Below are 55974 nucleotides of genomic sequence, written 5' to 3'. Positions count from 1 at the left end.
CGCGGCATTTTGGAAATTTTGGAATCAAACTCGTTAGCCCGCAGGAATAGACTCAGGTCAGATTGGAGTGTTGCATCATCGTCACGAAGCGACGGAGGCGATGGAAGCGCTTCGGGGGATGGAATAAGCCCGGATGAACATCCTGATACAGGACCAAGGGGTCTGTTGCCCCAGGCGAAGGAACCCGGCTTTCCGCTACGGAGCGATGTCCGCCGGAACGGTGCGCCTAGCGTGCACGGTACTGACCGGCCCCCGCGAGGTGTAGAGCCCTAGCCCCACCCAAGTTCATGCAGTCGTTCGTCATCGATGCCAAAGTGGTGGGCAATCTCGTGAACGATCGTGATGCCCACTTCTTCAACAACCTGCTTCTCGGTGGAGCAGATTTCGAGGATTGCGTTCTTGAAAATAGTTATGCGGTCGGGCATGGCCCCGGCGCCCCATCCCGAATCACGCTCCGTCAGTGATGTTCCCTCGTAAAGACCCAGTAATTTAGTCGCCGGGTCTTCGCTGGGCAGAGGCTTGTAGGCATCCTCGATGAAGATGGCGACGTTTTCCATCATGACAAGGAGGGCCTCGGGGATTTCATCCAGGGCGCGCTCGGCCACCAGTTCAAACTCATCGTCAGTCATTTCGTACGCCATGCGTTGCACTCTACCTAGCTGCCGTCCCGATTTCCGGCGGCCGTACGACGACTCGAAGGGGCGGGGGTGACGCGGAAATCGCGTTGTGTCGACTGTCACGCGTGTCCGGTTTTGCGCGGTGGGAAGTTTACCTCTATAGTTATTTGAGTCCACTGCGGCGGAGTAATCCACGGCAGTGGTTCCTGGCCCCCATCGTCTAGCGGCCTAGGACACTGCCCTTTCACGGCAGCGGCACGGGTTCGAATCCCGTTGGGGGTACGCACGAAATCTGGATTTTGCTCGAGCGAAATGCTCTGGTAGAGTTCTTGTCTTGTGAGCGAGGGAGACTTCGCGAATAAGGCCCTGTAGCGCAGTTGGTTAGCGCGCCGCCCTGTCACGGCGGAGGTCGCGGGTTCAAGTCCCGTCAGGGTCGCTTAGGTTTTTCGGTTCGCCGGAAGATCGGGTGATCATCTAGCCTGATGATGCCAGGCTCTGTAGCTCAGTTGGTAGAGCGTTCGACTGAAAATCGAAAGGTCACCGGATCGACGCCGGTCGGAGCCACCATCTAAAACCCCCCTTGGAAACAAGGGGGGTTTTTGCTTTGTCAACGCGAATGTTGAAGCCCGGCTTGTGTGGGCCAAATAGGGGCAAGAAATTGGTGTCGGCCCTGGGCCTGCCAAGGTCTTCCGATTCTTGCCGAAGGACGTCGGAATCGTTCCCGGAACCCTTGCCCACCTGCCGATTCTTGCGATGTCCATCACATTCGGTTGTAGGCTGGTGGCGTACGCCGAGCATGACGAGGTGAGCGCAGAGAGGACCGGACCCATGGATCATGAACTTTCGGTGCATAGCTTGCCCGAAACCGAAGCCAGCGGAACCACGAGGATCACCGATCTTGCCGTGGCGAAGGTTGCCGCCGCCGCCGCCCGGGGCATTCCGGGAGTGCATTCGCTGGGGTTGGGAACCTCGCGGGCGTTCGGCGCCCTGCGCGGCGCCGTGGGTTCCGCCACGGAACCAGCACATGGCGTCAGCGTGGAAGTCGGATCGCGGCAGGTTGCAATAGACCTGGTCCTCACCGCCACGTTCGGCTATCGCCTTCACGATCTCGCGACGGCGGTGCGCGAGGCGGTATTCAGAGCCGTCCAGGACCTCACGGACTTCGAGGTTATCGAGGTCAATATTGAAATCGGGGACGTGCATATTTCCGCCCCCGAACCCGTCTCCGAAAAGCGACGCAACTCTGCAGGGGAAGGACCGGCATGAAGGCAACACTCATTGGCGCACTTCTGGGGGCCATCCTGGCCTGGGCTGCGCTGGAACACGGCTTGGGCGGTTTCCTTCTGATGGCGCTGTTCATGGCGGTCGGTGCGCTGGCGTCTAGGACCGTCGGCGGGCGCGTCGACATGCGCGCGATCCTTGATGCCCTGACCGGACGTCGATCTTCGTCATGAGCCAGAGCGCCCTTTCGCCGGTTCAGGATGCGGGGTCGGTTCCCCGCGCGGGTCACACCCGGGTCAATGCGCAGGCACTCACCGCCACTGCACGGGCTGTGGCCGCCAACGTCTTTGGCGTCGAGGCCGGCCTGGTGCGGGCGTTTCTCCGTGATGACGCGGGCTACCTCGCGCTGACGGTCCACCTGCCCTTGCCGCTGTCGGGCACCTCAGGCACGGCCGGATCCACCGTCCTGGACAGGGTTCGCGACCGACGCGCGGAGATTGGCGAACAATTCAGCGGGCTGACCGGGTCCCTGGTCAGCCGGGTGGACGTACGGGTCACCGGGATCGTGGCTTCCGCCGCGGAACGGAGGCATTGATGGGACAGGAGCACACGGACATCAGGGAGCGCGAGCTCACCAGCGGCCGTTCGCCGGCGGCCGTCACCGTCGCGTTGCTGATCTTGCTGGCATGCATATACGCCCTGCTGGAAACGGCGCTCAAGGCCCTGGGGCAGGAACCACTGCTTGCCGCCCCGGATACCTGGTGGAGCCGGGTGTCGGCGCTGCCCCCTGAAATGGAATTCGCGGGGCAGGTGGCCGTTGGCCTGTGTGTCATGGTCTTTGGCCTCGTGCTGCTGGCGCACGGGCTGCGCCGCGGACGACGTGCCCGCCACGCACTGGCCTGCGAGGACGGGGTACTCATTGTCGATGACCAGGTACTGGCCGCGGGACTGGCCCGACGCGCCCGCGCGGAAGCCGGCGTAGGCCGTGGCCAGGCGCTGGTCACGGTGCACCGGGACCGTGTCGAGGTGCAGCTCAGCCCAACCTCGGGAATACCCGTCAACCCCGCAAGTGTCGTTGCCGGACTGGAGGACGAGCTGCGAACCAACCTGGTGACTCCGTTGCCGCAGGTCTTTGTCAGGGTTGCCGAGCGCGGGGTGATCGGCCAATGAACCGCACGCCACGTCTGCTCAACCGGATCCTGCTGGCCGTCCTGGGTCTGGCGTTGCTGGCGTGCGGCGCGCACTTGGTGCTGGCTGCCCTTTCACCCGGCTATGCCGATGGGTGGCGACAAGTCGCCGGCCAGCTGGGTGCGCGAACCAACGAGGTGCTGGCGGCCACCACCCTGCCGGGACAGCGGGAATCCTGGATGTGGATCCTCATTTCGGCGTTGCTGATCTGCTTCATCCTCTTAACGCTGTGGTGGATTGCGGTGCAGGGCAGCGGCAGGGGAGGCGACTATGTTTCGGCCTATTTTGACGACGATCCGCTGCCCGGCAGGGTGGAGATATCCCAAAACGCTGTCGAGCAGGCGCTTCGGCACGTCCTGGGGCGGCGCCACGACATCATTTCGATCGGCGTCAGTGTCTGGGTTCTGGAGCCGCAGGCCGGGCTGCGGATCAAGGTCCAGCCCCGCAAGGGCACGGCTCCGGGCCCGCTGGGCCGGGATGTTGCCCGAGCCGCGCAGCTGGTCCAGCAGTCCATGGGTGTAAGCGGGCCCGTGGTGGTTTACCTGGCGGTGGGCACCCGCTCCCGGTTTGCCCGGGTTGAACGCGTCCTGTAGCCGCTCTCGGTTACCCCTGGCTCGTGATGACGGCCATGACCAGCAACGCAGTGAATGCCATGAAGGGGATGCACAACAGCGCGTGCAACCACCTGTGTTCCACCAGTACCGCCACATACTCGCGCAGGAAAGCACCGGGCAGGTAGTGCTTGGCGGTCGGCGAGCCAACCACCTCGGCATCGATTCCCAGCCGACGTGCCAGCAGTGCGGCCCTGAGTGCGTGGTAATTGTTGGTGACCACTAGCAGCGGTCCGCAGCGCCCAGATTCCCGGAAGAGATTCGCGGAAAACGTGAGGTTTTCCTCCGTATTCACGGCATTTTTCTCCACCACGACATGCTCGCGAGCCACCCCGGCGCCAATCAGGTAGTCGGTCATCGCCATGCCCTCGGCCAGGACCCCGTCAGGGCTCTGTCCGCCGGAGGGGATCAGCAGCGGGCGAGGTGTGGTGCACCGGTAGATTTGCAGTGCCTTGTCCAGCCGGTTGCGCAGCAATGGCGGGACTCCGCCGTCGTCAAGTCGCGAGCCCAGCACCACGATTCCCTGCGGGCTCCCCGTAAAGGTCCTGCGCCCGTAGGCGATGGCGTAGGCAAGGAATACCACGAAAACCACGCCGAGGTAGCTGCAAAGGAAGAAGAGCAGGGCCGCCAGCCCGATCGCCAACGGGTTCAGCGTGAGCACCAGCAACAGCGCCAGGGGAGGCAAGGCGATGAGCAGCAGCCCTGCCAGAAGGAACAACAGGTTGCCCAGCCGCCGGCCCTCGGACTTGAGCATCGCCACCCCGTTGCGAATCAGGGTCGCTGCCAGTGCCAGGACCGACAGCGGAGCCAGGGCCAAAATCCCCAGGAACACGTAGGACATGCCAGGGGCCCAGCGGGAGAGCAGGTTGCCAATCTCGATCAAGGCCAGGTAGCAGGCAGCCACCAACACCACACCGTTGCGCAGCATCCGGCGGTCGCGGTGGCGCAAGTAGAAGTACAGGAAAATAAGCAGCAACGCTGGGACCAGGAACACTGTCCGAGACTATCAAGGCCGCACGGTGCCCCTGTACGGGGGTGCAGGCTAGTTGGCCCGCGCGAGCTGGCGGACGGCCAACCACCGGTTCGAGAGCCGGCGGTAGGACGCAGCGGCGCCGGTCATGTCGGATTCGGCCAGCGACTCGATCCCCAGGCGCAGGTCGTGAGGCGAATCGTCGGGCCAGACGAGCGCTGCAATGCGTCCGTAGTCGAGCTCGACCACCGACTCCTTGTCAAAGAGCTGCAGCCATTCGCTCAGCGCCGCAAGCTCGTCCAGCAGGTCCATTTCCGGGGCATGGATGGCCAGGGTTGCCGCGGCATAGCGGACCCGGTCCAGTGCCTGGGGCAGCGGGGTGTAGATGCGGCTGGCGAGCAGTTCCTCCCCGTCCTCAATGACATCCACCTCGTCGTCCTCGTGCACCAGGATCAGCCAGCCAAAGGGGATGCCCCAGGTCGCAGTGCGGGTGTGCAGGTGTGCCAGGTCGTCGGTGAAGCGTTGCCGGTCCACGCGCAGCGCATTGGCCGCCCGGGCGGCATCGGGAACGAGCAGCTCCAGCAGCTGGGGGCGCATGGAGCCGTCGAGCTGTTCCGAGGCCAGGATGGTGCGGGTGGCCAACTGGTCGGGGCAATACAGGGTGTTGACGGTGCCGTCCCAGGTGGTGGTGACCAGTTTGCGGTAGGTCTCGGTGTGCCGGTGCGGGAACGGGTCGGAGGCCGGGCGGGTCAGGCGCTGCAATGCCGCGGAGGCGCTGGCGTCCTCCATGGTTTCGCGGTTGATGCGACCGCTGGCCACGGCCAGCCGCTGATCGGCATCCGAAAAGGCCCGAAGTGGTTCGAAAATGCGCAGGTACGAGGTCGGCGGGAGGGCCCGTCGGTTGGTTCCGTTGACCTGCACCATGGCCTAGTCCAGCTCCACAATCACCGGGACGTGGTCGGAGGCGCCCTTGCCCTTGCGTTCGTTGCGGTCGATCTGGGCACCAATCACGCGGGAGGCCAGAGCGGGGGAGGCCAGTGTGAAGTCAATCCGCATGCCCTCGTTCTTGGGGAACCGCAGCTGGGTGTAGTCCCAGTAGGTGTAGGTCTTGGGGGTGTCGGTGTGCGGGCGGACCACGTCGACGAAACCGGTCTGCAGGAAGGCGTCGAATGCCGCGCGTTCCGGGGCCGAGGCGTGGGTGAGTTCATTGGCGATGAAGAAGTCGATGTCCCAGACGTCCTCGTCGCGCGGGGCGATGTTCCAGTCGCCCATCAGGGCAACCTGCGCCTCGGGGTTTTCGGCCAGCCAGCCGGCGGCCTGGGCGTTGAGGTTTGCGAGCCAATCGAGCTTGTAGGGCATGTGCTCGTCCTGCAGGGCGCGGCCGTTGGGCACATACAGGCTCCAGATGCGCACGCCGCCGCAGGTTGCGGCAATCGCGCGCGCTTCCTGCACCGGGTCCTTGCCGCCCTTGCCGAAGGCCGGCTGGTCCGCGAAGGTCCGCTCGACGTCGTCAAGGCCCACTCGGGAGGCGATGGCCACGCCGTTCCACTGGCTGAGGCCGAAGTGGGCGACCTCGTAGTCGTTGTTTTCAAACAACTCCCAGGGGAAATTCTCGTCCTTGCACTTGGTTTCCTGGATCGCCAGGACATCGACGTCGGAGCGGCGCAGCCAGTCCTCGACGCGGTCGGCACGGGCACGAAGGGAGTTCACGTTCCAGGTAGCAATCTTCACATACCCAACCTATCAACTCTCGTCACGGCGGTCAGTTCTGCGCGACAGCGGGTTGTCACCCCGATGAACACCGCCCGTGCCCCGGCGCACGGGCGGTGTGCGGCCATGGGGTGTCGGCGGGGATGGCCAAGACCTAGCAATTTAGTAGGAAGTCCGAGTATATTTTTGGGTAACAGGCGTGGTGCGCATCACAGGCCGCTGCCGCGTTCAGGCGAATCTTGCATAGGAGCATCAATCACATGACCCGTGAACTGACCCACTACGTGGGCGGCGCCCACGCCAAAGGAACCTCCGGTCGCTTCTCCGATGTGTACAACCCCTCCACCGGAGCCGTGCAATCCAGGCTCCCACTGGCCTCGCCCGGCGAGGTCCGAGACGCCATCACCGTCGCCGAGGCCGCACAGGTCGAATGGGGCCAGACCAACCCGCAGCGCCGGGCCCGCATCCTTAACAAGTTCGTCGAGCTCGTCTACGCGAACATGGATGAGCTGGCGGCGCTGCTGACCAGCGAGCACGGCAAGACGTTCCCCGATTCAAAGGGAGACATCCAGCGGGGCCTGGAAGTCATCGAGTTCTGCGCCGCCGCCCCGCACCTGCTCAAGGGCGAATTCTCCGACAGTGCCGGAACCGACATCGACGTGCACTCCCTGCGCCAGCCGCTGGGCGTTGTCGCAGGCATCACCCCGTTCAACTTCCCCGCCATGATCCCGCTGTGGAAGGCCGGACCAGCCCTCGCCGCGGGCAACTCCTACATCCTCAAGCCCTCCGAGCGCGACCCCTCCGTCCCGCTGCGGCTCGCCGAGCTCTTCACTGAGGCCGGGCTCCCGGACGGTGTCTTCAACGTCGTGAACGGTGACAAGGAGGCCGTCGACGCCTTGCTTGAGGACCCGCGGGTGAAGGCCATCGGCTTCGTGGGCTCGACCCCGATCGCCCAAAGCATCTACGCCACCGCAGCAGCCAATGGCAAACGCGCCCAGTGCTTCGGCGGGGCCAAGAACCACATGGTCATCATGCCCGATGCGGACCTGGAAATGGTGGCCGATGCTCTCATGGGCGCCGGATACGGATCGGCAGGCGAACGCTGCATGGCCATCTCGGTCGCCATCCCCGTCGGCGAGGCCACCGCCGACGCCCTGGTGTCCAAGCTGAAGGAACGCGTGGCCGGGCTCAAGGTCGGCGACGGCATGGACAAGGAATCCGACTTCGGACCTGTCGTGGCCCAAAGCGCCAAGGAACGCATCGAGAACTACATCCAGGTCGGCGTGGACGAGGGCGCCTCGCTGCTGGTCGACGGCCGCGGATTGAGTGTTTCGGGCCACGAAGACGGATTCTGGGTCGGCCCCACCCTCTTCGACAACGTCACCGAAAACATGCGCATCTACAAGGAGGAAATCTTTGGACCCGTGCTCTGCGTGGTGCGGGCCAAGGACTACGAGGAGGCCCTGCGCCTGCCCTCGGAGCACGAATTCGGCAACGGCGTCTCCATCTACACGCGCGACGGCGACACCGCCCGGAACTTCACCTCGCGCGTCCAGGTCGGCATGGTCGGGGTCAATGTTCCCATCCCGGTCCCGATCGCCTACTACACCTTCGGCGGGTGGAAGGCCTCCGGCTTCGGGGACCTGAACCAGCACGGAGCCGACGCCTTCCGCTTCTACACCAAGACCAAAACCGTGACCACGCGCTGGCCCTCGGGCATCCGCGAGGGCGCGAGCTTCGTGATGCCGGAAGGTAGCTAAGCGACGTGGACGAGCCGCAGATCCTTTCCGAAGTGCGCGGATCCCTCGGCGTGATCACGCTGAACCGACCACGCGCCGTCAATGCCCTGACTGCCCGCATGGCCGCGACCATGCTCCAAACCCTCGGCGAGTGGGCCACCGACCCGGCGGTGAGCCAGGTGCTGGTGCGAGGGGCAGGCGATCGCGGGCTGTGCGCCGGCGGCGACATCGTGGCGATCCACCGCGACATCGCGGCAGGCGGCAGGGAAACCGAAGCCTTCTGGGCGACCGAATACCGGCTGAATTCCCTGATCAATGCCTATCCCAAGCCCTACATCGCCTACATGGACGGTCTCGTCCTGGGCGGGGGAGTCGGGATTTCCGCCCACGGAAGCCACCGGCTGGTCACCAGCCGGACCCGCAGCGGGATGCCCGAAACCACCATCGGGTTCGTCCCGGATGTCGGCGGCACGTACCTGCTTTCCCGCGCCCCCGGGGAAACCGGCACCCATGCCGCGCTCACCGGCGAGCATCTGGGCGCGGCCGAGGTGCTCTACCTTGGACTTGCTGACCACCTCATCGACTTCGCCCGCGCCGAGGAGCTCTTCGCGGAACTTGAGCGCAGGCCGGTTGACGAAGTGCTGCCTGCATACCTCCTGCCCGTCCCGGCCTCGAACTTGGAGGCCTGGCGGCCTTGGCTCGATGACGTCTATGCGCAGCAGGATGTCGAGGAAATCGTCTCCTCGCTCCAGGAACTGGCAGACGACGGAAACGCTGAGGCCGAGTACGCCGTGGCGACGCTGGCGAAGAAATCGCCGACCGCGCTCAAGCTCACGCTGGCCTCGCTGCGCCGCGCCAGGGACCTGGGATCCCTCGAAGAGGCGTTGGAGCAGGAATACCGGGTCGGGCTGCGTTGCCTCGAGTCCAGGGACTTCCCCGAGGGCATCCGTGCCCAGGTCATCGACAAGGACTACGCCCCGGCGTGGAATCCCCCCACCCTGGCCCAAGTGCGGCAGGAAGACCTTGATGCCTGCTTCGCCTCGCTCGGGGAGCGCGAACTCAAACTCAACCCACGCGCCCTGAGCGACGCGGTCGAATAACGCTGGAGGAAGAACATGTCTGAACAATCGCCCGCCTCCGCGGGCCGGATAGCATTCCTGGGGCTCGGGCACATGGGCGAACCCATGGCCGTGAACCTCATCAAGGCGGGTTTCGACGTGGTGGGGTTCGACGTTGTCCCCGCGGCCGTTGACGCCGCCGTCGGGGCGGGCGTGCCCTGTGTTGCCTCGGCCACCGAAGCAGCCACCGGTGCAAGCATCGTGCTGACGATGTTCCCCTCCGGGGCCATCCTGCTCGATGCCTACCGCGGCGTGGGCGAACCGGGACTGCTGGAAAGCGCCCCGCCAAACACCCTGTTCCTCGACTGTTCCACCATCGACGTGGCCCAGGCCCGCGAGGCGGCGCAGCTGGCGCTGGCCGCGGGGCACCGGTCGGCAGACGCCCCGGTTTCCGGCGGCGTGGTCGGAGCCGAAGCCGGGACCCTGACGTTCATGATCGGCGCCGAGGAGGGCGACCTCGCGCACATTACCCCGCTGCTGGAGGTCATGGGCAAGAAGCTGGTGCACTGCGGCGGACACGGCGCCGGACAAGCCGCGAAGATCTGCAACAACATGCTCCTGGGCATCTCCATGATCGGCGCCGCCGAGGCGTTCGTGCTCGGCGAGAAGCTGGGCCTGACCCATCAGGCGCTGTTCGACGTGATCTCCACGGCCTCGGGACAATGCTGGTCGGTGACCACCAACTGCCCGGTCCCCGGACCGGTGCCGGCTTCCCCGGCCAATCGCGACTATGTCCCCGGTTTCGCCGGTGCGCTGATGGCCAAGGACCTTGGCTTGGCGTTGAACGCCGTGGAGAATGCGGGGGTTGCCGCGCAGCTGGGCCCAATGGCCGCACAGATCTACCGCAAGTTCGCCGACGAGGGCGGGGCCGGCCGCGACTTTTCCGGCATCATCACCGAGATCCGGGACAAATCGGGAGGCTAGGCAGGCTGGCAAATCGAAGCACGGGAAGGTCGCCCGGGTGCGGGAGCGTCTATGACGCGCCCGCACCCGGGCGACTTGACCTCAACGCACATTGAGGTTTGTAGGATGTGACCACGACCTGCAAACCGAGGGGAAACGGGCCCTGATGACCATCTTCAGTTGCTTAACCTGCGCCATTGAACACGGCGATGGCGCCGGCCCGCCCAAGAGCTGCGCGATCTGCGAGGACGAACGCCAATACGTGCCCGCGACGGGCCAGGCCTGGACCACCCGCGACGAGCTCGAATCCAAGGGGTACAAAATGCTGGTCGAGGAACTGGAACCCGACCTCTACTCCGTCACCACGACACCGCGACTGGGCATCGGGCAGCGCGGGCTGCTGATCCGCACTCCCGACGGCAACCTGCTTTTCGAACCGCCCGGATTCATCGATGCGGCCGGTGCACTTCGTATTGACGAGCTCGGCGGAGTGGCGGCCATTGCCTCAAGCCATCCGCACCTGACCGGATCCTCGATCCAGTACAGCCATCGCTTCGGACACGTCCCTGTGTACGTTGCCGCGGCAGATGAGCAGTGGATCCGGCGCCCGGACCCTGTCATCAGGCTTTGGGAAGGGAAGGTCGAGATGCTCCCTGACCTCTGGATGTACCAATGCGGCGGCCACTTCGCCGGAAGCAGCGTCGTGCACTGGCCGGCCGGGCAGAATGGTGCCGGGGTCCTGGTCAGCGGGGACACCATTGCCGTGGGCGGTGACAGGACATCGGCAAACGCCATGCGCAGCTACGTCAACAACATCCCGCTGCCCGCCAGTGCCATAGAACGCATCCTTGGCATCGTGATGCCCCTGGCGTTCACCCGGATGTACAGCGCCTTCGGCGTCTTGGAGGAGGACGCCCACACCGCGGTTAACCGGACGCTGCGCCGGTACATTTCGTGGGTCAATGGGGATATGCCCGAGTAGCGGGACGGCCTGCACCAATCGACCATATGGTCGATGTGCAAGGGAGGCTGCAGACGGAGGATGGGAGATAAGAAGGGGGAAATCGCCGGTGGCAAGACCCCCCCTCACCATCCACTGAAAGAGAACCTCCTACCGTGTTCCTTGCAATCCGCGACATCCGCTTCGCCCTGGGCCGCTTCGCCCTCATGGGCTCGGTGGTCGCGCTCATTACCTTGCTGCTGGTCATGCTCTCCGGTCTGACCGCAGGCCTGGGAGACCAGTCAACCTCTGCCTTGAAAAACCTCGGCTCCGGGACCACCCCGGTGGACACCCTTGTCTTTGGCGCCGCCAGCGGCAACGAACCCCAGGCCTCGTTCACCGAAAGCCAGGTCACCGCGGAACAGGTTGACGCCTGGGGCAGCCGCCCGGGCGTTGCATCGGCAGAAGCCATCGGCATCACCCAGACCCGCTTCCAGGGCTCGGCCGCGGGGTCGGAAACCAGCACCGGAACCACCAACGTCGCGGTCTTCGGCATCCCGGAGGGCAGCTCGCTGGCCCCGTTGCCGGTGGCCGAGGGAGAGGTCGTCATCGGCGAATCCGTGGCCGAGGACCTGGCGCTTCAGGCCGGGGACACCGTCTCGATGGCGGGGATCGACCTGGTCGTCGGCGGGATTGCCGCGGACAACTGGTACTCGCACACCTCTGTCGCCTACACGGACCTCGATTCCTGGGCCGGCCTCGCCCACCTGGGCGACGCCACCCAGGCCGGAACCGTCATCGCCGTCACCAACCGGGATGGGGCAACGGTTGATAGCGAGGCGGCCAACGCCGCCGCAGGCACCGTCAGCACCACCCGCACCGGCTCCTACGCAGCGCTGGGCTCCTACAAGAGCGAAAACGGCTCGCTGCTGATGATGCAGGGCTTCCTCTACGGGATCTCCGCCCTGGTGATCCTGGCCTTCCTTACGGTCTGGACCGTGCAACGCACCCGCGACATTGCCGTGCTCAAGGCCCTGGGCGGCTCCGGTGGGTACGTGCTTCGGGACGCCATCACCCAGGCGAGCATTGTGTTGCTGCTCGGCGCCGGGATCGGCGGCGGCATCGGCATCCTCGGGGGCTCCCTCGCCGCCAGCGCCGCGCCCTTCCTGCTCAGCCCCGCCACCACGGTGCTACCCATCCTCGGCGTATTTGTGCTCGGCCTGGCCGGGGCGGCGCTCGCCGTCTCCCGCGTCACCAAGGTCGACCCGCTCATCGCCCTGGGCGGCAACTAGCCCCACAGGCCAAGATAAGGTCCGCGCGTCTTTCCCAACGTCTGCCCCCCACCTTCCCCGCAAAGGATTTCCATGAACACCGCTGCCACCGGCATAACCGCAACCGCCAACATGCCCCTGCAATTGATCGACCTGACCCTGGAATACCCGGATGGGCAGGGCACCGTCAAGGCACTGGACGCCGTCAACCTCGGCGTCGGCGCCGGACAGATGCTCTCGCTCATCGGTCCCTCGGGGTCGGGCAAGTCCTCCCTGCTGGCGGCCGCGGCAACATTGATCCGCCCCACCAGCGGGCTGGTCATCATCGACGGGACAAACGCCAGCGACCTGAACGATGCCCAGATGACCAGCTTGCGCCGTGAGAAGGTCGGCATCATCTTCCAGCAGCCCAACCTGTTGGCCTCGCTTACGGCAGTCGAGCAACTCATGATTTCCGACCATTTGCGCGGCAAGCCGCTGAAGCCCGCGAAGGCCCGGGCCCTGGAGCTGCTGGAAATCGTTGGTTTGGCCGACAGCGCCAAGAAGCGCCCGCACCAGCTTTCCGGCGGCCAGCGCCAGCGCGTGAACATCGCCCGCGCCCTGATGGGGGAGCCAAGAGTGCTGCTCGTCGACGAGCCCACCGCGGCACTGGACAACGCGCGCAGCGAATCCATCGTGCGGCTGTTGGCCCAGGTGACCAAGGAATTCTCCGTGGCCACCGTGATGGTCACGCACGATACCGAATTCATCTCGCTCACCGATGCCGTCGCCTCAATGCGCGACGGCGTGCTCGGACTCCCGGAACTGGTCGGCGTCTAGACCGCCGAAAACAGGCGGGCCGTTTCCCTCCGCTACTCGGAAGCCGGTTCGTCCCCGGAGAAATCCCCGGCTTCGCGGCGGAACTTGCTGAAGATCCGGATCAGTGTGGAGATGTCGCGGTCCGAAAACCCGGAGTCGGCAAAAACCTGGGAATTAAGCTCGATGGTGGCGGCCGCGGCCAGTTCGCGGCCCTGCCGCGTCAGGGCAATGAGGGTGGTGCGCTTGTCGGTCGGATGCTTGGTGCGAGCCACCAGGCCGGCACTCTCCAGCCGGTCCACGGCGTTGGTCACCGAGGTGGCGTGGACCTGCAACAGGGCGCTGGCCCGATTCATGGCCAGCGAGCCCTCACGGGCAAAGCTGAGCAAGGCGAGCATCTCATAGCGGGCGAAGGTGAGGCCGAATGGCTTAAGGACCGTTTCCGCGCGTTGCAACAGGATCTGTTGCGTCCTCATCAGGGCCGTGATCGCAGCCATGGGCTCGGCAACGTCCTCCCACCCCCGGCGTTCCCAATTGCGTTGCGCTTCCAGGATCGGGTCGCGCGATAGTGGCTGGCTCAATGTTCCCTCCGGATAGAATTCGTGCCCCAGCTTATCCAAGCCTCTCCGTGCATCAGGATTTCAGGGACGGGAAATCGTCGTCACGGTACTCGATGCCTTGGGGCTGGAGCCCCGGGGCCGCGTCGTGGCGTGCCGCTTCGTTGTTCCGCAGTTCCACGCGCCGGATCTTCCCGGAAATGGTCTTGGGAAGCTCGGCAAATTCGAGTCGACGGATCCGTTTGAAGGGAGCCAGGTGTTCCCGGCAGTAGCCCAGGATGCTTTCGGCCAACTCCGCCGAAGGCTCATGGCCCGCGGCGGTGACCACGAAGGCCTTGGGGACCGAGAGCTTGAGTGCATCGGGGGAGGGCACTACGGCGGCCTCGGCGACGGCGGGATGCTGGATCAGCACCGACTCCAGCTCGAAGGGACTGAGCTTGTAGTCGCTGGACTTGAACACGTCATCGCCGCGGCCCACGTAGGTGATGACCCCCTGCTCGTCCATCTCGGCCATGTCTCCGGTGTGGTAGACGCCGTCACGGAAGGCATCCGCGGTCTTCTCCCCATCCCCGTAGTACGACTTCATCAGCCCCAGCGGGCGTGGATCCAGCCGCAGGCAGATTTCCCCCTCGCGCCCGACCGCTCCGGTGGCTGGGTCGATGAGGACCACGTCGTAGCCGGGCATGGGCCTGCCCATGGCACCGATCTTGATGGGCATCCCCGGCGGATTGGCGATCTGCACGGTGGTTTCGGTCTGTCCGAAGCCGTCGCGAATCGTTTGCCCCCAGGCGCGGCTGACCTGGTCGATGACCTCCGCGTTCAGCGGCTCTCCGGCAGACACCAGCTTGGCCGGAGGGTTCTTCAGTGCTGTCAGGTCGGCCTGGATCAGCAGGCGCCACACAGTGGGCGGGGCGCAGAAGCTGGTGACGGATTCGGCATCCATCTGGGCCATGAGCGCCTTGGCATCAAAGCGTTCGTAGTTGTAGAGGAAGACGGTTGCCTCGGCAATCCATGGGGTGAAGAAGTTGCTCCACGCGTGCTTGGCCCAACCCGGGGAGGCGACATTCAGGTGTACGTCACCGGGCTCCAGGCCCATCCAGAACATCGTGCTCAGGTGCCCGGCAGGATATGAGGTGTGGGTGTGTTCCACCAGCTTGGCCTTGGATGTGGTGCCGGAGGTGAAGTAGAGCAGCAGTGTTTCGTCGGCCTTGGTCGCCACCTCGGGCACGAATTCCGTGGGGTGGCCGGTGCTCTCGGTGTAGTCCACCCCGCCGTCCGGCGCTTCGCCGTCCACGTGGATCACCGTGTAGTCGCCCGCGACCCGGTCAAACTTTTGCGTGTCGCCGTGCCCGGCCAGCGCCCAGCGCGCACCGCCCCGCTCAACCCGGTCCTGCAGGTCGAGGTGGTTCATCTGCGTGGTGGTGGGGATCATGACCATGCCCAGCTTGATGCCGGCGAGCATGATCTCCCAGAGTTCCACGCGGTTGCCCAGCATGACGATCATCTTTTCGCCGCGCTTCATGCCGATTGAGCGCATCCAATTGGCGACCTGTCCGGAGCGGGCAGATAGTTCGGCCCAGGTGCGGCGCGTGGACGTTCCGTCCTTTTCGACGATGACCAGTGCATTGGTGTCGCCGCGCAGTGGATCCTTGGCAACCTGGTCGAACCAGTCCAGACCGAAGTTGAACTCCGTGAACGCGGGCCACCGAAATTCCTTGCGGGCGCCGTCGTAGTCGGTCCGCAGTTCCAGGAGTCGGTCGCGTGCTGCACGGAATTCTTCGGTAACTGTCATTGCCGTCCTTTCGCCCGGACACCCAATTAGTAGGAAGCCCTAGTGATTTGAGTCACTGGCAAATATACTTGGATATCCAAGGGTTTGGAAGACCTCGCAAACATCGAGCCAAATATTTCACCGGACAAGGAGTTATCCCTCTCATGCCATTGAGTGAGAACCAGGCAATAATCGCCGTAGCCGACACCGAACGAAGCCTCACGGGACTCCCGTTTCCGGATGTGGACCTCATGCACATCTGGCAGCTGCTGGAGCCGTCCGAACTGCGGCGCTTGCGGGACATCCGCTCGTTCCTGCAGGATCGGGTTCGCCCCGAGAGCCTGGGGTACTGGAACCGCGAGGAATTTCCGCACCACCTCCTGCCCGAGATGGCCGCCCACGGCCTCGGAGGAATCCAGCTGGATGGCAGCAGCGAATTGTTCAAGGGCCTGGTCTATGTCGAGGCGGCACGCGCCGATGTCTCCCTCTCGGCCCTCGTTGGCATCCACAACGAACTTATCGTCGGCATGATCCGGGAACTCGGATCGGCGGAACAGCAAAAGAAGTGGCTGCCTGGACTATCCCAATTCACTGCACTGGGTGCCTTTGCCCTGACCGAACCCGAGCATGGCTCCGACATCGCCGGAGGGCTCGCCACCACCGCGACCCGTGACGGCGACGAATGGGTCATCAACGGGGCCAAGCGCTGGATCGGAGCGGCCACGATGGCCGACTTTTCCCTGGTTTGGGCACGCGACACCGAAGACAATACGGTCAAGGCCTTCATCGTCGAGTCCGATTGTCCGGGGTTCAGCGCCACCAAGATCTCCAACAAGGTCGGTTTGCGCATAATGCAAAACGCGGACATCCAGTTGGACGCTGTGCGTGTTCCGGAAACCAACAGGCTGCCCGGGGCCAAGAACTTCGCGGCGGCCAACGAACTGCTCAAGCACTCCCGTGCCTGGGTGGGATGGCAGGCGGCGGGCGTCCAACTGGGGATCTTCGACATCGCAAGGGCCTACGCCCTGGCGCGCACGCAATTTGGTGCGCCCATCGCAGGGTTCCAGTTGGTGCAGCTGCCGCTCGCCGAGATTCTGGGCAACGCCATGGCGAGCCTCTCACTCATGTCGGACGTGGCCAGGATCCAGGGGACCGGGGATCTTGAAATGGTCCAGGCCGCCATGGCCAAGTCGACCACCACCCGCCTGGCACGCGAGTCCGCGGCCAAGGGACGTGCCCTTTTGGGAGGCAACGGCGTCACCAGCGACTACGAGATGGCCAAGCTATTTGGGGACGTTGAAATCCTCTACACGTATGAAGGCACCTACGAAATAAACTCATTGATCGTCGGCCGGGCCGTCACCGGCGTCTCGGCGTTTGTCAGCCGACACTGACGAATGCGGTCGCGGAACCGGGGGTGATTTCGGTGCGCCCGGCATCGTGGATCACCGGGCCGTGGGCCGTGCGGGCGTTCTTCCTGAAAGCCCTGGAGTCAAGGCGTTCGATGGAAAGCCGGCAGCCGGCCGCACGCCAGGCATCGAGCTCCTCGGGCTTTCCCTCCAGTACCCAGGCGAACAACGCGTGCGCTGCCTGCGCGGCGGCCTTCCCGGTGCTCATTCCCAATGAATCGTTCAACCCAATGCGAACCGTCGTCGGGTCCATGGGCGCGCCCGGAGGCAAGGTGGTTCCCGAGACCTGCAGTTTGGCCAGGCGCTTGGGCAGGGAGTCGGCCTGCATCGGGGCAAAACCCATGGCCCGCGCGGACCCAATCTGCGCCAGCGCGTGGTCGGGGAATTCCTCGGCGACCTTGGCGAACATCTTGGCATCCGCCCGGCGGACGCTTTTGGCAAACGCTCCCTGCGCCCATGGCCGCCAATACGGGTGGCGCGGGTTGGCCAGCAGTGCGCTGACCGAGGCCAGCGCCGCGACGGCGATGCCCTCGTCCTCGGGGCAGGGTTCCTCGCGATCCACCAGCAAGATGATGGGCTGCACCAGCTCGCCGGTCGGTTCAGGGAATTCCTCGACCGGATTCTCTGGTGCGTCGGGACGTGGGGATGGTTCGTTCAGGGTGCTTTCCACGGGTTCCAGCCTATGCGGTAGTGGAACCGATCAGGACTTCCACCACGTGTCGAAGATCGTGACGGGAGTGGTGCGCTTGTGCCGTGTCCGCAGGAACTTGCCCTCGATCAGGGTTGCAGCGGCCTCCGGGATCTCCCGTCCCTCCAGGTAGTCGTCGATGTTCTCGTAGGAGATGCCCAGCTCGTCCTCGTCGGTGCGTAGCGGCTGGCCATCGAGCAGGTCGGCCGTGGGGACCTTTTCCCACAATTGCCTCGGGGAGCCCAGGTGCCGCAGCAGCTCGCGGTTCTGGCGCTTGTTCAGGCCGAAGAGCGGAAGGAGGTCCGCTCCGCCGTCCCCGAACTTGGTGAAGAATCCGGTGACCGACTCAGCGCCGTGATCGGTGCCCAGGACCAGAAGGTTTTCCTCGCCGGCCAAGGTGTACTGGGCGATCATGCGCATGCGGGCCTTGATGTTGCCCTTGTTGAAATCCGAGACCGGTGTGCCCACGGCCTTGTGGAATGCGGCTTCGAGTCCGTCGACACCCGCCTTGACGTTGAAGGTTCGTTCCACGTCGGCCCCAACGTAATCGAGGGCGGCCTGGGCGTCGTCTTCGTCGAGCTGGGTTCCGTAGGGAAGGCGAACGGCGACGAACTTGGCGTCGGTTCCTTCGGCCCGGAGCTCCTCCGCAGCGAGCTGTGCCAAGCGCCCGGCCAGGGTGGAGTCCAGGCCGCCCGAGATGCCCAGCACAAACCCGCTGGTGTGCGTGGCGGTGAGGTATTCCTTGAGGAAGTCAATGCGGGCACGGACCTCCGCAGCGGGATCGATCCGGGGCTTGACACCCATTTCCTTGATGATGGCAGCCTGTAGTTCGCGCATGTCCCAAGCCTAACCTGTCAAGGCAGCCCAACCATGGCGGATTCGTCCTACGCGTCCGCGGGAGGCCTGTTGGGATCCCATCCAAGGTTGGTGGCCATTTTCTGCAGGGACGAGACCGTGGTGGAATACTCCTCCGGCGTGATTCCGGCGCTGGATTCCTCGCGCATCGCGTCGACGATCTCTGTGAGACGGTCCAGGGACACCGACCCCTGCTCGGTGAGTGCAAAGGTGTGCCCTTCCTCGGCAACCCAACCCGATTCAACGAGCTCGGCCAGATGCTCGGACGGGCTGGCGGGTTCGTCCTCGATCTGGACGTCCCCGAAGAACGGGGCAAGGGCTGCAGTTAGCTCGCCTCCGGTGGCGGGTCCGCGCGTCAGGACGTTGAGCAATTGCCATTGCCGGCGGGTGACGCCGTGCTCTTCGAGGGAGTTGGCGAACTGCTCGGAGATGAGCGAGTCAACCAATTTAAGCCAGTAACCCAATGGGCGAGAATCGGTCATGACCCCACCCTAACCCGGGGACCACCTGCCTGTCTGTAGCCGGGTTGGCCACGCACCGAGTGAGGGAAGGCAGTGCGGGCGATGCCGGCTTCTCAATGACACACACTCGCTGCGATCGCAGGTATGCCGTCGGCCAAACTAGAATTGAACCCATGACCAACACTGCCGCGCGCACCCGCCTGCTCGAACTCATCAAGGAACTCGCCGTGGTCCACGGCAAGGTCATCCTTTCCTCCGGCAAGGAGGCCGACTACTACATCGATCTACGCCGCATCACCCTGCACCACGAGGCGGCCCCGCTGGTGGGCTCCGTCATGCTGGAAATGCTCGACGAGGCAGGCATTGAATTCACCAATGCCGGCGGCCTGACCATGGGCGCGGACCCGGTGGGCACTGCGCTCATGCACGCTGCCGGACACGCCGGACGCTCCATCGACGCGTTCGTGGTCCGCAAGGCCCAGAAGTCCTACGGCATGGGCCGACAGGTCGAGGGCCCCTCGGTCGAGGGACGCAATGTCGTGGTCCTCGAGGACACCTCCACCACCGGCGGCTCCGCGCTTACGGCCGTCGAGGGCGTGCGCAAGGCGGGCGGCAACGTCGTGGCGGTGGCGGTGATCGTTGACCGCGACACCGGCTCGAAGGAACGCATCGAGGCCGAGGCCGGTGTGCCCTACCTCTATGCCTTCGGCAAGGACGAGCTGGGTCTCTAGGAGCCCCGATGCAGCAAGGGCAAAGCCAAGGCGTCCCGCCGGTTCCACCAACAGTGGAAACCGCGGGGCGTTTTGTTTTGTCCGAGGTCAGGCGATGGTTGGAAAGGCCGCGCCGTCACCCCGTGTGGCCGTGAATCAGGCCCCGGACCGCCGGGCTGGCGCGCCGCCCCATGAGGAAGGAAGTTGCCGGTTTTCTTCTGCTATTCTTGCCCTATCCACGGACCTCCCGGCGCATCTTCCCGCCGGTTGCAGATAACGGGTGGCGCTTTTCATTACCGCTGTTGAGAACTGGAGCCCTAGATGCATTTGACCCCGCGTGAGCACGAAAAACTCATGGTGGTTGTTGCCGCCGATCTGGCGCGCAGACGCCAATCCCGCGGACTGCTGCTCAACCATCCCGAATCCGTGGCCATCCTGACCTATGAACTCATTGAAGGCGCCCGGGACGGGCGCACGGTGGCGGATTTGATGAGCTACGGAACCACCATCCTGACCCGGGAGCAGGTCATGGAGGGGGTCGCCGACATGATTTCGGACGTGCAGGTCGAGGCTACCTTCCCCGACGGCACCAAGCTTGTCACCGTCCACAACCCGATTCGCTAGGCAAGGGAGAGAAGAACATGAAACCGGGAGAATACATCCTGCGTGACGAACCCGTGCTCTGCAATTCGGAGCTCGAAACCCGAATCCTGAACCTGGTGAACCACGGCGACCGTCCCATCCAGGTCGGATCGCACTACCACTTTGCCGAGGTCAACCCGCAACTGGACCTGGACCGGGTGGCCGCCCGCGGCTTCCGCCTGGACATCCCCGCCGGCACCGCCGTGCGCTTCGAACCGGGGGATGCACGCACCGTGCACCTGGTCGAATTCGCCGGGCGCCGGCACGTCTATGGGTTCCAGGACCGCGTGAACGGCCCGGTCGGCGAGACCATCCCGGCCGTGGAGACCGAAGCCATCGGCGGCTCCGCCGGCATCAACCCGGTCACCGAAGCCGAACTGGTCGCCGACTACGACATCGACCTGCCCAACCTCGGCCGCGAATCCAAGGGCTTCCACACCGACTTCGGCGTGGACCCCGTGGACGAATCTCTTCCGCCGCACCCCGAAGAGGTTCGGCGCGCCACCGAGGAAAGCAAAAAGGCCGAGGCCGATGCGGCCTCGAAGGATCAGGCCCCGGAGGAGGACCAAGCATGAGCTTTGAAATGAGCCGCAAGCACTATGCGGAGATGTACGGACCCACCACCGGCGACGCCATTCGCCTGGCCGACACCGAGCTGCTGGCCGAGATCGAGCACGATTACACCAACTATGGCGACGAAGTCGTCTTCGGCGGCGGCAAGGTCATCCGCGACGGCATGGGCCAAAACGGCCAGATGACCCGCGACCAGGACATCCCGGACACCGTCATCACCAACGTGGTGGTGCTGGACTACACCGGGATCTACAAGGCCGATGTCGCATTGCGCGACGGCCACATCTTCAAGATCGGCAAGGCCGGCAACCCCGACATCACCAACGGGGTGACCATCACCATCGGCGCGGCGACCGACATCATCGCTGGCGAACACAAGATCCTCACCGCCGGTGCCATCGACACCCACGTGCACTTCGTGAGTCCCGACCAGGTTCCGGTGGCCCTGGCCTCGGGGGTCACCACCATGATCGGCGGCGGCGCCGGGCCTTCCGATGCCTCAAAGGCAACGACAGTGACCCCGGGGCCCTGGCACCTCTCCCGGATGCTGCAGGCCGTTGAAAACCTGCCAATGAACATCGGGTTCCTGGGCAAGGGGCACGCCAGCGCCCGAGGCCCGCTGGCCGAACAGATCCGCGCCGGTGCCATCGGCCTGAAGATCCACGAGGACTGGGGCGCCACGCACTCCTCGATCGACAATTCGCTGAAGATCGCCGACGAATTCGACGTGCAGATCGCCATCCACGCTGACACCTTGAACGAGTGCGGCTTCGTGGAGGACACCATCGCGGCCATCGACGGGCGGGTCATCCACACCTTCCACACCGAGGGTGCCGGTGGCGGCCACGCACCGGACATCATCCGCATGGCGGGGCTGCCCAACGTGCTGCCGGCCTCCACCAACCCCACCCTGCCGTACACGAACAACACCGTGGACGAGCACCTTGACATGCTCATGGTTGCCCACCACCTCAACGCCGACATCCCGGAGGACGTCGCGTTCGCCGATTCGCGCATCCGTGCCGAGACCATCGCCGCCGAGGACGTGCTTCACGACATGGGCGTGTTCTCCATGACCTCTTCCGACTCCCAAGCCATGGGACGGGTCGGGGAGACGGTGCTGCGCACCTGGCAGGTCGCCGACGCCATGAAGCGCCAGCGCGGCAAGCTGGAGGGGGACCCCGAAGTAGGGGACAACTTCCGGATCAAGCGCTACGTCGCGAAATACACCATCAACCCGGCCATCGCCCACGGCATCGCCGACTCGATCGGCAGCATCGAGGAAGGCAAGTTCGCCGACCTGGTGCTCTGGGATCCCGCGTTCTTCGGGGTGAAGCCGGACATGGTCATCAAGGGCGGGCTGATCGTCCAGTCGCTCATGGGGGACTCCAACGGATCGATCCCCACCCCCCAGCCGCGCACCCTGCGTGCCAACTTCGGTGCCCTGGGCACCGCGGTGCACGCCTCCTCCATTACCTTCCTGTCCCAGGCCGCGATCGAGGAGGGCGTGCCCGAACGCCTGCGGCTGCGCAAAGTCATCCGGCCGGTTTCAGGCATCCGGACGCTGACCAAGGCGGACCTGAAGTACAACGGGGAAACACCCGACATCCAGGTCGACCCGCAGACTTACCAGGTCACCGTGGACGGGGTGCTGGCCACCTGCGAGCCCTCCAGCGTGCTGCCCATGGCCCAGCGCTACTTCCTCTTTTAATCCGACGGCGAGCATTTCAAAGGAGTTCCATGATCATCGAGCAGCTTTCGGGCAACAAACGCGATGTCCCCGAGGCCGAGCTGGCAAAGCTGCACGAGGAAAAAGTCGTGCTGCCCTCCGCAGCCCTGGTCAAGCGGATCCAGCGCGTCACCACGGACCACGGCCGGGAGCTGGGCATCCGCCTGGCCCCGGGCGCGGATCTTCAGGACGGCGACATCCTGATGCGCAACGAAAAGGAAATCATCACCGTCTCGGTGCTTCCCACCGACGTGTTGGTCATTGCCCCGGGCAGCGTCTTCGAGATGGGGCAGGTGGCGCACGCCCTGGGCAACCGCCACCTGCAGGCCCAGTTCTTCGACGCCGATTCCGACTATGGCGCGGCGGTGATGGTGGTGCAATACGACCACACCGTCGAGGATTTCCTCAAGCACCACAAGACGCCGTTCCAGCGCCAGGAACGCGTGATGCCGGTGCCGTTCCGCCATGCCGAACACACCCACTAGCCCCGCGGCGGGGCACCTGCTCACGCTGCTGCAACTGACCGACTCGGCGCTGCCCACCGGCGCCTTCAGCCACTCGCTGGGGCTGGAAAGCTACCTGGACACCCGGACCGTGCACGACGAGGACAGCTTCAGGCTGTGGCTGGAAAAATTTCTCTCCCAGTCCCTGGCCTACACCGACGGGCTGGCGGTGCGCCTGGCCCACGAGGCTGCCGGGGGAGAGGACCTGGCGCGGATCGATGCGCTGGTCCATGCCTCGGCCGTGCCGCGGCAGATCCGCGAGGCAGGGGTGAAGATGGGCGCGCGCATGCTGCACGTGGCCACCAGCGTCTTCCCCACAAAGGAGCTCGAGGAGTACCGGGAGCAGGTGGCCTCCGGCACCTGTTACGGGCACCCGGGCATCGCCTTTGCCCTGGGCGCGCGCGGCGCCGGCGCCCCGTGCGCCGACACCGTTGCGGCTTACCTGTTCTCCACCGTGACCTCGCTGACGCAGAACGCGATCCGAGGGATCCCCATCGGGCAGAACGCCGGGCAGCGGGTGCTGCGTGCCATGCACGCCCCGGTGTTGGCGGCCGTGGAGAAGATCTTCGCGCTGGAGATCCAGGACCTGGGGGCGGCTGCCCCTGGCCTGGAAATTGCGCAGATGCGCCACGAACACCTGCGCGCCCGCATGTTCATGTCCTAACGGATTGCTGACACGCGGCGCGAGAAACCTACGACAGAAGGAGTGCATGATGGAACCGATTTGCATTGGCATCGGCGGACCCGTGGGAGCGGGCAAGACCCAGCTGATCGAGCGGATCACCCGCAGGCTGAACGACGAGGTGTCGATGGCAGCGATCACCAACGACATCTACACCATCGAGGACGCCAAGATCCTGGCGGCCAACGGCGTGCTGCCGCTGGATAGGATCGTCGGCATCGAGACCGGAGGCTGCCCGCACACCGCGATCCGCGAGGACACCTCGATGAACTCGGCGGCCATCGAGGAACTGAAGGCCAAGCACCCGGACCTGCAGGTCATCTTCGTCGAATCCGGCGGCGACAACCTCTCCGCGACCTTTTCCCCGGAGCTCGTGGACTTCTCCGTCTACATCATCGACGTGGCCCAGGGCGAGAAGATCCCGCGCAAGGCCGGCCAGGGCATGATCAAGTCCGATTTGTTCATCATCAACAAGACCGATCTGGCCCCCTATGTGGGCGCGGACCTGTCGGTGATGGAGCGCGACTCCAAGGAATTCCGCGGGGACAAGCCCTTCTGCTTCACCAACCTCAAGACCGACGAGGGACTGGACACCGTCATCGACTGGCTCAAGCACGAGGTGCTGATGCTGGATCTGGGCTAGGGAGGGATGGCATCGACCATGGCCGAGCAGCCAGTGATCCGGGAGCTGGGGCCTTCGCCCTTCGCGGGGACCAAGCTGGTGGGCGAGCTGCGCCTGCAGGTGGGAAACCGGGCCGGCAAGGCCATCGCCACCCGGCAGTACCACCAGGGAGCCCTGCGGATCCTGCGGCCGCACTACCTCGATGACACCGCCCAGGTCTGCTACACCATCGTGAACCCCGGCGGCGGCTACCTGGGCGGGGACAACTACGGCATCGAGGTCTCGGTGGACGAGGGTGCCTCGCTGCTGCTGACCACCCAGTCGGCCACCAAGGTGTACAAGACTCCCGGCACCTTTGCCCGCCAGGACCTGGTGGTCCGCCTGGACGCCGGGGCGGTGCTCGAATACGTGCCCGACCAGCTCATCGCCTACCGCGGGGCCGACTACCGGCAGTTCACCACGGTGGACATGCACCGGGACTCCAGCCTGCTCTTCTGCGAGGTGCTGACCCCGGGGTGGAGCCCGGACGGGAAGCTCTTCCGCTACGACGAGGTGCGCCTGCGCACCGAGGTCTCGGTGGACGGCCGCCTGGCGGTGCTGGACAACCTACTGGTGCGCCCGGGATCGGACTCGCTGGATTCGCTGCTCTTCCTGCAGGACTACACGCACGTGGGCATGCTGCTGGCCATCGATGCGAACATCGGTTCCGGAGACGTCGAGCGCATCCGCGACCTGGCCTACCGAACCGGGAAGGCGCAGCGCACCGAGGTGCATCTGGGGATCAGCCAGGTGCCGGGCCCTGGCGTCGCCGTGCGTGCCCTGTCGAACTCCACCGAGGCCATCAATGCGGTCCTGATGGCGGTGGTCGACGAGCTGCGCCACCACCTGCGGGGCCAAAAGCGGATGGACCTGCGCAAGTATTAGGGGGCGTGCCCCACCTGTGGGTTTGCGGTGCAGGCAACCCGCATCCTGCGTGGCGGTATGCGCCCAGGTATCCCAACCCGTCCCGAAGGCCGCTTAGCTGTCGAATACCGTCACTTCTGTGCTCGGCCCGCCCCCAAGTTTGGTCGTGCCGAGTACGGAGGTGACGATCGCGAGACCGTCTTAGGTCTGAACCCGAACCGCTTCAAAGCGGTCAGTGGCCGCACGTTCCCCGTCGGCGAACACTGCCGTGGACAGCGGCACCCGGTTGGTGCTGGATCGCCAGGACAGCCAATTCCACGCGGGGAATATATCGAAAAGTCGATGATTCGAGGATGCTCCCCGGCTGCCGTTGGCCAGGGCAAGCCACCCCGCAAGATCCGCGACAACAAGCATGATCGCCCCTCCGTGGTGCACTGCGTGATTTGCTTCCTTTGTGGCGCCGATCCCCCCTGCTGCCCCCAAGGCTGCAACGGGAAGTCCAGCGACCCGGATGCACGGTTTCGGGCCCCAGGGCGGGCGGCACCTTTGCCCGATCGACCGGCCATCAGGTACCAAACTAACTGACGGGACAAGTGGAAAAGCGCGGCCAGCGAGTTCTCGAACAACCCCGAACAAAGCCGGATATTCCGAACGGGACGTAACGGCTTTCCGGGTGGGGTCACCGGGTGCCTAAGATTCAGGTGGGGCCTTGTGCGGCATGCACGCGGCGGTAGCTAAAGAGGACTGAATGATTGACGAACCCCCTGCAGCGGAGCGCCCGGCGGGCTCATATGATGAAATCGCCCATGACTTGCAGGTATTGCGTTTCGCCGCCGGTGATATTTCCTATGCCGAGATAGTCCGCCGGATTGCGGCCCACAGGGAGCTCGGCGGCGTGGATGCCGGCAACGCCCGTCCCGCTCGAACCACCGTCTATGACGCATTCCGGACCGGGCGAACGCGAGTCAACCCCCAGCTCGTCGGTGAAATTGCGCGCGTCCTGGGGGCGTCCGAAGCTGAGGTCGCCCAGTGGGAACAACGTTGCCTTCATGCCAGGCGCAACCCGCGGGAAGTTCCCGGCGCGATGCCGGAAGCCGCACCGGAACCAGCAACTCCGCAGCCGGCCGTGATTGAGGCGGCGGTTCCGGCGCGACGTCGAAAACTCATGCTTCTTTTGGCATGTGTTGGCTTGAACGTCCTGGGATTCACGCTGGTGGCCTGGTTGGGGTTGCCGCTCTATTTCGACATGGTGGGCACGGCCATCGTCGCCATCGTGCTTGGCCCCTGGGCAGGCGTGGCCGTGGGGCTGACCACCAACGCGATTGGCTTGGCCATCACCGACTCTTCGTCGATTGCCTTCGCGCTGGTCAACATTGCCGGCGCCTTGGTGTGGGGATACGGTGCGCGGCGCCTTCGATTGTGCCAAACCTTCCCCAGGTACTTGTTGCTCAATGTCCTCGTTGCCCTCAGCTGTTCGCTGGTCGCATCAGCCCTGCTGGTCCTGCTGTTCAACGGCGGAACCGGCCACGCATCGGAGACGACAACCCGGAATCTCGCGGCGATGGGCAATTCCTTGTACCTTGCCGTCTTGGGGTCGAACCTGGTTCATTCCCTGGCCGACAAATTGTTGACTGGTTTTGTCGTTCTTGGTGCGTTGGGCGCCGTCCGGCGATGGATCGAAGTTCCGTTCTACGAAGCGTTGAGCGCGGACGTGAAGCTCCTTCTGAAGGCGGTTGGCGACCCCGCCCGCAACGCCGGGCCCGGCTCCCGGCGTTGGCCGGCTCCCTTGCCGGTGCGGGTGGCTGGTCCCGATCCCGGGAGGAACGAGTCGGAATCGACCGCCGACAGGCCCTGAGCCTCCTGCCCGTCAGGAAAGGCGTCCGGCGTGGTTGACCTGTGCGAGGTCCACCATGGTGTGGGCAACCCTGGACAGCGCGGCGCGGTCGTGCGAGGCGATGAGGACGGCGGCGCCGGCCGCGGCGCGGCCGGACAACAACCCCAGGATGGCGGCGGTGGTTCCGGCGTCGAGTTGGGCGGTTGGCTCGTCGCAGATCAGCACCTCCGGATCCAGTGCCAGGGCGCGGGCCACCATGGCCCGCTGGAGCTGCCCGTCCGAGACCTGGTGCGGATAGTGCCGCAGCAGTGCCGGATCCAATTGCACTGCCTCGGCCAGCTCGGCCAGCCGTTGCGCATGGCGCCGTGGTTGCGGGCGCAGGGCGCGGTCGCGGATGGCCAGCGGGGCGCAAATCAGTGCGTCAAGGCGCAGTCGCGGATCGGCGGCGGCACGCGGGGACTGCAGGACCATGCCAATGGATTGGCGCACCCGACGCGGGACCGGGGTGCCTGGTGCAAATGCCTGGCCGTTGACGAGCACGGCCCCGGAAGCCGCGGGCGTCATCAACGCGGCGATGCGTAGCAACGTCGATTTGCCCGCCCCCGAGGGGGCGCCAAGCCCCGTGATTTCGCCGGCTCCGACCCGCAGGCTCAACGCCTCGAACAGCTTCCCGGATGCCGGTGCGGTGCCGGGGTGGGTGTAGGAAACGTCCGCCAGTTCCAGGCTCATGCCAACGCCCCCAGCAGCGAATCGGTCGCCGGATGCGCCGGGTTGCCGAGCACCTCCGAGGCGGGGCCCGATTCAACGACCAGCCCGTCCTGAACCACCGCCAGGTGGTCCGCGATGCGGCGGGCCAGGTCGAGGTCGTGGGTGACCATCACGACGGTGGTTCCGGCTGCGGCCAGGGAACGCAGCAGCGTTTCCACGTGGCCAACCGTGTCGGGATCCAGGGCGCTGGTGGGCTCGTCCACCAGCAGGATCCGCGCGCCGACGGCAACGCCCAGGGCGAGTGCAACCCGCTGCGCCTGCCCGCCGGAAAGTTCGTGGGGGTAGTGTGCGGCCAGGGATCCGTCGATGGCCGCCGCCTCCAGTGCCGCGAGGGCATCGGCGGGGGAGGATGGCCTCTTTGCGGCCTTGAGCGTTTGGCGCATCTGTGCGGCAACCGTCCGCACGGGATTCAGTGCGGTGGCGGACGAGCCCGGAACCAGTACGGTTTCGGTGCCCCGCGCCGCGGCCAGCCCCGCCCCGTCCAGTATGCGTCCGCCGACCGTGATGTTTCCCGTGAAACTTGCGCCGGCCGGCGGCAACCCGGCCAGGGTGCGCAGCAGCAGGGACTTTCCTGCCCCGGAGGCGCCGATAATGACATTGATGCGCCCGGCCTCGGCCCGGTAGTCGATCCCCTTGAGCACCAGGGACGCTGCCCCGGGGACGGTGGTCGAGGGGATCCGGAGGCCCAGGCCGGAGACCAGGATTGCCGCGCCGTCCGGGGATTGGTCAGGATCGGTATGGGGGGTTGCGCGCGCAACGGCCGGGGCCGTTGTCGGCTGCATGGTGGATCCTTTGGCGAAGGGCCGGGCCAGCCCGCTGCGCAGGCGCCGTGTTCGGGTCGTGCCCGCCAGGGCAGCGGTGGACCAGCTGACCAGGACCAGCATCCCGGCGGGGAAGGCCAGCAGCCACCAGGCGCCGGCCAGGAGCCCGCCGCGGGCATCCTCCAGCAGCAGGCCCAGCGATGCGGATTCGGGCGGCAGCCCAACGCCCAGGAAGGACAGCGAGCTCTCATGCCAAATGGCATGGGGCAGCTGCAGCACGAGGGCAATGGCGGCCTGCGGTGCCACCGCCGGAAGCAAGTGGGTGAACCAGATGAAGGCCGTCCCCGCGCCGGAGGCCCGGGCGAGCTGCACGTAGTCTGCCGTGCGCTCGGCCAGGAGCCGCGAACGCACGATCCGTGCCACCTGTGTCCAGTGCGTCAACGCAATGGACAGCACGATCGCCCACCACTGCCCGCGCCACAAGGCGACAATCACCACCGCCAGCAATAGGTGCGGCAGGGCGTTCGTCGCATCAACCAGGCGCATCGCGATGCGGTCGACAAGCCCGCCGCGCCACGCGGCCAACAGCCCGACGCCCACCCCGAGCACGGTGGAGAACCCCGAGGCCAACAGGGCCAGGAGCAGGGACATGCGCAGGCCCTGGGCGGAACGGGTCCACACGTCCCGGCCCAATGTATCGGTGCCAAAGAAGTGCTGGACGGAGGGTGCCTGCAGCACCGCGGACAGGTCCACCGCACGCGGATCCAGCGGTTGCAGCCACGGGACCAACACGGCATAGCTGACGGCCAGGCCGAGCAGGGCAAGGGGAAGCAGGTGGGGCCTAGACATCGCTGACCCGCGGATCAAGGACAAGGTAGCAGGCGTCTGCCAGCGCGGACCCGGCAAAGACCGCGGCGCTGGTCAGGGCAGTGACCGCGGCCAGCAAGGGGAAATCGCCCGCGGTCGCCGCGGACACCGTGGCCGAGGCCAGTCCCGGCCAGGAGAACACCGCCTCGACGAGCAGCGCCCCGGTGACAAGTTCGCCCAGCTTCGACCCCACCACCGTCATGAACGGCAGCAGTGCCACCGGCAGCACGTGGGTGCGCAGGACCGTGAACTCGCCCAGCCCGCGTCCGCGCGCGGCCAGCACCGCATCGGAATCCAGCGCCTCGAGCACCGAGGCCCGCAAGTTCAACACCAGCCACGGCAGCAGGGTCACCGCCAGCACGCCCGCCGGCAGGACCAGGTGCAGTGCAATGCCGCCGATGGCGGGGTCGGCACCTCCCGACGCGGCGCCTCCGGCCGGCAATCCCAGGCCGATCGCGAAGACAGCGATGGCCGCCAGCCCCAGCACAAACGGCGGGATGGCCTGCGCAAGGTGGACGAGGCCGAGCACGACGGCGTCGGCGGCCGAGCCGGGTCGGCGGGCGGCACCCACCGCCAGCACCACCGAGAGCGCAATGGCCGCGAGCAGCCCCGAGGCCACCAGCAACGCGGTGTAGGGAAGTCGTTCGGACACCACCTGGGCCACCGGCTGGCCGAAGACCCGGGAGGTGCCCCAATCCCCGCGGAAGATGCCGGATACCCAGCGCCACCAGATCGCGTACCAGGCATCGTTGAGCCCCAGCTGCGCGGCCAGTTCATCCCGTTGCGCCGGGGTCGCGTGTTCGTATTGCGAGCCCATGTACAGGGCCAGCGGGTTGAAGGGGGCCAGAGACGCGAGCCAAAAGACCGCGGCGGTGATCCCGGCCGTGGCCGGAACCCCCACGAGCGTGTGCCGCCCCAGCAGGGAGAGAACCTTGCGGGCACGGGAGCGCCCCGGGGTCAGGAGCGCCGGCGGGGACTGCATGCTCATTGCTGGGGGGCCCATTGGCCGATCTTGACCCAGGGGCCCCACGCGGTGCCGTGGTCGTGGGGCTCGAGCAGGGTCCCGGTGCCCTGCCAGGTATTTGAGACGGCGGCGCGTTGGACGTAGCTGTGGTCGATGAACGCGAGCAGGACCATGGACGGTTCGCTCGCGTACAGCCGTTGGACCTCGCGGTACGCGGTGGCGCGCTTGGCCGCATCCAGGGTGGTGCGCCCGGTTTCCAGCGCGCGGTCCATGGCCGGGTCGGCATACCTGCTCGGGTTGTCGTAGTAAGCACCGGTTGCCGGGTAGGAGGAATGCAGCATCTTGTACAGCTGGGTGTCCACGTCATAGGGGGTGTCCCCGCCGCCGAGCATGATCGCGTCGGTGCCCGCCCGCGGCTCGGCTTGGTCAAAGGTCGCGGCTTCGACCGAGACATCGATGCCGAGCTGTTTCATCTGGGCGGAGAACGCCAGGGACAGGTCGCGGCGCAGCTGGTCCCCGGGGTTGTACATGAGTGTGAACGCGGCCGTGGTCCCGTCCTTGGAGCGCATCGAGTTCTCGCCGACAACCCATCCCGCCTCGTCCAACAGCCCTGCGGCGCGCTGCGGGTCGTGGGCGAAGACGGCCCCGGGATCGAAGGCATCGCCGTATTCGGCGGGCACGAAGGTGTGGGCCGGGCGCCCGGCACCGGCCAGGACGCCGTCGATCAGCGCTTGCCGGTCCACGGCAAGGTTCAGCGCCAGACGCACCTTGGGGTCGCCGGTCAGCGGATTGTCCGCTGGGAGGGAGAGCCCGCGCCAGTCTGCAGAGGTGGCCGTGACCAGATCGAATTCGGGGTTTGCGGCAAAGGTCTGGGCCAGCCGCGGGGGCAGTGTGGTGCCGTCGAATTCCCCGGCCAGCATGCGCTGGGCACGCGCGTTGTCATCGGGTGCGGCCTCGTAGGTGACGCGTTTGAGCGCGACTTCGCCGCCGCGGTAATCCGGGTTGGCCGCCATGACCAGGCGCGAGGGGCCAATCGAATCCACCACGTAGGGGCCGGTGCCAACAGGGGCTCGGTTCAAGGTCGATTCCTCGACACGTTGGCCGGGCACGATGGCCTCGGAGGGGGCGATGCCGATGAGCATGGCCGTCTTGAACGAGACCTGGGATTCGCGCAGCGTGAACCGTACGGTGTGCGAATCCAGCGCCTCCACGCGCCGGAGGTTCGATAGGCTGCCGAAGATCGGCGAGGCGCTCGCAGGATCCATGATGGCCTTGTAGCTTGCCACCACGTCGGCGGCATCAAAGTCGGTCCCGTCGCTGAACCGGGCGTCTCGGCGCAGCGGAACCGTCCAGGTGCGCGCGTCCTTGGAGACCGTCGGTTCCGCCGCGGCCAACAGCGGTACGATCCGGGGCAACTCGTCGGGGGAACCGGCCAGGGTGTACAGGGATTCGTTGACCTTGCCCGTGCCGTTGTTATCGAACCCCGCCAGCGGGTTGAGCGTCTCCGGCAAGGCCGCGGTGAGCAGTGCCAGGGAGCCCTGTTCCGAAGGTGTTGCACCCGTCCCGGGGGCGGCGGGTGCGCAGCCGGTGCCGACCAATAGAATGGAGGCAAGAAAGGCCAGCGGCATCAGGCGTTGGAGTTTGCGCACGTTTGGGTTTGGGCCTTTCATCCGGGTCGCCGGCGGACAAGCGGGATGCGGCAACGCCCCTACTGTACATCTGTCTGGGCAGACAGATGAAGGGTTCGGGGAATGGGTCCGGTGACCTTGGGCACCAGCCCGCAACGAAGGGAAGGAGGGGACCACATGCCGGAAACGGAACACAGCAAGATCGGGGCGGACGCGGTGGCCGCCTCGGAGCCGAACATGCCCGACTGGATCGACGTCTTCGCCCTGGTCGCGGATGCCACCCGGATGAAGATCCTCATCGCCATGCATGCGGCCCCGGACTCCTCGGTCAGCCAGTTGGCCGCAGCCACGGCGTTGGGTGCCAACACCGTCACGCAGGCCTTGGCCACCCTGCACAAGGCGGGGGTGGTGGACGTGCGTGCCGACGGCCGCTACCGCCGCTGGACGCTGACCCATCCCGAGGTCCACCGGCTGCTGCACCAGATGCAGGCACCGCATTCGGAATTGCACCCCGAGCACCCGGAGCACTAGCGGGCACAACAACGAAAGCCGCCCCGTCGGCAGCGATGGCTGCCGAGGGGCGGTTGATTCTTCGGGTCGTGCGAAGATTACTGCTCTGGCTTCTGCCCTTGTCCGTACACGGTCTTTCGGAGGTCGAACCTGGACTTTCGCAACACGTCGAACTCCGGATCCTTGCGCAGCTCCATGGTCAGCGATATCCCCAGAAGGGCCACGATGATGGTGAAGGGCAATGCGGACAGCATCGCCGCTTGTTGCAAGGCTGCCAGCCCGCCAACCAACAGGAGGAGCACGGCACTGACACCGGTCAGAACGCCCCAAAGGGTCAACACCGGCCGGGTCGGTGACAGGTGTCCTTTGCTGGACATCATGCTCAACACATAGGTGTTCGCATCGGCCCCCGAGATGAAGAACAGGGCCACTAGAATCATGGTGACCACGGACGTGATCTGAACCAGGGGCAGCTCGTTGAGCATCGCGAAGAATGCCGAGTTCAGGTTTTCCGCGGTTTGCGCAGCGACGGGGGCGCCGTCCATCTCGAATTTGATGGCAGTTCCGCCGAAGATGGTAAACCACGCGAAGAACACCAGGCTAGGGACGCCCAGGACGCCCGCCACGAACTGTCGGATGGTCCGGCCCTTGGAGATCTTCGCCAGGAAGACTCCGACGAATGCGCCCCAGCTGAGCCACCAAGCCATCATGAAGTAGGTCCACCACTGCATCCACTGAAGGTCATCGGGGGTGGACGGGGTGATCAGGGAAACCTGGAAGAAATCGCTGACGTATTGCCCGATGGAGCGAAAGAAGATATTACCGATGAAGCTGGTCGGGCCCATCAGCATGACGAAAAGTGCGAGGCCGGCCGAAAGGGCCATGGTGACCTGGCTGATGTACTTGATGCCACGATCAACCCCTGAAAGCGCCGAAAGCGTGAATAGGGCGGTGATGATGACGATGATTATTACTTGGACACTCAGTCCGGTTGGAAGCCCGAATACCCGGTTCAGCCCTTCTTCGATCTGAGCGGCACCCAGGCCAAGGGACGTTGTGGTTCCGAACAGCGTTGCCAGGATGGCAAATACATCGACGAGCTTTCCGAACCAGCCATCCACCAGTCGTCCCAACACGGGGCGCAACATGGGAGATACCAGTCCCGGGCGACCCTTGCGGTGGGTTGAATAACCGATGGCCAGACCAAAGACGCCGAATACCGCCCAAGCATGGGGGCCCCAGTCGAAGAAGCTGAATTGCAAGGCCCGCACGGCGGCAGCCATGGTCCCGGGCTCTTCCAAGGCGTGCGGGGGAGCCATGAAGTGGGTGATCGGTTCGGCGACGCCGTAGCTGATCAGGCCGATCCCCATGACGGCCGAGAGGATCATTGCGAGCCAGGCCCACGTTGAGAATTCCGGCCTGTCGTCGTTTGAGCCGAGCCGGATGCTGCCATAGCGGCTCGCACCCAAGTAGACCATCAGGCCGATGCATCCCAGCGTTACCAGCAGATAGCTCCAGCCGACGGATTGTGCAATCCAATCCATGCTGCTGGTCATGAGGTTGCCCAGGCTCTCTGGCGAAATGCTGGCCCAGAGCAGGAACCCAGCGAGAAGGACCAGAGATGCTCCGAACACGGCACCTACCCGGGGCTTGTCGGGGCGCCGTGACGCTGGGCTCGGCTGAGTCGGACCCGGACTGGACCTCTTGACCAGTATCTTCTCGACCATGGTGGTCTCCTGCTTCTCTGCTGTGTTCCGCCGGAATGTGCGGTCCGTTTAGTTGGTGGTGCTCTGACCAGGTCTAGAGGGAAGCCAAGTTTGCGCCGTCGAAGAAGCGCCCCGCCTTGTAGACCATGGGTTCGATGTCGGTGCCTTCGGCATGGCGAACGCGGCAGACGAAGATCGTGTGCGTCTTCGCCTGAAAGCGCTCGCGGATTTCCGCCTCGATCATGGCCGATGAGGAATCGATCAACGGGCTGCCTTCCGGGCCTTGGTGCCACTCGATGTCCGCGAACTTGTCGCTCGACTTCGAGGCAAAGGTGGATACGGTGCTCTTCTGTTCGCGGGAGAGGATGTTGATTCCCAGGTGTGTGGAGGCGAACAGCGCCGGGTACGTCGACGATGTCTTCTGCACGCACACCATGACTAGCGGCGGTTCCAGGGAGATCGAGGAGTAGGCGTTGACTGCAAGGCCCTTGGGCTTTCCGTCCTCCATCGTGGTCACCACGGTCACGCCGGTGACAAACTGGCGGTTGAACGCCTTCATCGCCTCAAGATCGGGTTCCCCCGACAGATCTGCCATCACGACTTCCGCTTCCGGTGCCTTCTCTGCGGCAATCGCATCGGATAGCGAGCGGATTCCGAGTGAGTTGAGCAGTTCGGTCCCATCCCAGGTGACGGTTTCACGGTGAATCAGGCCGTCGCGCAGATCAACTTGATTCGACCCCTGGGTCACCACTGACTTGCCGGTGGCGGGCACGCCGAGGAACGTTTCGGTGTGCGTGCCGGTGGTCTTCCAGAAGATGGCCGCCCGCTCGCCATCTACCAAGATCGAGTCAATGGTGGTGGTCAGGTCGGGGAATCCTTGGCGAATGGCAAGAATCTCCTCCTGGTACTGGTCCAGGGTCATCGACGATCCGCCTGATTTGCCGTGACGGGTGTAATTGGAGGTGGAGATGGCGTTAAGAGCTTCTACTTCGCCGCGATCCCAAGCGGCGGTCCAAGCGTCCTTCAGAGTGTCTTCAAATATCTGTTGCATACTAGAGACTGTAATCCCCGTCACCATATGCGTCAACCGGTCCGTGAACTTTTCTCATAACTCAAGCAATCTGTGGGTTTTTATCCGAACAGTCGGGAGCAAATTGACTTGATCTTGCATGCATCGTAGTGTTCTTGTATGCAAGTAATAGCGGAAGTCAGCGATCTCGGGGCGCCACCCCCTTCGGACGATTCATTGCTTGCCCGGATACGGGATTTGGTGCTTGGGGGAACTTATCCTCCCGGTGAGCCGCTCTCCGAAATTTTCCTGGCGCAGCAGTTCGACGTCAGCCGGACCCCGGTGCGTGAGGCCCTGAAGCAGCTCGAGCGAGAGGGCCTGATTGAAATCAGGCCCAAGGTCGGGACGTACGTCCGTGAACCCACCAAGCGGGAAATCGTAGAACTCTTCCAGCTCAAGGAAGGTTTGGAGGGCCTTGCCGCCGGCCTGATGGCGCGGCGAGGCAGGACGCCCAGCCTTGAATTCCTGGAGAAGAACGTCAAGGCCTCGGAAGCCGCCGCTGCCGCTCGCGACTCGGAACGCTACGCCCAGCTGGTGCATGAGTTCCACTGGGCCCTGGTCAATGGTTCTGACAACACTAAATTGGTCGAGCACTACAGGCTGCTCATGAACCAGCTGGCCTTCCATCGCCTGGTCCTCAAGACGGTCGAGAATCCCCGGCGGATTTCGGCGTCCAGCGGCGAGCACCGACTGGTGCTGCAGATGATCCAGGACAAAGACCACTTCGGGGCCGAGGCAGCGATGCGAAACCACGTCTATGCATCGGCCCGCGAATTGCTGGGCGGAAACCGCGACTCGTAGCGCCTGGAATGGATGGGTGCCGCGCCCGCCATCGGACGCGGACGCCCTGAACCGCCCCCGGCGCATGGAAACGGCCGTGATGGGAAGAACAATAGTGGTTCATCCCGGCACGGCCGTTTCCATCTGTTCCAGATCCAGCCCGGGATCCCGAAGGCTGGCCTAGCAGGGTACTTTCGCCACGGACGCCACGCTGTCCAGCAGGTCCGCAGTATCCACAACGCTGACCATCGGGGACAACAGCTTCACGAGGCCAATCGCCTGGGCGTGAGCCTCGGGTGTCGCCCCGCCGCACGCGTCGGCCACCAAGGTGACGCGTTTTCCTGCATCGACGGCACCGAGCACCGTTGAGAGCACGCAGCAGTCCGTGGCGACGCCACACACGATCAGGTGTTCCTGGGTTGCGGTCAACGAGGCAAGTTCCGGACCCCACTTTGAGAACGTTGGCAAGGTCAGGACCCGGTCGTGGGCCTTCACCGGCAGGGTCAAGCCCCACTCCGCCGCTCCGGGCTCCAACCGGCAGGAGTCCCACCTGTCGTAGTAGGCTCCCCAGCTGCCGTATTCCTCGGCGTCCCGGACGAACTTCGTCCAGATGACGTTCGAGGGGAACCTAGCAACCAGCTGGCCGACTCGTGCAGCCGCCTGCTCGTACGTCGATACGTGCCATTGGCTGTGTGGGTTCTGGAAGATCACCTGCATGTCGATGGCCACGAGTGCCGTATCGGCATGGGGGGTGCTCCCCGGAGAGTTCCAGGTCATGCTACTTGGCCTCCGCAGTCTCGGATCGTGCAACGCTCGCTGCCTGGTTTCGGCCAGCGGTGCGCATGAAGGGCAGTACGGGTAGACGGTACAGCAACAGGAATGCAATCGTCGAAGCGATGGCTCCGGTAACGAAGCCGAGGTCTCCCCATGCCACGAACGTATTGGCCAGCGGCCCGGTCCACAAGCTGGTGTTCCAGAATAGGGACGAGACCAAGCAGCCGACGATCCAGGCCACGAAACCCCACTCGATCGCACGGCGGTTGTCGAATAGTTCCGTGACGGCGAGCGTGAGGTTTCGGCGCATGCGCAGGTAGTAGTCCAGCAGCAAGATGGTGCTGAACGGAACCACCAGGTAGGCCAGGACCGAGAGGAAGTCGTAGAAGTTGCCGTAGGGATTGGTTTGCATCAGCAACGTGATCCACAGGCTGATTGCGGCAATCAGGATCACGCCGACGACGCGGTTGACCGGGACACGAATTGTGAGCAGCGAGAGGGAACCGCCGTAGAGATTCATTGCACTGACCGGCAGCGTGGAGAGCACCACGGTGATCATGGCCACCGGCGCCCAGGAGCCGGTGAGTTCGGCCAGCGCCGCGATGGCATCGAGCTCGCCGGCGAAGCTCGACACGAGCACGCCGATGCCGCCCAGCCAGCTCATGGCGACGAAACTCCCGGCTGCCGTGTAAGCCATCACCTTGACGTGCGAAGTCTGGCGAGGAAGGTAGCGCGAGAAGTCGGAAGCGAACGGGGTCCAGGTCATCACGTAGGCGAAGAAGAATCCGGCGAAGGTTGCCCATCCGGCAAAGCTTCCCATGTATAGGGGCGCCTCGACGTTGGCCGCGGCGCTGAAGTCTGCCTCGCGCATCGACAGGACCGTGATGACGGCAAACAGGATGGCCAGCACCACCGTAGCGATCTTGTTGACGAGGTGGACCAGGTTGTGGCCCCAGATGGCGAAGACCGATTGCACCGCGAAAATCAGTGATGCCGCGAGCCAGAAAGGCACGTCGACCAGCATGCGCAGGGCGATCACGGCAAAAACGGTGTTGACGGCGGTCCAGCCGATGGCCGAAACTATGGTCAGCAACGTGATGGGCGCGAAGTTGGCGTAGAAGCCCATGGGCCCCCTGCCCTGGACCTGTTGCGGAACCCCAAGTTTTGTTCCGATACCGGCCAAGACGCCCATGACGATAACGCCCAAAAGGGTTCCGACTGCAACGGCACTCAAACCCTGCCATACCGAAAGGCCGAACATCGAGGAGAAGAACCCGGAGACCATGACGGCCAGGACCATGTTGGCGGCGAACCACAAGGTGAATTGGTTGCGGGAATGGCCGTGGCGTTCGCCGTCGGGTATTTCCTCGGTTGCGAATGGCTCCGCCTTGGTGAGCGACGTGCCGTACGCGGGTTGCGAGTCATCGTACTGTGACATCGTTGTGTCCTTTGTCTGTGAGTGAGTGAGAAATGGCCATGTGTCGGTGCGGGCCTCGTGGGGAGGACTGCACCGACAGGGCCGTGGATCGGCGGGATGGCGCCAGCGGCATCCCCGGTTCGGTTGGCGCCGTGTTGCGTGGGTGGCGTCAGCCAATCAGTGATCCGGGCGCGAGGTCCGTGACCGATGGAAGTGGCTCGTCTTGATGTATTCCGTGGCAACTGGCCATGCATTGCCTGCTGGCCGCCGGAGGGACTGTCTTCCGGTGATAGGTGTGTGGATCCTGGAACAGTCGATGGCCTATGGGCTCTAGCCGTAATACCGGCTCCGATCGGGTGGTGCCGGTATTACGGGATACGGGTTTGTGCGGGCACCTCATATTGGGTGTGCAGATTTTCCGGGACCGGAGCTGGAGATCATCCACGGCCGGTCTTCGACGAAGCAGAACTCCCGGCCTAAGATGCCCCGCGATCCGCGGTAACGGTCGACGATGGCCCTGGCACGCAAGGCACCCTGCAAGGTGCCAGCCCCGCTGGATCCACAGCGCACGTCGCCTTGCGAATTCTGGGTTCGCAAGAAAGTTCTGGATTTGTTGCATGCATCAGATGGTAGCACTCGGTGTGAGGTACGCAACAGAATACCCAAAATTCGCTGAATATGGACGCCTGGATAGTGACTTCTTGCACACCGACACCGAAAGGACTACAGTTCTTGTATGCAACACATTGAGTTTGGACAACGTCGGTCTTGAGACGCCTTGACGGCGTTCACTGAGCCGGCGGACTGTTGCTCTCCGGGCAGAGAATGATCTCCCTGGACGCGGTGCGGACACTGGAATCAAGACGCACCCGGATCGGAAGTGCATCGGATGCCGCGGGGACACGCCAGACAAGTCAGCCGCTCGGGGCAGGGGAATTCCGGCAACCGATCGGGCGCAACCAACCGCGACCGATCACGCCCTAGCCAAGAGTGGACCAACGACGTTATAGACCAGAAAGCTCCAGGACATGACAACAACCCCACTAGCGATGACTAGAACAGTGGATCTCAGCACCCGTTCGACGCTGAACCGCTATGACGACATTGCCGCAGCCATCGGACTTCGCAAGATCTCCACCTTCAGCGAAGAAATCCCCCATAGCGAGGGGGGCTCGATCCTGCGGGCCACCTCGACCGCGGTGATAGCCAACCCGTGGATGGGCACCGGAACCGATTTCGAGCTCGCCCCGGAAGGCGAGCACATCGCCCCGCTGCTGTCGAAGCTGTTGACCGACCGGCTGCTGGACGTGCTGGGAGGCGCAGAAAAGGTGGAGGCGTTCGGCAAGGCGGCCCTTGTCGGCGCCGGCGGGGAAATCGAACACGCCGGAGCGCTGATCCACACCCCGTACTTCGGGAATCTGATGCGCGAGGCGCTGGAAGGAACGTCCATCCTGTGCTTCGCGGACGGATTCGGCCAGCCGGGTGAAAGGCTGCGGATCCCGATGTGGCACAAGACAGCACCGGCCACCCGGAGCCACTACCAGACCATTGAAATCTTCTTGTCGGATGCGCCAAACGCATCGGAAATCGCCGTAGTCGCGGCCGCATCCACCGGTCCCCGCCCATTCGCGCGGATCGGGGACCGCAACACCGACATTCCCGTCACCGCTGAGATCCTGAAGGAAATTACACTGTGAAATACCGCAAGCTTGTGACCATCGTTGAGGAAACCGCCCGTGAGGGAGGCCGCGACGTCGACCCCGTCGCACGTGTTGCCATCGTGGCGGCGATCTTCGAGAACCCGTGGGCCGGCCAGGGCTTCGTCGAGGACCTGAACGCCGGCATCGACGCCGTTGCCTCCGACCTCGGCGCGCTGTTGGCGCCAAAGGTCATCGAGGCGCTGGGCGCGCCGCTGGAGGCTTACGGCAAGGCCGCCATCGTGGGGCTTGAAGGGGAAATCGAGCACGGTTCCGCACTGATCCACACCCTGAAGTTCGGCAACCACTTCCGCGACGCGGCACAGGCAACCACCCTGTTGCCGGCAGTGGAAAAGCGCGGCCCGGCAGGGGTGCACTTTGACATCCCTTTGAAGCACTTCACCGACGCGACCATCCGCTCGCACCACCAGAGCATCGAGGTCAGCATCGCCGATGCCCCGCACCCCGGGGAAATCATCATTGCCCTGGCCGCGGCAACGGGCGGACGTCCGCAGCAGCGCCTGGCCGCGCTCTCAACCGAGCTCTAGGAACGGCTGGTAGTGATGGGTGCCCTCGAACCACGGATCGTGCTCCTGCACGGGGTCGGCCTGGACAGGAGCATGTGGGAAACGTTCCAGGCGATCTGCGACCGCCCGACCCTCGCCCTGGACCTGCCGGGCCACGGCGCGCAACCGCCCCTGCGGGAACCGCAATCACTGGAGACCCTGGCGCAGGACGTGACGTCACGGCTGCCGGAAGGTCCGGTCCACCTCGTCGGGTTCTCGCTGGGGGCACTCATTGCCCAATACATCACCCGCTATTCCCCGGAGAAGACGCTGACGCTGACCTCGGTCAACTCTGTCTGCAAGCGCACGGCCGAAGAAACGGCAGCCGTGGCCCAGCGTCTTGCGACCGCGGGATCGGAATTCGCCACAGGTGTCGACCGGGCCATCGAACGCTGGTTCCCCAGTGCGACAACCAGCGTTCCGGCGGCGCAGGTGCAGGCCGTGCGGAAGGTACTGGCCGGCAACGACCTGGAATCGTATCTGCACGCCTACCGGGTGTTCGCACATGGCGACCAAGAGATCGCCGGCGAGCTCGGCTCCATCGCCCGGCCTTCGCTGGCCATCACCGGCGAGAAAGACCCCGGTTCCACGCCGGAGATGTCCCGGCGACTCGGGCGCTCGATCCCGGGCTGCAAGGTAGTGGTGGTGCCCCGGGCCAGGCATATGCTGCCCATCGAGAACGCGCCGGTCCTTGCTGCCGCCGTGACCACTTTGATCGACAACTCGGAAGGATGACCCGTGACTGACCGCCTCACCCATTTCATCGACGGAGAACACGTCGCCCCGTCGGCGGAAACCTACTTCGCCAGCACCAACCCGGCCACGCTCGAGGTGCTCTACGAAGCCGCCCGCGGCAACGCCGCAGACGTGGACCGGGCGGTCGCCGCAGCGCACCGCACCTTCGAGTCCGCCGCGTGGAAGCGGATCGGGGCCACCGCGCGCGGGCACCTGCTGCGTCGCCTCGGCGACTTGGTCGGCGAGAACGCCGAGCAACTGGCGATGTGCGAAAGCCTGGACAACGGAAAACTGCTGCGCGAGATGCGCGGACAGATGCGAATGCTGCCCGAGTACTTCTACTATTACGCCGGGCTGGCCGACAAGATCCAGGGCTCGCAGATCCCGAGCACCAACCCGGACATCCTCAACTACACCCAGCGCGAGGCTCTCGGGGTGGTCGGGGCCATCACCCCGTGGAATTCGCCGTTGACGCTGACCACCTCCAAGATCGCCCCTGCGTTGGCAGCCGGAAACACAGTGGTGATCAAGCCGAGCGAGTACACCTCGCGCACGGTCCTGCTTCTGGCCGAGCTTGCCGACCAGGCCGGATTCCCCGCCGGTGCCATCAACGTGGTGACAGGACTGGGCGCCGAGGCCGGCGCGGCCCTGGTGAGCCACCCGAAGATCGCCAAGATCTCGTTCACCGGTTCCACCGGGACCGGCTCGCACATTGCCGCCCAAGCGGCCAGCCGGTTCATCGGGTGCACGCTGGAGCTGGGCGGCAAAAGCCCGAACATCGTTTTCGGCGATGCCAATGTGGCGAACGCGGCGATGGGTGTCGTTGCAGGCATCTACGCCGCAGCGGGCCAGACCTGCATCGCCGGCAGCCGGGTCTTTGCGCACAAGTCCGTCTACGACGAACTGCTGGAACGGGTCACCGAGCGCGCCCGTTCGATCCGCATCGGGGATCCGCTGCTGGACGACACGGAACTTGGACCGCTAGCCTTCGCCGACCAGCTCGAAAAGGTCTCTTCATACGTGAAGATCGGAGCGGAGGAAGGCGCGACGGTGCATACCGGAGGCGGACGACCAACCGGCCTCGACCTGCCCGGCTACTTCTACGAGCCGACCGTCCTGACCGATGTGGACAACGACATGCGCGTGGTGCGGGAGGAAATCTTCGGCCCGGTGGCGGCCATCATGCCCTTCGAACACGAGGACGAGCTGGTCGCCATGGCCAACGACACCGAGTACGGTCTGGCCGCCGGCGTATGGACCCAGAACCTGGCCACGGCGCACCGCGTCGCGCGGAAGCTGGAGGCCGGCACCATTTGGGTCAACACCTACCGGGCGATGTCCCCGATGTCCCCGCGGCAGGGCTTCAAGAGCTCCGGGGTGGGAATCGAACACGGCATCGAGTCGATGTACGAGTACACGCGGCTGAAGAGCGTGTGGATCAACACCGATGAGGGCCCCGTGGCCGACCCCTTCGTCATGCGCGGATAGGGCGGAAACCTTCGATGCCACTGATCGATGTTTCCATCGCCCGGGGCCGCAGCCCGGAACAGTTGCGGGCCTTCATCGACGCGCTGCACCAGGCAGCGGTATCCACCGTCGACGCAACACCCGAGAATGTCACCGTAATCGTCAGGGAAGTCGAACGCGCACATTGGTCACGCCAAAACGTGACCATTGCCGAGCGCGACGCTTCTTCTGCAAGCCACTAATTTCTGAAAGGACGCCTGATGCGTTTTTCGCTGTTTGTTCACATGGAGCGCTACGACGATTCCATTTCCTACGAGGACCACTGGGCGAACCTCGTCGAACTGGCCCTCATGGCGGAGGAAGGTGGCTTCGGCACGATCTGGATCGGCGAGCACCACGCGATGGAGTACACCGTCTCGCCGAACCCGCTGCCCCAGCTGGCCTACCTGGCGGCCAAGACCTCGAAGATCAGGCTCGGCTCCGGCACCATCATCGCCCCGTTCTGGAACCCGCTCCGTGCCGCCGGGGAACTGGCGCTGCTCGACGTCATCAGCGGCGGCCGCGCCGAAGTGGGCGTGGCACGCGGGGCCTACCAATTCGAGTTCGACCGCATGCTCGGGGGCCTGCCAGCGGCGGACGGCGGCGACCACCTGCGTGAGATCATCCCTGCCATGAAGGCATTGTGGGCCGGGGATTACGCCCACGACGGCAAGGTGTGGCAGTTCCCGACCTCGACCAGCGTCCCGAAGCCGGTGCAGAAGGACCTCCCGGTCTGGGTTGCCGCACGCAGCCCCGAATCCCACGACTTCGCCGTGGCCACCGGCTGCAATGTCATGGTCACCCCGCTGATGAAGGGCGACGAGGAAGTCGCGTCATTGGTGGAGAAATACGAAACCGCCATTGCCAACCACCCGGAAATCGAACGCCGCCCAGACATCATGGTGCTGCGCCACACCCACGTGCATTCGGAAGCGGACGCCGAGGGTTGGCGTCCGGCCGCCGAGGGAATCCAGAAGTTCTACCGTTCCTTCGACGCCTGGTTTGGCAACAAGACCGTTCCGGAAAATGGCTTCCTGGAACCCAGCCCGGTCGAGAAGTTCGAGGCCCGTCCGGAGTTCTCGGTGGAGTCCCTGCGCAAGACCGCCATGATCGGCACCCCCGCCGAGGTGATCGAGCGCCTGCGCCGCTACGAGGAGCTGGGAGTCACCGAGTACAGCTTCTGGGCCGACAACACCCTCAGCCATGAGGAAAAGAAGCGCTCGTTGGAACTGTTCATCGAGCAGGTCATGCCAGCTTTCAGCGAGCAGGCAGCGCCCGCACTGAACATATAGAAGGATCGCACGAGCAAGAACTCCTGCATAATGCCCCTGCCCGAACTGTTTCAACAGGTCGGGCAGGGGTCGTTTAAGCCCCCCACGAGCCACCGCCCCGGCGTCGGAGGCAGGGGGAAATTCCACTCGGGAAAGCGGAAAGCATCCACCCCGATGCGGGGTGGATGCCTTCCGCTACTGCTTCAGCATCGTGCGGCCGGGATCAGTACCCCAGGCCGAAGCCGAACGGGTAGAGTTCCCCGTCCGTGGTCTCCTTGTAGCCGGGCAGGTCGCTGTACTGCTCGCGGATCGCCTCGGCGGTCCCGGCAAGTGCGAACGGCATCCGGCCTTGCGGGGCGACCTTGCCGGAGAGGATGTCCATCAGCGCGGTGTCGCTCATGCCGAACCCTGCCACGATCGCGCCCGCATCGCGCAGGCCGCTGGCCTCGTCCATGACGAACGGCTGGCGGAAGTACACGTGCAGGACCACCTTGGACGGATCCTCCACCTCGCTCATGACCTGCTTGATGGTGTCCAGCGACGGGGTGATCTTCCACGACTCGGACTCGGCCATGGAAGTGAAGTCCAGGACGCTGGACTCCCACGGCAGTGATCCGCCGAAGCGCAGTCCGTCATCGGTGCATTCGGCCGCGCCCTGGGTGACGCAGGCGTCTGCGGCACCGTAGGGGCTTTGTCCGTCGAGCCCTGCCACGCCTTCCAACACGGAGGGGTTGATGTGCTCGGGGTTCATGCCGGATTCCGGGCTGTTGCTGACGTACGAGCCGGTGTTGGCGTTGTTCACCGTGATGTTGAGCAGGGCGACATCGCTGTCCTTGGCGCTGGGCCGGGCGGCGGGGTCCTTAGTGTTGCCGTTTGTGACGTTGTAGCCGTATTCGGCGACCTTCTCGGCGGAGATGTCTCCCAGGACGTAGACGTCGGACTCGGGCTTCAGCGGCAAGACCTTGCTACCATCCGCGGTTTCCTTGTTCTGCAACAGGACGGCGGACTTGCGCTGCAGGTCCAGGCCCACCTCGCGGTTCGCCGCGTTGCCGACCACGTCGTTCGCGGCGCTCGTGTCAACGTACGGGTTTTCGAACAGGCCCATGCTGAACATCGGTTCGGTCAATCGCGTGGCGGCGAGCGTGATGCGCTCCTCGGTCAGCAGCCCTGAATCGACCAGGTCGGTGATCGTCTTGACGTCGTGGAAGCCGGACAGGGTGTCGGTGCCGCCGTTGATGGCAGTTGCAACGCGCTCGGGAATGGTCTTGTCCTCCAGGCCCCAGGCGCGGTCGTTGATGATGCCGGTGTCCGAGTTGACGTAGCCCTTGAATCCGAGCTCGTCGCGCAAAAGGTCATTGACGATCTGCTTGGAGAAGGCCATGCCGGTCTGGTCGTAGGTGACGCCGTTGTGTGTGACCTCCACCGGGGCGCCGTAATACGGCATGATCGAGGAAACGCCGGCCTTGATGGCCGCCTCGAAGGGCTTGAGGTGTTCGGCGAACGCGTCGCCCGGGTAGACCTGGGTCTTGCCGAAGGAATAGTGGGCATCCAGGCCAAGCTCCTGCGGTCCGCCGCCCGGGAAGTGCTTCATGGTTAGCGCCACGGAAGTGTCAGGGCTCAGAGAGGAGCCTTCCGCATCGAGCGGGCCCTGCAGGGATTCAACGAGCGTGGTCATGATGTTGGAGTTCAGGTCCGCGTCCTCCGTGAACGTTTCGTGCGCGCGGTACCAGCGCGGCTCGGTGGAGAGGTCGGCCATGTAGCCATACATCCCGCGCAGCCCGATGGACTCCCACTCGTCGCCCATGACATTCGCGAAGTCCTCGACCACCGACATGTTTCCGGTGGTGGGCGCCTGCCCGGTAGCCAGTGCCTCCTCGCCCAATGCCGCGGCGGCAATGCCTGCCTCCTTGGGGAAGGCGGTGAAGGCGCCGGCGGATTCGTTGATGCCGGCCCGCGCGTTCGGGTCGATGTGGTTGCGCGCGTTGGACTTGTAGAGCATCGGGATGCCCAGGCGGGTGGCCTCGCCGAGCTCCTGGACGGAGTTCATGTACGTTGCCGCTTCCTGCGGCGTCAGGGATGTGCTGGCCTGGAAGCCTCCGCCGGAAGCGCCGCAGACGGCCTTGTCCTCGCTGGTGACGGTGTTGCGGAAGATGAAGCGGTGCATCTTCTGGTCGTTGATGTAGCCGGTTGCCGCCGGGTCGAGGGCGCCGCGCTTTTTCGTTTCGGGGTCGCAGGCGGCGTTGAGCGTGTCGATCAGCATGAGGCCGGACTTCTCCTCCAGCGTCATCAGCGACACCAGGTTCGCCGCGCGCTCGCCGGCGGAAAGCCGCCAGTCCTCGTAGGCGTCGAGCTTGCCGTTGGCGTTGAGGTCCTTGAAGGTGCGGCCCTTGACCGTGATGGTGTCCTTGACGCGGACACCGAGCGTCGGCGGCTTGCCGTGGTTGCCTTCATTCTTTTCCACCGCTGCGGGGGCGGGCTTGCCACTGCCCTCCTGCGGCGGGAGCGCGCTTGCGGACGTCGCGCCCAGGGTGAGTATCAGGGGCAGTGCCAGGGCCGCCGCGGTGCGGCGCCGTTTCGAAGACGGCGGGAACATTCGAGTCATGGTGAGCTCTCCGTTGAGTCAGGGTACGAGGGCCGATGGCCGGGCGGTTGTGACGCCCGCCATTGGATGCAGATCCACTGTGACGCGAACCACTGTGAAAGTGCACGTGGTTGCCATATATTGCCCTCGATCCGCGGCGTTTTCACCTCCCGTAAGTGCCGTCGGCCTCCGAAAAAGCGCCTTTGACATGCTGTGCCGCCTTCACTCGCGCGCAGGGCCGAAGCCCGAAAGGACGCCGGAAACCCGCCGCCGGTTTCATCGGGAACCCCTGATGGCCGGGGCGTTGTTGGCTCAATTCCTTGACGCAATTCCGGGCTTAACCAAATGCGGTGCCGGAACCAGTGAATGGTTCCGGCACCGCATGGGGCCGGGGCTTTGGGTTGGGCGTCGCTACTCGGCCAGCAGGCCGAGCACGTCCGGCAGCCACATGGAGAGCTGCGGGATGAACGTGACGACGAACAGCATCGCGACCAGGGCCAGGAAGAACGGCACCAGGGCCTTGATGACCGGTTCGGCGCGCAGCCCCGCCACCCGGGCGCCCACGAAGAGCACGTTGCCCACCGGCGGGGTGATGGTGCCCAGGCACAGGTTGAACGTGACCATGATGCCGAAGTGGATCGGGTCCACGCCGAAGGTGGTGACGATCGGCAGGAAGATGGGCACGAAGATCAGGATGGCCGGGGTCGGGTCCATGAACGTGCCGACGATCAGCAGGATCACCATGATCAGGATCAGGATCATGGTCGGGGAATCGGTCAGGCCGAGCAGCCCGGAGGAGATGGCTCCCGGGATGCCGGAGAAGGCCATGACCCAGGCCATGATCGTGGAAACGCCGACCAGCAACATGACGATGGCGGTGGTCAGCGTGGCATCGATGAGGATGCGCGGCAGGTCACCGACCTTGATCGCCTTGTAGACGAAACCGAGGATCAGGCAGTACACCACGGCGATTGCCGCTGACTCCGTCGGGGTGAAGACGCCGGCGAGGATACCGCCGATGACGATGACGATCATCAGGATCGAGGGCACCGCGCGCCAGATGGTCAGCAGTGCCACCGGCAGTGCGACCTTGGTGTGGTTCTTCAGCTCCGGGCGCTTGCGCACGTAGAGCCAAACCACCAGCATGCAGGCCAGGGCCCACAGGATGCCCGGGATGTAGCCGGCCACGAAGAGCGTGGCAATCGAGGTGCTGGAAACCAGCGAGTACACGATCAGGGTGTTCGACGGCGGAATCAGCATGCCCGAGGGTGCCGAGGCGATGTTGACGGCCGCGGAGAAGTTCCTGTCGTAGCCTTCCTTGCGCTGGCGCGGGCCGATGACCCCGCCGACCGCTGCGGCCGAGGCGACGGCGGCACCGGAGACCGAGCCGAAGAGGGCGTTGGCCACGACGTTGGTCTGGGCCAGGGAGCCGGGGGTGCGGCCAACCAGGACCTTGGCCGCATCGATGAGGCGCCCGGCAATGCCGCCGTTGTTCATCAGCACGCCGGCCAGGATGAAGAACGGGATAGCCAGAAGGGTGAAGGAGTTAATGCCGGTGAACATCCGCTGCGCGGAAACGAAGGCTGCCTTTTCCACGCCGATGACCGCGGCCACGGCCAGGAAGGCCGAGATGCCGACGGCGACGGCGATCGGGACGCGTGCCAGCAAGAGCACGGCGATGCCGACAACCAGGACAATGCCTGCTACAAGTGCTGCATCCAAAGCTAGATCGCCTCCCGGATTTCTTCGTCGTTGTCGTTGGGCAGGCCGCGTCCGTGCAGCGCCTCAACCAGGTGGTAGATGGCATAGAAGGCCGTCACGACCCCGGAGATCGGCAGGGCCAAGTACATGGCGCCGATGTTCAGGGGCAGGCCGGAGATCTTCTGGGACCAGGTCAGGTCCACGCCGCGGATGCCGCCATAAACCAGGACGAACACGGCGAAGAGCAGGATGACGACCTGGACAAAGACCTCGGTGGTGCGCTTTTCGTTGATCTTCAGGGCGCGCACCAGGAAGTCCACGGCAATGTGGCCGCGGTCGGAAAAGACGTAGGCGGAACCGAAGAGGGCCAGCCAGACAAAGAGGTATTGGGCCAGCGACGTGGTCCAGGTGGCCGGGTCGTGCAAGACCTGGCGGCTGAAGACCTGCCAGCAGACCACCAGCACGAGGAAGCTGAAGAGAATGACGCACAGCCACTTCAGCGTGACATCAAGAACTGCCTTGATTGCGTTCACTTGCCGGCCTCCTTGATGTCCTCGTACAGCGCGTGGGCCTTTTCGCCTTTCAGGGCGCCTTCGACCACGGGGGCCAGGGCCTTGCGGAATGCCTCGTCGTCGACGTCGTTGAACTTGGATCCGGAGGCGGTTGCCTTGTCGATGGCCCCCTGCGTGTCCGTCAGCCATAGCTTGACGTGCTCGTCAACGGTCTTTTGCCATTCGGCTTCCAGGATCTTGCGGTCCTCCGGGTTCATCTTCTCCAGGAGCTCCGAGTTGATGAGCATGTAGTCAAGGCCCACCAGGTGGCGGGTGCGGGCCACGTACTTGGCAACCTCGTTGTGCTTCTGGGTGGTGTACGAGACCTCGTTGTTTTCGGCCCCGTCCAGCACGCCCGACTGCATTGCAGTGTAGACCTCGCCGTAGGACATAGGGGTGGCCGAGCCGCCCATGGCATTGAGCATCGCAATGTGGATGTCGGATTCCTGGACGCGGATCTTCATGCCCGCCAGGTCTTCCGGCTTCTTGATGGGGCCCTGGGCCGTGTAGAGGTTCCTGTCGCCCTGGGTGAGTCCGCCCAGGACCGTGAGGTTCTTGGATTCCTCGAGCGAGGAGAACAGCTCGCCAACGATCTGCGGATTGCGCAGCACGGAGATCTGGTGGTCGATGCTGTTGAAGACCGTCGGGAGGTTCAGCGTGGCAAACTCGGGGTTCAGGTTTTCCAGCTGGGTGCCCGAGGCGATGAGCATGTCGACGGCGCCGTCGGAGACGAGCTGGATGACTTCCTGCTGGGCGCCGAGGGTTTCGTTGGGGTAGACCTTGATGTCCCAGCGCCCGTCGGTGGCCTGCTTCAGTCGTTCGCCGAAGCCGGTCAGGGCAATGTAGGACGGGTGGGTTTCTGACTGGTTGAGGGAAAGGACCATGGTCTTCCCCTCCTCTGCGGTGCCCGAGATACCAGCGGTGCACGCACTTAGGCCAAGTACGGCTGCTGATGCCAGGGCGACGGCTCGCAATAAGCGAAGTTTCATCTCTGGAGGCTACTTTCCGGCCGGCGAGGGGGCGACGTTGCCCCGTTGCCCTTGCGAGGCGATGCCTGCAAAGGCACCTCCCGGCCACATTGACGGTTGCATTGATGATGTACGCCACAGTGCGCGGGGAGCCAATTGTTGCCACTAGTTGCCACAGGCTTTCAACTATTGGCCGGGCGAGCAAGGATAGGGGTGTGACCCCCAAACCCGAAGAACCCCGTCCGGCAACCATCTACGATATTGCTCGCATCGCGGGAGTTTCCGCATCGACCGTTTCGCGGGCCTTTGCCCGCCCCGGGAGGGTCAGTTTCGCCACGGCCGAACGCATCCGGAAGGTCGCCGACGAGATCGGCTACCAGTCGGTGAGCGTGCGCCGCCCCATGGCCCAGGGACGAAGCCGGCGCGGGACCATTGCCCTGGTGGTGGCCGACATTTCCAACCCGGTGTACTTCGAGATGATCCGCGGCGCCGAGGAGGAAGCCGCCCTGAACGGCTACACCATGCTCCTGGCCCACACCCGGGAATCCGGGGTCGTCGAGCGCGAGGCCATCGAACGGTCCATGGACATCGTGGACGGGATCGTGCTCAGCAGTTCGCGCATGTCCGACGCGGCCATCCGGGCCATGGCCAAGCAAAAGCCCACGGTGGTGATGAACCGCGGAGTCAAGGGCGTGGCCAGCGTGATCACCGACAACGTGCGCGGGGTGCGCCGGGCCATTGAGCACTTCAAGGAACTGGGACACCAGGAGGTTTCCTACCTCGCAGGCCCCGAGGCCTCCTGGGCCGACTCCATGCGCTGGGGGGCCGTGAAACAGGCGGGCCTGGAGCTCGACGTGCGGATCACCAAGGTCGAATCCGCCGCACCCACCATGGACGGCGGGGCGCGGGCGGCGGACAAGGTCGCCACGGGCAAGGCCACCGCGGTGCTTGCCTACAACGACCAGCTGGCGCTCGGGCTCATGCGCAGGCTGCAGGCCAACGGCTTCGGCGTTCCCGAGGACTTCTCGATCATCGGCTTCGACAACTCCTCGGGCGCCTCGCTGATCGTGCCGGGACTTTCCAGCGTGGCCGCCCCCCTGCACGCACTGGGGGCCACGGCCGTGCGCAGCCTTTTGGCGATCTCGCGGGGCGCGGTTTCCACGCACGAACAAGCCGTGGTGCTGCCGACGAGGTTGGTGCTGCGCGGCTCCACGGCACGCCCCCGCGGCTAGCGGAAAACCGCGCCTCCGCGGTAGTGGTGCAACTCATGGCAACTTGTTGCCAATACCTGCCAGAGATACGGACGATCAATACATGCCTTCCTCGATTGCGAACCACCCCGATCGGCTTCTGCCCGCAGACCCCGGTGTCCGCGAGATAGCCCGGTCGCTCCACAAGGACGTGGAAAACCTGCCGATCATTTCGCCCCACGGCCACGTGGACGCGGCGATGATCGCCAACGACACCCCGTTCCCGGACCCCACCGCACTGCTGCTGAGCCCGGACCACTACGTGACCCGACTGCTGCACGCGAATGGCGTCCCGCTTCAGCAGCTGCGCGTCGGCGGCACCTCCGAGGTCAGCGCGCTGGACGCATGGCGCACCTTCTGCGCCAATTGGAAGGCCTTCGACGGCACCGCCTCGGGGTACTGGCTGCGCCAGGAATTCGTCGACGTCTTCGGCATCGACGACCTTGACATCCGCGAGGAAACCGCGGAGGCGACCTTCAAGGCGCTGCAGGCGAAGATCGACGAGCCGGGCTTCCGCCCGCGTGCGCTGATGGACTCCTTCAACATCGAGGTCATGGCCACCACCGACGACCCGCTCGACGACCTGTCAGCGCACCGCGCGCTGGCCGACGACGCGTCCTTCACCTCCCGGGTGCTGCCGACCTTCCGCCCCGATGCCTACATCAAGTTCTGGGGTCCCGACTTCGCCGCCAAGGCCGACGCGCTGATCCAGGCCGCGGGCCAGGGCACCACCGGCTACGACGGTTACATGGCCGCCATGGCCAACCGCCGTGCCTACTTCGTCGAGCATGGGGCGGTGTCCTCGGACCACGGTTCGCATTCGGCCGCAACGCTGAAGCTGTCCCGCGATGAGGCAGCCGCGCTCTTTGCCAAGGGCATGGCAGGCACCGCCACCACCGCCGAGGCCTTCGCCTTCGAGGCGCACATGATGTACCAGCAGGCAGCCATGGCCGTGGAAGACGGACTGGTCATGACCATGCACCCCGGCGTGCACCGCAACACCCACTCCGCAACGCTGAAGACCTTCGGCCCCGACACCGGGCACGACATCCCCTTCGCTGTGGACTTCGCCACCGGCCTGCAGCCGCTGCTCAACGACTTCGGCACCGCCAAGGGCTTCCACTTCATCCCCTTCACCATCGACGAGACCGTGTTCTCCCGCGAGATCGCGCCGCTGGCCGGGTTCTACCCGTCGGTGTTCATCGGCGCCCCATGGTGGTTCCTGGATGCACCCGATGCCATGATGCGCTTCCGCTCCGCCGTCACCGAGACCGCCGGGTTCTCCCGGTCCTCGGGCTTCATCGACGACACCCGCGCCTTCTGCTCGATCCCGGCTCGTCACGACGCCTCGCGCCGCGTGGAGGCCTCCTTCCTGGCCCGCCTGGTCGCCGAGCACCGCATCACCGAGGAACGCGCCCACGAAATCATCGTTGACATCGTCGACGCCGCACCGCGCCGGGCGTTCAAGCTGTGAGCGCCGGATCCGTGGCCACGCACGAACTGAACCGCACCACCCACCCGGCCGCCAAGGCCGAGGTCCGCATCGTGCACATCGGGTTGGGCGCCTTCCACCGCGCCCACCAGGCCTGGTACACCGCCAGGGCGAACGACGGCTGGGGGATCGCCGCCTTCACTGGACGCAGCGCCATGGCAGCCACCGAGCTTGCCGCCCAAGACGGACTGTTCACGCTCATCCGACGTGAAGCCGAAGGCGATACCTTCGAGGTCATCGACTCCATCGTCGAGGCCCACGACGGCAACGACATGGCCGCCCTGACCACCCTGCTGGCCAGTCCGTCCACCGCAATCCTCACCCTGACCATCACCGAGGCCGGCTACAAAATGGCTGCGGGCGCCGGCGAACCGGCACTGGACCTGGACGACGCGGCCGTGCAGGCCGACCTTTCGGTGCTGCGCGAACGCTACGACGCAGGCCTCTTCGCCAGCACCGCGGCGGACTTCGGCCAGCTGAGGCTTTCCACCGCGGCCGCGCGGATCCTGGTGGGCCTGGCTGCCCGCCGCTCCGGGGACGGCTGGCCGCTGGCCATCGTCTCCTGCGACAACCTGCCGGGCAACGGCGCCGTTACCCGCGCCGGCATCCTCGGCTTCGCGCAGGCCATCGACGCCGAACTGGCCCGGTGGATTGATGCGAACGTGTCGTTCGTCGACACCTCCATCGACCGCATCACCCCGCGCACCACCGACGCCGACCGTGCCACCGTCGCGGAGCAAACCGGCTTCGCCGACGTGTCCCCGGTGGTCACCGAGCCGTTTTCCTCCTGGGTGCTCTCCGGTGACTTCCCGGCCGGGCGTCCGGCCTGGGAAAAAGCTGGAGCGCAGTTCGTCGATGACCTCGAGGCCTTCGAGCGCCGCAAGCTGTGGCTGCTCAACGGCGCCCACACGCTGATGTCCTTCGCCGGGCAGCTGCGCGGACACGCCACCGTCGCCCAGGCCCTGGCCGACCCGGCGGTTTCCGGATGGGTCGAGGAATTCTGGGATGCTGCCTCCGCGCACCTGACCGAGCCCGAGCTCAAGGTCCCCTCCTACCGTCAGGCCCTGCGCGAACGCTTCGAAAACCCGCGCATCGCCCACAACCTGGCCCAGATCGCCACCGACGGATCGATCAAGCTCGCCGCACGGGCGCTGCCTGTGTTCCGCGCCGAGCGGGATGCCGAGCGCGACGGCAATGCGGCCTTGCGCCTGCTGGCAGCCTGGTGCGACCAGCTGGCCGCGCAGCACGCCTCCGGAATGCCGGTCGCGGATGCGAACGCCGCCGCGCTGGAAGCGGTTCTCGCCGATTCGTCGATCGGCACCGGGACCCCGCAGCAGACCGCGGCGCTGGTGGCCGTGATCGATGCGGACCTGTCCCGGGACGCCGACACGATCGCCTCGATCCATGCCCTGCGCGGGCGCTTTACCAACTGACTTTTCTCCCCGTCACCACCGGTGCACCGTAGCACCGGGCATTTGAAAGGATTGCCATGAAAATCATCAAGGCAGAAGTATTTGTGACCAGCCCGTCACGCAACTTCGTGACCCTCAAGGTCACCACCGAATCCGGCCTGGTCGGCATCGGCGACGCGACCGTGAACGGCCGCGAACTTGCCGTCGCGTCCTACCTGAAGGACCACGTCGCGCAGCTGCTCATCGGCAAGGATGCGCACCGCATCGAGGACACCTGGCAGTTCCTCTACCGCTCCTCCTACTGGCGCCGCGGGCCGATCACCATGGCAGCGATCGCCGCGGTGGACATGGCCCTGTGGGACATCAAGGGCAAGGCCGCCAACATGCCGGTCTACCAGCTGCTGGGCGGCGCCTCGCGCAACGGCCTGCGCGCCTACGGCCACGCCTCGGGCACCGACACCGAGCAGCTCTTCGACTCGATCCGCGAGCACCTGGAACTGGGCTACAAGTCCATCCGCGTGCAGACCGCGGTCCCGGGCATCAAGGCCGTCTACGGCGTGGCCGCCCAGACCCAGGCCTCGGGCGAACGCTACGACTACGAGCCCGCCGGCCGCGGCGCGTTCCCGCAGGAAGAGGACTGGGACACCCGCGCCTACCTGCGCCACCTGCCGACCGTCTTCGAGGCCGTGCGCAACGAATTCGGCCCCGAGATCCCGCTGCTGCACGACGGCCACCACCGCATGACCCCGATCCAGGCCGCCAAGCTGGGCAAGTCGCTGGAGCCCTACGACCTGTTCTGGCTCGAGGACTGCACCCCTGGCGAGAACCAGGAAGCGCTGCGCCTGGTCCGCCAGCACACCACCACCCCGATCGCCATCGGCGAGGTCTTCAACACGATCTACGACTTCCAGTCGCTGATCAAGGAACAGCTCATCGACTACGTGCGCGCCGCCTCCACCCACTTCGGCGGCATCTCGCCGCTGAAGAAGGTCATGGACTACGCCGCCCAGTACCAGGTCAAGTCCGGGTTCCACGGCCCGACCGATATCTCCCCGGTGGGCTTCGCCGCCCAGCTGCACGTGGGCCTGGCCATCCACAACTACGGCATCCAGGAGTACATGCAGCACTCGGACGCCACCAACACGGTCTTCGAGCAGTCCATGACGTTCAAGGACGGCTACCTGCACCCGGGCGACAAGCCTGGCCTGGGCGTCGAGTTCAACGAGGAAGCCGCGCTGTCCTACCCGTACCAGCAGGCCTACCTGCCCTACAACCGTCTCATCGACGGCACCGTCCACGACTGGTGAGCGCCGGAACCATGGAAGCCGCCACCGACACCGCCGTCAACGGCGCGGCAGTCACGCTGCACCGAGTCATCGTCATGGGTGTCTCCGGCTGCGGCAAGTCCACCGTCGGTGAACTGCTGGGCAAGGAGCTGGGGGCGGGGTTCCTCGACGGGGACTCCCTGCATCCGCAGTCGAACATCGACAAGATGGCCGCCGGGCACCCGCTGGACGACGATGACCGCGAACCGTGGCTGCGCGAGGTGGGCGAACGCCTCGGCTCGGCCGAATCCGGGTCGATGGTCATCGCGTGTTCGGCGCTCAAGCGCTCCTACCGCGACCTGATCCGCTCAGAGGCGCCGGGTACGGTGTTCATCCACCTGCACGGAACCGTCGAGCTGCTTACCGAACGCATGAGCGCCCGCCCCGGGCACTTCATGCCGGTCGGATTGCTCGAATCACAGCTGGCCACACTCGAGCCGTTGGAATCGGATGAGGCCGGCGTGGTGCTGGACATCGCGGCCACACCGGCACAGCTGGCGCAGGAAGCCGCAGCCTGGCTGGACGCGCGAGCCTGAGCCATCGGCTAGGCGTAGTACGGGGGCCACGGTGCAAGGGAATGATTCCCTTGCACCGTGGCCTTTTGCATTCCATACGTGATCAGAAATCCCTAACGGACCGAGACGTTAACCCAC

At 65.1% G+C, this 55974-nt stretch carries 55 protein-coding genes, 3 tRNA genes and 1 pseudogene; 37 read left to right on the top strand and 22 right to left on the bottom strand.

All coding sequences use genetic code 11. The features are described 5' to 3' along the window. Positions 1-269: 269 nt before the first annotated feature. Entirely contained in the window at positions 270-641 is a 372-nt protein-coding gene (locus ACIPUB_RS08050) for a metallopeptidase family protein (RefSeq protein WP_407606914.1), read from the bottom strand. A gap of 185 nt (positions 642-826) precedes the next feature. Here ACIPUB_RS08050 and ACIPUB_RS08045 point away from each other — a divergent pair. From ACIPUB_RS08045 to ACIPUB_RS08010, 8 genes are all read left to right on the top strand, one after another. Further along, a tRNA-Glu gene (locus ACIPUB_RS08045) sits at positions 827-899 on the top strand. An 80-nt stretch (positions 900-979) separates the two neighbouring features. Continuing rightward, positions 980-1053 (top strand) — tRNA-Asp (locus tag ACIPUB_RS08040). A gap of 55 nt (positions 1054-1108) precedes the next feature. Continuing rightward, positions 1109-1184: transfer RNA gene (locus ACIPUB_RS08035), tRNA-Phe, on the top strand. Positions 1185-1421: 237 nt separating this feature from the next. Further along, on the top strand, positions 1422-1883 hold the full coding sequence (locus tag ACIPUB_RS08030) for an Asp23/Gls24 family envelope stress response protein (protein WP_407606913.1): 462 nt from the start codon (positions 1422-1424) through the stop codon (positions 1881-1883). Next, entirely contained in the window at positions 1880-2071 is a 192-nt protein-coding gene (locus ACIPUB_RS08025) for a hypothetical protein (RefSeq protein WP_302263247.1), read from the top strand. The genes ACIPUB_RS08030 and ACIPUB_RS08025 overlap by 4 nt, the downstream gene beginning before the upstream one ends. Beyond that, positions 2068-2433: a hypothetical protein gene (locus ACIPUB_RS08020; RefSeq protein ID WP_407606912.1), complete on the top strand. Its 366-nt coding sequence runs from the start codon at positions 2068-2070 to the stop codon at positions 2431-2433. The genes ACIPUB_RS08025 and ACIPUB_RS08020 overlap by 4 nt, the downstream gene beginning before the upstream one ends. Then, on the top strand, positions 2433-3008 hold the full coding sequence (locus tag ACIPUB_RS08015; protein WP_407606911.1) for a hypothetical protein: 576 nt from the start codon (positions 2433-2435) through the stop codon (positions 3006-3008). The genes ACIPUB_RS08020 and ACIPUB_RS08015 overlap by 1 nt, the downstream gene beginning before the upstream one ends. Next, complete coding sequence (locus ACIPUB_RS08010; RefSeq protein ID WP_407606910.1) at positions 3005-3619, top strand: hypothetical protein; 615 nt, start codon at positions 3005-3007, stop codon at positions 3617-3619. Before ACIPUB_RS08015 ends, ACIPUB_RS08010 begins: the two co-directional genes overlap by 4 nt. Positions 3620-3629: 10 nt before the next feature. Here ACIPUB_RS08010 and ACIPUB_RS08005 read toward each other — a convergent pair whose 3' ends face one another. The 3 genes from ACIPUB_RS08005 to ACIPUB_RS07995 are packed head-to-tail and all read right to left on the bottom strand — an operon-like array spanning position 3630 to position 6338. Continuing rightward, on the bottom strand, positions 3630-4631 hold the full coding sequence (locus ACIPUB_RS08005; protein ID WP_407606909.1) for a YdcF family protein: 1002 nt from the start codon (positions 4629-4631) through the stop codon (positions 3630-3632). A 48-nt stretch (positions 4632-4679) separates the two neighbouring features. Then, positions 4680-5531 (bottom strand): hypothetical protein, encoded by an 852-nt coding sequence (locus ACIPUB_RS08000; protein ID WP_407606908.1) that lies wholly within the window; start codon positions 5529-5531, stop codon positions 4680-4682. 3 nt (positions 5532-5534) lie between these two features. Continuing rightward, positions 5535-6338, bottom strand: coding sequence for an exodeoxyribonuclease III (locus ACIPUB_RS07995; protein WP_407606907.1), 804 nt, complete (start codon positions 6336-6338; stop codon positions 5535-5537). A 239-nt stretch (positions 6339-6577) separates the two neighbouring features. Here ACIPUB_RS07995 and ACIPUB_RS07990 point away from each other — a divergent pair, with 239 nt between their 5' ends. From ACIPUB_RS07990 to ACIPUB_RS07965, 6 genes are all read left to right on the top strand, one after another. Further along, positions 6578-8077, top strand: coding sequence for a CoA-acylating methylmalonate-semialdehyde dehydrogenase (locus tag ACIPUB_RS07990; protein ID WP_407606906.1), 1500 nt, complete (start codon positions 6578-6580; stop codon positions 8075-8077). A gap of 5 nt (positions 8078-8082) precedes the next feature. Then, entirely contained in the window at positions 8083-9156 is a 1074-nt protein-coding gene (locus ACIPUB_RS07985; RefSeq protein ID WP_407606905.1) for an enoyl-CoA hydratase/isomerase family protein, read from the top strand. 15 nt (positions 9157-9171) lie between these two features. After that, positions 9172-10098: a 3-hydroxyisobutyrate dehydrogenase gene (mmsB, locus tag ACIPUB_RS07980; RefSeq protein ID WP_407606904.1), complete on the top strand. Its 927-nt coding sequence runs from the start codon at positions 9172-9174 to the stop codon at positions 10096-10098. 145 nt (positions 10099-10243) lie between these two features. After that, positions 10244-11059, top strand: a complete 816-nt coding sequence (locus ACIPUB_RS07975; protein ID WP_407606903.1) for a hydrolase — start codon at positions 10244-10246, stop codon at positions 11057-11059. A 134-nt stretch (positions 11060-11193) separates the two neighbouring features. Continuing rightward, the gene (locus ACIPUB_RS07970) at positions 11194-12309 is read left to right on the top strand and encodes an ABC transporter permease (RefSeq protein WP_407606902.1); all 1116 of its coding nucleotides are present in this window, start codon (positions 11194-11196) and stop codon (positions 12307-12309) included. A 72-nt stretch (positions 12310-12381) separates the two neighbouring features. After that, a complete protein-coding gene (locus ACIPUB_RS07965; RefSeq protein ID WP_407606901.1) occupies positions 12382-13107 on the top strand; it encodes an ABC transporter ATP-binding protein in 726 nt (241 codons plus the stop codon). Between the two features lie 32 nt (positions 13108-13139). Here the strand turns inward: ACIPUB_RS07965 and ACIPUB_RS07960 are convergent, their stop codons facing one another. Both ACIPUB_RS07960 and ACIPUB_RS07955 read right to left on the bottom strand, forming a co-directional pair. Continuing rightward, on the bottom strand, positions 13140-13664 hold the full coding sequence (locus tag ACIPUB_RS07960) for a MarR family winged helix-turn-helix transcriptional regulator (RefSeq protein WP_264270540.1): 525 nt from the start codon (positions 13662-13664) through the stop codon (positions 13140-13142). 52 nt (positions 13665-13716) lie between these two features. Further along, positions 13717-15432, bottom strand: a complete 1716-nt coding sequence (locus ACIPUB_RS07955) for an AMP-binding protein (RefSeq protein WP_407606900.1) — start codon at positions 15430-15432, stop codon at positions 13717-13719. 143 nt (positions 15433-15575) lie between these two features. Between ACIPUB_RS07955 and ACIPUB_RS07950 the strand changes: the two genes are divergently transcribed. Continuing rightward, on the top strand, positions 15576-16805 hold the full coding sequence (locus tag ACIPUB_RS07950; RefSeq protein ID WP_407606899.1) for an acyl-CoA dehydrogenase family protein: 1230 nt from the start codon (positions 15576-15578) through the stop codon (positions 16803-16805). Here the strand turns inward: ACIPUB_RS07950 and ACIPUB_RS07945 are convergent. Genes ACIPUB_RS07945 through ACIPUB_RS07935 form a run of 3 tightly spaced genes read right to left on the bottom strand, consistent with a single transcriptional unit; the run spans position 16792 to position 18845 of the window. After that, positions 16792-17490, bottom strand: coding sequence for a peptidyl-tRNA hydrolase (locus ACIPUB_RS07945; protein ID WP_407606898.1), 699 nt, complete (start codon positions 17488-17490; stop codon positions 16792-16794). The two genes, ACIPUB_RS07950 and ACIPUB_RS07945, sit on opposite strands and share 14 nt — an antisense overlap. A 30-nt stretch (positions 17491-17520) precedes the next feature. Further along, positions 17521-18345, bottom strand: coding sequence for an ammonia-dependent NAD(+) synthetase (nadE, locus tag ACIPUB_RS07940; protein ID WP_407606897.1), 825 nt, complete (start codon positions 18343-18345; stop codon positions 17521-17523). A 47-nt stretch (positions 18346-18392) separates the two neighbouring features. Then, a complete protein-coding gene (locus tag ACIPUB_RS07935) occupies positions 18393-18845 on the bottom strand; it encodes a MarR family winged helix-turn-helix transcriptional regulator (protein ID WP_407606896.1) in 453 nt (150 codons plus the stop codon). 152 nt (positions 18846-18997) lie between these two features. Here ACIPUB_RS07935 and pyrE point away from each other — a divergent pair, with 152 nt between their 5' ends. The 8 genes and pseudogenes from pyrE to ACIPUB_RS07895 all read left to right on the top strand — a co-directional run bounded on the left by pyrE (position 18998) and on the right by ACIPUB_RS07895 (position 25209). Next, a complete protein-coding gene (gene pyrE / locus ACIPUB_RS07930) occupies positions 18998-19555 on the top strand; it encodes an orotate phosphoribosyltransferase (RefSeq protein WP_264270545.1) in 558 nt (185 codons plus the stop codon). A gap of 300 nt (positions 19556-19855) precedes the next feature. Next, positions 19856-20158, top strand: coding sequence for an urease subunit gamma (locus tag ACIPUB_RS07925; protein ID WP_264270547.1), 303 nt, complete (start codon positions 19856-19858; stop codon positions 20156-20158). Between the two features lie 17 nt (positions 20159-20175). After that, positions 20176-20517: pseudogene (locus tag ACIPUB_RS07920) on the top strand (urease subunit beta); the annotation flags it as partial. A 230-nt stretch (positions 20518-20747) separates the two neighbouring features. Then, entirely contained in the window at positions 20748-22460 is a 1713-nt protein-coding gene (gene ureC / locus ACIPUB_RS07915) for an urease subunit alpha (protein ID WP_407606895.1), read from the top strand. A gap of 29 nt (positions 22461-22489) precedes the next feature. Further along, complete coding sequence (gene ureE / locus ACIPUB_RS07910; RefSeq protein WP_407606894.1) at positions 22490-22963, top strand: urease accessory protein UreE; 474 nt, start codon at positions 22490-22492, stop codon at positions 22961-22963. Beyond that, positions 22944-23645: an urease accessory protein UreF gene (locus tag ACIPUB_RS07905; protein ID WP_407606893.1), complete on the top strand. Its 702-nt coding sequence runs from the start codon at positions 22944-22946 to the stop codon at positions 23643-23645. Before ureE ends, ACIPUB_RS07905 begins: the two co-directional genes overlap by 20 nt. A gap of 46 nt (positions 23646-23691) precedes the next feature. Then, positions 23692-24306: an urease accessory protein UreG gene (gene ureG / locus ACIPUB_RS07900; protein ID WP_264270551.1), complete on the top strand. Its 615-nt coding sequence runs from the start codon at positions 23692-23694 to the stop codon at positions 24304-24306. Between the two features lie 18 nt (positions 24307-24324). After that, positions 24325-25209, top strand: coding sequence for an urease accessory protein UreD (locus ACIPUB_RS07895; protein ID WP_407606892.1), 885 nt, complete (start codon positions 24325-24327; stop codon positions 25207-25209). 766 nt (positions 25210-25975) lie between these two features. Here the strand turns inward: ACIPUB_RS07895 and ACIPUB_RS07890 are convergent. Continuing rightward, positions 25976-26239, bottom strand: a complete 264-nt coding sequence (locus tag ACIPUB_RS07890) for a hypothetical protein (RefSeq protein ID WP_407606891.1) — start codon at positions 26237-26239, stop codon at positions 25976-25978. A gap of 138 nt (positions 26240-26377) precedes the next feature. On the opposite strand from ACIPUB_RS07890, the gene ACIPUB_RS07885 reads away from it, so the two are divergent. Continuing rightward, positions 26378-27043, top strand: a complete 666-nt coding sequence (locus ACIPUB_RS07885) for a hypothetical protein (protein ID WP_407606890.1) — start codon at positions 26378-26380, stop codon at positions 27041-27043. A 12-nt stretch (positions 27044-27055) separates the two neighbouring features. On the opposite strand, the gene ACIPUB_RS07880 is transcribed toward ACIPUB_RS07885, so the two are convergent. From ACIPUB_RS07880 to ACIPUB_RS07865, 4 genes are read right to left on the bottom strand one after another with little or no spacing between them, the layout of a single operon-like run. After that, entirely contained in the window at positions 27056-27751 is a 696-nt protein-coding gene (locus ACIPUB_RS07880; RefSeq protein WP_407606889.1) for an ABC transporter ATP-binding protein, read from the bottom strand. After that, positions 27748-29400 carry an ABC transporter permease subunit gene (locus ACIPUB_RS07875; protein WP_407606888.1) on the bottom strand — a complete coding sequence of 551 codons (1653 nt, stop codon included), beginning with the start codon at positions 29398-29400 and terminating at the stop codon, positions 27748-27750. Before ACIPUB_RS07875 ends, ACIPUB_RS07880 begins: the two co-directional genes overlap by 4 nt. Next, complete coding sequence (locus tag ACIPUB_RS07870) at positions 29393-30421, bottom strand: ABC transporter permease (RefSeq protein ID WP_407606887.1); 1029 nt, start codon at positions 30419-30421, stop codon at positions 29393-29395. Before ACIPUB_RS07870 ends, ACIPUB_RS07875 begins: the two co-directional genes overlap by 8 nt. Beyond that, on the bottom strand, positions 30403-32031 hold the full coding sequence (locus ACIPUB_RS07865; RefSeq protein ID WP_407606886.1) for an ABC transporter substrate-binding protein: 1629 nt from the start codon (positions 32029-32031) through the stop codon (positions 30403-30405). Before ACIPUB_RS07865 ends, ACIPUB_RS07870 begins: the two co-directional genes overlap by 19 nt. 156 nt (positions 32032-32187) lie before the next feature. Here ACIPUB_RS07865 and ACIPUB_RS07860 point away from each other — a divergent pair, with 156 nt between their 5' ends. Beyond that, on the top strand, positions 32188-32541 hold the full coding sequence (locus ACIPUB_RS07860) for an ArsR/SmtB family transcription factor (RefSeq protein WP_407606885.1): 354 nt from the start codon (positions 32188-32190) through the stop codon (positions 32539-32541). 77 nt (positions 32542-32618) lie between these two features. On the opposite strand, the gene ACIPUB_RS07855 is transcribed toward ACIPUB_RS07860, so the two are convergent. Next, the gene (locus ACIPUB_RS07855) at positions 32619-34154 is read right to left on the bottom strand and encodes a BCCT family transporter (RefSeq protein ID WP_407606884.1); all 1536 of its coding nucleotides are present in this window, start codon (positions 34152-34154) and stop codon (positions 32619-32621) included. A gap of 166 nt (positions 34155-34320) precedes the next feature. Further along, positions 34321-35304, bottom strand: a complete 984-nt coding sequence (locus ACIPUB_RS07850) for a flavin reductase (protein WP_407606883.1) — start codon at positions 35302-35304, stop codon at positions 34321-34323. Between the two features lie 111 nt (positions 35305-35415). Here ACIPUB_RS07850 and ACIPUB_RS07845 point away from each other — a divergent pair, with 111 nt between their 5' ends. After that, positions 35416-36096, top strand: a complete 681-nt coding sequence (locus tag ACIPUB_RS07845; RefSeq protein ID WP_407606882.1) for a GntR family transcriptional regulator — start codon at positions 35416-35418, stop codon at positions 36094-36096. A 159-nt stretch (positions 36097-36255) separates the two neighbouring features. Here ACIPUB_RS07845 and ACIPUB_RS07840 read toward each other — a convergent pair whose 3' ends face one another. After that, a complete protein-coding gene (locus ACIPUB_RS07840; RefSeq protein ID WP_407606881.1) occupies positions 36256-36852 on the bottom strand; it encodes a cysteine hydrolase family protein in 597 nt (198 codons plus the stop codon). Position 36853: 1 nt separating this feature from the next. After that, entirely contained in the window at positions 36854-38287 is a 1434-nt protein-coding gene (locus ACIPUB_RS07835) for a purine-cytosine permease family protein (protein WP_407606880.1), read from the bottom strand. 1028 nt (positions 38288-39315) lie between these two features. Here ACIPUB_RS07835 and ACIPUB_RS07830 point away from each other — a divergent pair. From ACIPUB_RS07830 to ACIPUB_RS07805, 6 genes are read left to right on the top strand one after another with little or no spacing between them, the layout of a single operon-like run. After that, the gene (locus ACIPUB_RS07830; protein ID WP_407606879.1) at positions 39316-39963 is read left to right on the top strand and encodes an amino acid synthesis family protein; all 648 of its coding nucleotides are present in this window, start codon (positions 39316-39318) and stop codon (positions 39961-39963) included. Further along, complete coding sequence (locus ACIPUB_RS07825) at positions 39960-40511, top strand: amino acid synthesis family protein (protein WP_407606878.1); 552 nt, start codon at positions 39960-39962, stop codon at positions 40509-40511. The genes ACIPUB_RS07830 and ACIPUB_RS07825 overlap by 4 nt, the downstream gene beginning before the upstream one ends. A gap of 15 nt (positions 40512-40526) precedes the next feature. Then, the gene (locus tag ACIPUB_RS07820) at positions 40527-41264 is read left to right on the top strand and encodes an alpha/beta fold hydrolase (protein WP_407606877.1); all 738 of its coding nucleotides are present in this window, start codon (positions 40527-40529) and stop codon (positions 41262-41264) included. A 3-nt stretch (positions 41265-41267) separates the two neighbouring features. Then, a complete protein-coding gene (locus ACIPUB_RS07815; RefSeq protein WP_407606876.1) occupies positions 41268-42752 on the top strand; it encodes an aldehyde dehydrogenase in 1485 nt (494 codons plus the stop codon). A 14-nt stretch (positions 42753-42766) separates the two neighbouring features. Continuing rightward, on the top strand, positions 42767-42973 hold the full coding sequence (locus tag ACIPUB_RS07810) for a 4-oxalocrotonate tautomerase family protein (RefSeq protein WP_407606875.1): 207 nt from the start codon (positions 42767-42769) through the stop codon (positions 42971-42973). A gap of 18 nt (positions 42974-42991) precedes the next feature. Beyond that, positions 42992-44062 carry an LLM class flavin-dependent oxidoreductase gene (locus tag ACIPUB_RS07805; protein WP_407606874.1) on the top strand — a complete coding sequence of 357 codons (1071 nt, stop codon included), beginning with the start codon at positions 42992-42994 and terminating at the stop codon, positions 44060-44062. A 202-nt stretch (positions 44063-44264) separates the two neighbouring features. On the opposite strand, the gene ACIPUB_RS07800 is transcribed toward ACIPUB_RS07805, so the two are convergent. The 4 genes from ACIPUB_RS07800 to ACIPUB_RS07785 all read right to left on the bottom strand — a co-directional run bounded on the left by ACIPUB_RS07800 (position 44265) and on the right by ACIPUB_RS07785 (position 49863). Further along, a complete protein-coding gene (locus ACIPUB_RS07800; RefSeq protein WP_407606873.1) occupies positions 44265-46643 on the bottom strand; it encodes a glycoside hydrolase family 3 N-terminal domain-containing protein in 2379 nt (792 codons plus the stop codon). 390 nt (positions 46644-47033) lie between these two features. Continuing rightward, the gene (locus ACIPUB_RS07795; RefSeq protein WP_407606872.1) at positions 47034-48344 is read right to left on the bottom strand and encodes a TRAP transporter large permease; all 1311 of its coding nucleotides are present in this window, start codon (positions 48342-48344) and stop codon (positions 47034-47036) included. A gap of 2 nt (positions 48345-48346) precedes the next feature. Further along, positions 48347-48856: a TRAP transporter small permease gene (locus ACIPUB_RS07790; protein ID WP_217388896.1), complete on the bottom strand. Its 510-nt coding sequence runs from the start codon at positions 48854-48856 to the stop codon at positions 48347-48349. Next, positions 48853-49863: a TRAP transporter substrate-binding protein gene (locus ACIPUB_RS07785; RefSeq protein ID WP_407606871.1), complete on the bottom strand. Its 1011-nt coding sequence runs from the start codon at positions 49861-49863 to the stop codon at positions 48853-48855. Before ACIPUB_RS07785 ends, ACIPUB_RS07790 begins: the two co-directional genes overlap by 4 nt. Before the next feature lie 194 nt (positions 49864-50057). On the opposite strand from ACIPUB_RS07785, the gene ACIPUB_RS07780 reads away from it, so the two are divergent. The 5 genes from ACIPUB_RS07780 to ACIPUB_RS07760 all read left to right on the top strand — a co-directional run bounded on the left by ACIPUB_RS07780 (position 50058) and on the right by ACIPUB_RS07760 (position 55857). Next, positions 50058-51074, top strand: coding sequence for a LacI family DNA-binding transcriptional regulator (locus ACIPUB_RS07780; protein ID WP_407606870.1), 1017 nt, complete (start codon positions 50058-50060; stop codon positions 51072-51074). Positions 51075-51156: 82 nt separating this feature from the next. Further along, positions 51157-52566, top strand: coding sequence for a glucuronate isomerase (gene uxaC, locus ACIPUB_RS07775; protein WP_407606869.1), 1410 nt, complete (start codon positions 51157-51159; stop codon positions 52564-52566). After that, the gene (locus ACIPUB_RS07770) at positions 52563-54017 is read left to right on the top strand and encodes a mannitol dehydrogenase family protein (protein ID WP_407606868.1); all 1455 of its coding nucleotides are present in this window, start codon (positions 52563-52565) and stop codon (positions 54015-54017) included. The genes uxaC and ACIPUB_RS07770 overlap by 4 nt, the downstream gene beginning before the upstream one ends. Positions 54018-54073: 56 nt before the next feature. Further along, a complete protein-coding gene (gene manD, locus ACIPUB_RS07765; protein WP_264270566.1) occupies positions 54074-55303 on the top strand; it encodes a D-mannonate dehydratase ManD in 1230 nt (409 codons plus the stop codon). Then, positions 55300-55857, top strand: coding sequence for a gluconokinase (locus ACIPUB_RS07760; protein ID WP_407606867.1), 558 nt, complete (start codon positions 55300-55302; stop codon positions 55855-55857). Before manD ends, ACIPUB_RS07760 begins: the two co-directional genes overlap by 4 nt. Positions 55858-55974: the final 117 nt, after the last annotated feature.

The sequence above is a fragment of the Paeniglutamicibacter sp. ORCA_105 genome, assembly GCF_045798545.1.
Taxonomy (GTDB): domain Bacteria; phylum Actinomycetota; class Actinomycetes; order Actinomycetales; family Micrococcaceae; genus Paeniglutamicibacter; species Paeniglutamicibacter sulfureus.
This window is presented reverse-complemented; position numbering and strand designations above follow the sequence as displayed.

Bases quoted from the DNA above. Each gene is read 5' to 3' on its own strand.
- manD (WP_264270566.1), top strand. From the start codon at position 54,074: ATGAAAATCATCAAGGCAGAAGTATTTGTGACCAGCCCGTCACGCAAC.
- ACIPUB_RS08015 (WP_407606911.1), top strand. From the start codon at position 2,433: ATGGGACAGGAGCACACGGACATCAGGGAGCGCGAGCTCACCAGCGGC.
- ACIPUB_RS07975 (WP_407606903.1), top strand. From the start codon at position 10,244: ATGACCATCTTCAGTTGCTTAACCTGCGCCATTGAACACGGCGATGGC.
- ACIPUB_RS07830 (WP_407606879.1), top strand. From the start codon at position 39,316: ATGACTAGAACAGTGGATCTCAGCACCCGTTCGACGCTGAACCGCTAT.
- ACIPUB_RS07805 (WP_407606874.1), top strand. From the start codon at position 42,992: ATGCGTTTTTCGCTGTTTGTTCACATGGAGCGCTACGACGATTCCATT.
- uxaC (WP_407606869.1), top strand. From the start codon at position 51,157: ATGCCTTCCTCGATTGCGAACCACCCCGATCGGCTTCTGCCCGCAGAC.
- ACIPUB_RS07785 (WP_407606871.1), bottom strand. From the start codon at position 49,863: ATGAAACTTCGCTTATTGCGAGCCGTCGCCCTGGCATCAGCAGCCGTA.
- ACIPUB_RS07870 (WP_407606887.1), bottom strand. From the start codon at position 30,421: ATGGGCCCCCCAGCAATGAGCATGCAGTCCCCGCCGGCGCTCCTGACC.
- mmsB (WP_407606904.1), top strand. From the start codon at position 9,172: ATGTCTGAACAATCGCCCGCCTCCGCGGGCCGGATAGCATTCCTGGGG.
- ACIPUB_RS07800 (WP_407606873.1), bottom strand. From the start codon at position 46,643: ATGACTCGAATGTTCCCGCCGTCTTCGAAACGGCGCCGCACCGCGGCG.
- ACIPUB_RS07990 (WP_407606906.1), top strand. From the start codon at position 6,578: ATGACCCGTGAACTGACCCACTACGTGGGCGGCGCCCACGCCAAAGGA.
- ACIPUB_RS07965 (WP_407606901.1), top strand. From the start codon at position 12,382: ATGAACACCGCTGCCACCGGCATAACCGCAACCGCCAACATGCCCCTG.
- ACIPUB_RS07955 (WP_407606900.1), bottom strand. From the start codon at position 15,432: ATGACAGTTACCGAAGAATTCCGTGCAGCACGCGACCGACTCCTGGAA.
- ACIPUB_RS07925 (WP_264270547.1), top strand. From the start codon at position 19,856: ATGCATTTGACCCCGCGTGAGCACGAAAAACTCATGGTGGTTGTTGCC.
- ACIPUB_RS07845 (WP_407606882.1), top strand. From the start codon at position 35,416: ATGCAAGTAATAGCGGAAGTCAGCGATCTCGGGGCGCCACCCCCTTCG.
- ACIPUB_RS07860 (WP_407606885.1), top strand. From the start codon at position 32,188: ATGCCGGAAACGGAACACAGCAAGATCGGGGCGGACGCGGTGGCCGCC.
- nadE (WP_407606897.1), bottom strand. From the start codon at position 18,345: ATGCGCGAACTACAGGCTGCCATCATCAAGGAAATGGGTGTCAAGCCC.
- pyrE (WP_264270545.1), top strand. From the start codon at position 18,998: ATGACCAACACTGCCGCGCGCACCCGCCTGCTCGAACTCATCAAGGAA.
- ureC (WP_407606895.1), top strand. From the start codon at position 20,748: ATGAGCTTTGAAATGAGCCGCAAGCACTATGCGGAGATGTACGGACCC.
- ACIPUB_RS08010 (WP_407606910.1), top strand. From the start codon at position 3,005: ATGAACCGCACGCCACGTCTGCTCAACCGGATCCTGCTGGCCGTCCTG.
- ACIPUB_RS07880 (WP_407606889.1), bottom strand. From the start codon at position 27,751: ATGAGCCTGGAACTGGCGGACGTTTCCTACACCCACCCCGGCACCGCA.
- ACIPUB_RS07950 (WP_407606899.1), top strand. From the start codon at position 15,576: ATGCCATTGAGTGAGAACCAGGCAATAATCGCCGTAGCCGACACCGAA.
- ACIPUB_RS07810 (WP_407606875.1), top strand. From the start codon at position 42,767: ATGCCACTGATCGATGTTTCCATCGCCCGGGGCCGCAGCCCGGAACAG.
- ACIPUB_RS07890 (WP_407606891.1), bottom strand. From the start codon at position 26,239: ATGAAGGCAACGTTGTTCCCACTGGGCGACCTCAGCTTCGGACGCCCC.
- ACIPUB_RS08050 (WP_407606914.1), bottom strand. From the start codon at position 641: ATGGCGTACGAAATGACTGACGATGAGTTTGAACTGGTGGCCGAGCGC.
- ACIPUB_RS07895 (WP_407606892.1), top strand. From the start codon at position 24,325: ATGGCCGAGCAGCCAGTGATCCGGGAGCTGGGGCCTTCGCCCTTCGCG.
- ureE (WP_407606894.1), top strand. From the start codon at position 22,490: ATGATCATCGAGCAGCTTTCGGGCAACAAACGCGATGTCCCCGAGGCC.
- ACIPUB_RS08020 (WP_407606912.1), top strand. From the start codon at position 2,068: ATGAGCCAGAGCGCCCTTTCGCCGGTTCAGGATGCGGGGTCGGTTCCC.
- ureG (WP_264270551.1), top strand. From the start codon at position 23,692: ATGATGGAACCGATTTGCATTGGCATCGGCGGACCCGTGGGAGCGGGC.
- ACIPUB_RS07905 (WP_407606893.1), top strand. From the start codon at position 22,944: ATGCCGAACACACCCACTAGCCCCGCGGCGGGGCACCTGCTCACGCTG.
- ACIPUB_RS07850 (WP_407606883.1), bottom strand. From the start codon at position 35,304: ATGGTGACGGGGATTACAGTCTCTAGTATGCAACAGATATTTGAAGAC.
- ACIPUB_RS07835 (WP_407606880.1), bottom strand. From the start codon at position 38,287: ATGTCACAGTACGATGACTCGCAACCCGCGTACGGCACGTCGCTCACC.
- ACIPUB_RS07820 (WP_407606877.1), top strand. From the start codon at position 40,527: ATGGGTGCCCTCGAACCACGGATCGTGCTCCTGCACGGGGTCGGCCTG.
- ACIPUB_RS07840 (WP_407606881.1), bottom strand. From the start codon at position 36,852: ATGACCTGGAACTCTCCGGGGAGCACCCCCCATGCCGATACGGCACTC.
- ACIPUB_RS08000 (WP_407606908.1), bottom strand. From the start codon at position 5,531: ATGGTGCAGGTCAACGGAACCAACCGACGGGCCCTCCCGCCGACCTCG.
- ACIPUB_RS08025 (WP_302263247.1), top strand. From the start codon at position 1,880: ATGAAGGCAACACTCATTGGCGCACTTCTGGGGGCCATCCTGGCCTGG.
- ACIPUB_RS07935 (WP_407606896.1), bottom strand. From the start codon at position 18,845: ATGACCGATTCTCGCCCATTGGGTTACTGGCTTAAATTGGTTGACTCG.
- ACIPUB_RS07875 (WP_407606888.1), bottom strand. From the start codon at position 29,400: ATGTCTAGGCCCCACCTGCTTCCCCTTGCCCTGCTCGGCCTGGCCGTC.